Annotated in this window: 54 protein-coding genes, 1 pseudogene and 1 riboswitch; of the genes and pseudogenes, 12 read left to right on the forward strand and 43 right to left on the reverse strand. The window is 47.5% G+C overall.

The window, feature by feature from the left end; all coding sequences use genetic code 11:
* Positions 1–473: 473 nt before the first annotated feature.
* The 6 genes from QVE09_RS25865 to QVE09_RS25890 all read right to left on the reverse strand — a co-directional run bounded on the left by QVE09_RS25865 (position 474) and on the right by QVE09_RS25890 (position 6,424).
* Entirely contained in the window at positions 474–1,694 is a 1,221-nt protein-coding gene (locus QVE09_RS25865) for a TraB/GumN family protein (protein ID WP_315939126.1), read from the reverse strand.
* A gap of 414 nt (positions 1,695–2,108) precedes the next feature.
* Positions 2,109–3,404 carry an ABC transporter permease gene (locus QVE09_RS25870; protein WP_315939127.1) on the reverse strand — a complete coding sequence of 432 codons (1,296 nt, stop codon included), beginning with the start codon at positions 3,402–3,404 and terminating at the stop codon, positions 2,109–2,111.
* The gene (locus tag QVE09_RS25875) at positions 3,397–4,299 is read right to left on the reverse strand and encodes an ABC transporter ATP-binding protein (RefSeq protein WP_036668607.1); all 903 of its coding nucleotides are present in this window, start codon (positions 4,297–4,299) and stop codon (positions 3,397–3,399) included. Before QVE09_RS25875 ends, QVE09_RS25870 begins: the two co-directional genes overlap by 8 nt.
* A 20-nt stretch (positions 4,300–4,319) precedes the next feature.
* Positions 4,320–5,216, reverse strand: coding sequence for an ATP-binding cassette domain-containing protein (locus QVE09_RS25880; RefSeq protein ID WP_315939128.1), 897 nt, complete (start codon positions 5,214–5,216; stop codon positions 4,320–4,322).
* A gap of 15 nt (positions 5,217–5,231) precedes the next feature.
* A complete protein-coding gene (locus QVE09_RS25885; RefSeq protein ID WP_091038380.1) occupies positions 5,232–5,621 on the reverse strand; it encodes a GntR family transcriptional regulator in 390 nt (129 codons plus the stop codon).
* Positions 5,622–5,710: 89 nt separating this feature from the next.
* Positions 5,711–6,424, reverse strand: coding sequence for a hypothetical protein (locus tag QVE09_RS25890; protein WP_315939129.1), 714 nt, complete (start codon positions 6,422–6,424; stop codon positions 5,711–5,713).
* Between the two features lie 208 nt (positions 6,425–6,632).
* On the opposite strand from QVE09_RS25890, the gene QVE09_RS25895 reads away from it, so the two are divergent.
* Positions 6,633–6,908, forward strand: a complete 276-nt coding sequence (locus QVE09_RS25895; protein ID WP_315939130.1) for a hypothetical protein — start codon at positions 6,633–6,635, stop codon at positions 6,906–6,908.
* A gap of 110 nt (positions 6,909–7,018) precedes the next feature.
* On the opposite strand, the gene QVE09_RS25900 is transcribed toward QVE09_RS25895, so the two are convergent.
* From QVE09_RS25900 to QVE09_RS25940, 9 genes are all read right to left on the reverse strand, one after another.
* Complete coding sequence (locus QVE09_RS25900; protein ID WP_315939131.1) at positions 7,019–7,390, reverse strand: hypothetical protein; 372 nt, start codon at positions 7,388–7,390, stop codon at positions 7,019–7,021.
* A 142-nt stretch (positions 7,391–7,532) separates the two neighbouring features.
* Complete coding sequence (locus QVE09_RS25905; protein ID WP_253429728.1) at positions 7,533–7,997, reverse strand: DUF420 domain-containing protein; 465 nt, start codon at positions 7,995–7,997, stop codon at positions 7,533–7,535.
* Positions 7,998–8,031: 34 nt separating this feature from the next.
* The gene (gene ctaG, locus QVE09_RS25910) at positions 8,032–8,955 is read right to left on the reverse strand and encodes a cytochrome c oxidase assembly factor CtaG (protein WP_315939132.1); all 924 of its coding nucleotides are present in this window, start codon (positions 8,953–8,955) and stop codon (positions 8,032–8,034) included.
* A gap of 108 nt (positions 8,956–9,063) precedes the next feature.
* Positions 9,064–9,384, reverse strand: a complete 321-nt coding sequence (locus QVE09_RS25915) for a cytochrome C oxidase subunit IV family protein (protein WP_036613178.1) — start codon at positions 9,382–9,384, stop codon at positions 9,064–9,066.
* Between the two features lie 3 nt (positions 9,385–9,387).
* Positions 9,388–10,014 (reverse strand): cytochrome c oxidase subunit 3, encoded by a 627-nt coding sequence (locus QVE09_RS25920; protein WP_047840264.1) that lies wholly within the window; start codon positions 10,012–10,014, stop codon positions 9,388–9,390.
* Positions 10,011–11,861 carry a cytochrome c oxidase subunit I gene (ctaD, locus tag QVE09_RS25925; protein ID WP_397387100.1) on the reverse strand — a complete coding sequence of 617 codons (1,851 nt, stop codon included), beginning with the start codon at positions 11,859–11,861 and terminating at the stop codon, positions 10,011–10,013. Before ctaD ends, QVE09_RS25920 begins: the two co-directional genes overlap by 4 nt.
* Positions 11,862–11,932: 71 nt before the next feature.
* On the reverse strand, positions 11,933–12,985 hold the full coding sequence (coxB, locus tag QVE09_RS25930; RefSeq protein WP_315939134.1) for a cytochrome c oxidase subunit II: 1,053 nt from the start codon (positions 12,983–12,985) through the stop codon (positions 11,933–11,935).
* Between the two features lie 565 nt (positions 12,986–13,550).
* The gene (map, locus tag QVE09_RS25935; protein WP_315939135.1) at positions 13,551–14,312 is read right to left on the reverse strand and encodes a type I methionyl aminopeptidase; all 762 of its coding nucleotides are present in this window, start codon (positions 14,310–14,312) and stop codon (positions 13,551–13,553) included.
* 133 nt (positions 14,313–14,445) lie between these two features.
* Positions 14,446–14,634, reverse strand: a complete 189-nt coding sequence (locus tag QVE09_RS25940) for a hypothetical protein (protein WP_017690840.1) — start codon at positions 14,632–14,634, stop codon at positions 14,446–14,448.
* 399 nt (positions 14,635–15,033) lie between these two features.
* Between QVE09_RS25940 and QVE09_RS25945 the strand changes: the two genes are divergently transcribed.
* Complete coding sequence (locus QVE09_RS25945; protein ID WP_315939136.1) at positions 15,034–15,315, forward strand: transposase; 282 nt, start codon at positions 15,034–15,036, stop codon at positions 15,313–15,315.
* Positions 15,316–15,833: 518 nt separating this feature from the next.
* On the opposite strand, the gene QVE09_RS25950 is transcribed toward QVE09_RS25945, so the two are convergent.
* The 4 genes from QVE09_RS25950 to QVE09_RS25965 form a co-directional block, all read right to left on the reverse strand.
* Positions 15,834–16,142, reverse strand: a complete 309-nt coding sequence (locus QVE09_RS25950) for a hypothetical protein (RefSeq protein ID WP_315939137.1) — start codon at positions 16,140–16,142, stop codon at positions 15,834–15,836.
* Between the two features lie 310 nt (positions 16,143–16,452).
* Entirely contained in the window at positions 16,453–16,596 is a 144-nt protein-coding gene (locus QVE09_RS25955) for a hypothetical protein (protein WP_315939138.1), read from the reverse strand.
* 59 nt (positions 16,597–16,655) lie between these two features.
* Positions 16,656–16,802 (reverse strand): hypothetical protein, encoded by a 147-nt coding sequence (locus tag QVE09_RS25960; protein WP_315939139.1) that lies wholly within the window; start codon positions 16,800–16,802, stop codon positions 16,656–16,658.
* Positions 16,803–16,969: 167 nt separating this feature from the next.
* Positions 16,970–17,224: a hypothetical protein gene (locus QVE09_RS25965; protein ID WP_315939140.1), complete on the reverse strand. Its 255-nt coding sequence runs from the start codon at positions 17,222–17,224 to the stop codon at positions 16,970–16,972.
* A 463-nt stretch (positions 17,225–17,687) separates the two neighbouring features.
* On the opposite strand from QVE09_RS25965, the pseudogene QVE09_RS25970 reads away from it, so the two are divergent.
* Positions 17,688–18,645 (forward strand): annotated as a pseudogene (locus QVE09_RS25970) (IS30 family transposase).
* 20 nt (positions 18,646–18,665) lie between these two features.
* Here the strand turns inward: QVE09_RS25970 and QVE09_RS25975 are convergent.
* On the reverse strand, positions 18,666–19,721 hold the full coding sequence (locus QVE09_RS25975) for a hypothetical protein (RefSeq protein WP_315939141.1): 1,056 nt from the start codon (positions 19,719–19,721) through the stop codon (positions 18,666–18,668).
* A gap of 226 nt (positions 19,722–19,947) precedes the next feature.
* Between QVE09_RS25975 and QVE09_RS25980 the strand changes: the two genes are divergently transcribed.
* Positions 19,948–20,286, forward strand: coding sequence for a DUF4870 domain-containing protein (locus QVE09_RS25980; protein ID WP_315939142.1), 339 nt, complete (start codon positions 19,948–19,950; stop codon positions 20,284–20,286).
* A gap of 289 nt (positions 20,287–20,575) precedes the next feature.
* Here QVE09_RS25980 and QVE09_RS25985 read toward each other — a convergent pair whose 3' ends face one another.
* Positions 20,576–21,937 carry a nucleobase:cation symporter-2 family protein gene (locus tag QVE09_RS25985; protein ID WP_315939143.1) on the reverse strand — a complete coding sequence of 454 codons (1,362 nt, stop codon included), beginning with the start codon at positions 21,935–21,937 and terminating at the stop codon, positions 20,576–20,578.
* 1 nt (position 21,938) lies between these two features.
* Positions 21,939–22,526, reverse strand: coding sequence for a xanthine phosphoribosyltransferase (locus QVE09_RS25990; RefSeq protein WP_307540132.1), 588 nt, complete (start codon positions 22,524–22,526; stop codon positions 21,939–21,941).
* 300 nt (positions 22,527–22,826) lie between these two features.
* A riboswitch (purine riboswitch) is annotated at positions 22,827–22,926 on the reverse strand.
* A gap of 271 nt (positions 22,927–23,197) precedes the next feature.
* Between QVE09_RS25990 and mscL the strand changes: the two genes are divergently transcribed.
* A complete protein-coding gene (gene mscL / locus QVE09_RS25995; protein WP_315939144.1) occupies positions 23,198–23,692 on the forward strand; it encodes a large conductance mechanosensitive channel protein MscL in 495 nt (164 codons plus the stop codon).
* A gap of 241 nt (positions 23,693–23,933) precedes the next feature.
* Here the strand turns inward: mscL and QVE09_RS26000 are convergent, their stop codons facing one another.
* Positions 23,934–24,236, reverse strand: a complete 303-nt coding sequence (locus QVE09_RS26000) for a hypothetical protein (protein ID WP_017690846.1) — start codon at positions 24,234–24,236, stop codon at positions 23,934–23,936.
* Between the two features lie 79 nt (positions 24,237–24,315).
* On the opposite strand from QVE09_RS26000, the gene QVE09_RS26005 reads away from it, so the two are divergent.
* Positions 24,316–24,969 (forward strand): NUDIX hydrolase, encoded by a 654-nt coding sequence (locus QVE09_RS26005; protein ID WP_315939145.1) that lies wholly within the window; start codon positions 24,316–24,318, stop codon positions 24,967–24,969.
* Positions 24,970–25,237: 268 nt separating this feature from the next.
* Here QVE09_RS26005 and QVE09_RS26010 read toward each other — a convergent pair whose 3' ends face one another.
* Complete coding sequence (locus QVE09_RS26010) at positions 25,238–26,044, reverse strand: TrmB family transcriptional regulator (RefSeq protein ID WP_315939259.1); 807 nt, start codon at positions 26,042–26,044, stop codon at positions 25,238–25,240.
* Positions 26,045–26,112: 68 nt separating this feature from the next.
* Positions 26,113–26,928 (reverse strand): zinc ribbon domain-containing protein, encoded by an 816-nt coding sequence (locus QVE09_RS26015; protein WP_315939146.1) that lies wholly within the window; start codon positions 26,926–26,928, stop codon positions 26,113–26,115.
* A gap of 349 nt (positions 26,929–27,277) precedes the next feature.
* On the opposite strand from QVE09_RS26015, the gene QVE09_RS26020 reads away from it, so the two are divergent.
* Together QVE09_RS26020 and QVE09_RS26025 are read left to right on the forward strand one after the other, a co-directional pair.
* Entirely contained in the window at positions 27,278–29,860 is a 2,583-nt protein-coding gene (locus QVE09_RS26020; RefSeq protein ID WP_315939147.1) for a UvrD-helicase domain-containing protein, read from the forward strand.
* A 97-nt stretch (positions 29,861–29,957) separates the two neighbouring features.
* A complete protein-coding gene (locus tag QVE09_RS26025) occupies positions 29,958–30,326 on the forward strand; it encodes a hypothetical protein (protein ID WP_315939148.1) in 369 nt (122 codons plus the stop codon).
* A gap of 91 nt (positions 30,327–30,417) precedes the next feature.
* Here QVE09_RS26025 and QVE09_RS26030 read toward each other — a convergent pair whose 3' ends face one another.
* Together QVE09_RS26030 and QVE09_RS26035 are read right to left on the reverse strand one after the other, a co-directional pair.
* Entirely contained in the window at positions 30,418–31,488 is a 1,071-nt protein-coding gene (locus tag QVE09_RS26030) for a Gfo/Idh/MocA family protein (RefSeq protein WP_315939149.1), read from the reverse strand.
* Positions 31,489–31,535: 47 nt separating this feature from the next.
* The gene (locus QVE09_RS26035) at positions 31,536–32,012 is read right to left on the reverse strand and encodes a GNAT family N-acetyltransferase (protein WP_062837317.1); all 477 of its coding nucleotides are present in this window, start codon (positions 32,010–32,012) and stop codon (positions 31,536–31,538) included.
* A 249-nt stretch (positions 32,013–32,261) separates the two neighbouring features.
* Here QVE09_RS26035 and QVE09_RS26040 point away from each other — a divergent pair, with 249 nt between their 5' ends.
* Positions 32,262–33,326: a copper amine oxidase N-terminal domain-containing protein gene (locus QVE09_RS26040; RefSeq protein WP_315939150.1), complete on the forward strand. Its 1,065-nt coding sequence runs from the start codon at positions 32,262–32,264 to the stop codon at positions 33,324–33,326.
* Positions 33,327–33,965: 639 nt separating this feature from the next.
* Here QVE09_RS26040 and QVE09_RS26045 read toward each other — a convergent pair.
* From QVE09_RS26045 to QVE09_RS26095, 11 genes are all read right to left on the reverse strand, one after another.
* A complete protein-coding gene (locus QVE09_RS26045; protein ID WP_315939151.1) occupies positions 33,966–34,367 on the reverse strand; it encodes a RidA family protein in 402 nt (133 codons plus the stop codon).
* Between the two features lie 231 nt (positions 34,368–34,598).
* The gene (locus QVE09_RS26050) at positions 34,599–35,573 is read right to left on the reverse strand and encodes a M15 family metallopeptidase (RefSeq protein WP_315939152.1); all 975 of its coding nucleotides are present in this window, start codon (positions 35,571–35,573) and stop codon (positions 34,599–34,601) included.
* 390 nt (positions 35,574–35,963) lie between these two features.
* The gene (locus QVE09_RS26055) at positions 35,964–36,776 is read right to left on the reverse strand and encodes a hypothetical protein (RefSeq protein ID WP_315939153.1); all 813 of its coding nucleotides are present in this window, start codon (positions 36,774–36,776) and stop codon (positions 35,964–35,966) included.
* A 46-nt stretch (positions 36,777–36,822) separates the two neighbouring features.
* Positions 36,823–40,026 carry a DEAD/DEAH box helicase gene (locus tag QVE09_RS26060; protein ID WP_315939154.1) on the reverse strand — a complete coding sequence of 1,068 codons (3,204 nt, stop codon included), beginning with the start codon at positions 40,024–40,026 and terminating at the stop codon, positions 36,823–36,825.
* Positions 40,027–40,231: 205 nt separating this feature from the next.
* A complete protein-coding gene (locus tag QVE09_RS26065; RefSeq protein ID WP_017690859.1) occupies positions 40,232–40,663 on the reverse strand; it encodes a chemotaxis protein CheW in 432 nt (143 codons plus the stop codon).
* A 714-nt stretch (positions 40,664–41,377) separates the two neighbouring features.
* Positions 41,378–42,325, reverse strand: coding sequence for an aminopeptidase (locus QVE09_RS26070; protein ID WP_315939155.1), 948 nt, complete (start codon positions 42,323–42,325; stop codon positions 41,378–41,380).
* A gap of 94 nt (positions 42,326–42,419) precedes the next feature.
* A complete protein-coding gene (locus QVE09_RS26075) occupies positions 42,420–44,372 on the reverse strand; it encodes an alpha/beta fold hydrolase (protein WP_315939156.1) in 1,953 nt (650 codons plus the stop codon).
* A 60-nt stretch (positions 44,373–44,432) separates the two neighbouring features.
* Positions 44,433–44,999 (reverse strand): TetR/AcrR family transcriptional regulator, encoded by a 567-nt coding sequence (locus tag QVE09_RS26080; RefSeq protein ID WP_036607516.1) that lies wholly within the window; start codon positions 44,997–44,999, stop codon positions 44,433–44,435.
* 431 nt (positions 45,000–45,430) lie between these two features.
* Positions 45,431–46,729: an ABC transporter substrate-binding protein gene (locus QVE09_RS26085; RefSeq protein WP_315939157.1), complete on the reverse strand. Its 1,299-nt coding sequence runs from the start codon at positions 46,727–46,729 to the stop codon at positions 45,431–45,433.
* Between the two features lie 475 nt (positions 46,730–47,204).
* Entirely contained in the window at positions 47,205–48,041 is an 837-nt protein-coding gene (locus QVE09_RS26090; RefSeq protein WP_315939158.1) for a carbohydrate ABC transporter permease, read from the reverse strand.
* Positions 48,041–48,922, reverse strand: a complete 882-nt coding sequence (locus QVE09_RS26095) for a carbohydrate ABC transporter permease (RefSeq protein WP_036607341.1) — start codon at positions 48,920–48,922, stop codon at positions 48,041–48,043. Before QVE09_RS26095 ends, QVE09_RS26090 begins: the two co-directional genes overlap by 1 nt.
* A 143-nt stretch (positions 48,923–49,065) precedes the next feature.
* Here QVE09_RS26095 and QVE09_RS26100 point away from each other — a divergent pair, with 143 nt between their 5' ends.
* The gene (locus QVE09_RS26100; RefSeq protein WP_315939159.1) at positions 49,066–50,895 is read left to right on the forward strand and encodes a cache domain-containing sensor histidine kinase; all 1,830 of its coding nucleotides are present in this window, start codon (positions 49,066–49,068) and stop codon (positions 50,893–50,895) included.
* Positions 50,896–50,900: 5 nt separating this feature from the next.
* The gene (locus QVE09_RS26105) at positions 50,901–52,529 is read left to right on the forward strand and encodes a response regulator (RefSeq protein ID WP_315939160.1); all 1,629 of its coding nucleotides are present in this window, start codon (positions 50,901–50,903) and stop codon (positions 52,527–52,529) included.
* A 90-nt stretch (positions 52,530–52,619) separates the two neighbouring features.
* On the opposite strand, the gene QVE09_RS26110 is transcribed toward QVE09_RS26105, so the two are convergent.
* A complete protein-coding gene (locus QVE09_RS26110) occupies positions 52,620–52,814 on the reverse strand; it encodes a hypothetical protein (protein ID WP_315939161.1) in 195 nt (64 codons plus the stop codon).
* Between the two features lie 72 nt (positions 52,815–52,886).
* Positions 52,887–53,852, reverse strand: a complete 966-nt coding sequence (locus QVE09_RS26115; protein ID WP_315939162.1) for an arsenic resistance protein — start codon at positions 53,850–53,852, stop codon at positions 52,887–52,889.
* Positions 53,853–54,078: 226 nt separating this feature from the next.
* Here QVE09_RS26115 and QVE09_RS26120 point away from each other — a divergent pair, with 226 nt between their 5' ends.
* Entirely contained in the window at positions 54,079–54,837 is a 759-nt protein-coding gene (locus QVE09_RS26120) for a tryptophan-rich sensory protein (protein WP_315939163.1), read from the forward strand.
* A 105-nt stretch (positions 54,838–54,942) separates the two neighbouring features.
* Here the strand turns inward: QVE09_RS26120 and QVE09_RS26125 are convergent, their stop codons facing one another.
* The 3 genes from QVE09_RS26125 to QVE09_RS26135 form a co-directional block, all read right to left on the reverse strand.
* Positions 54,943–55,317 carry a RidA family protein gene (locus tag QVE09_RS26125; RefSeq protein WP_017690870.1) on the reverse strand — a complete coding sequence of 125 codons (375 nt, stop codon included), beginning with the start codon at positions 55,315–55,317 and terminating at the stop codon, positions 54,943–54,945.
* Positions 55,318–55,464: 147 nt separating this feature from the next.
* The gene (locus QVE09_RS26130) at positions 55,465–56,145 is read right to left on the reverse strand and encodes an NAD(P)H-binding protein (RefSeq protein ID WP_315939164.1); all 681 of its coding nucleotides are present in this window, start codon (positions 56,143–56,145) and stop codon (positions 55,465–55,467) included.
* Positions 56,146–56,386: 241 nt separating this feature from the next.
* Positions 56,387–57,544 carry an MFS transporter gene (locus QVE09_RS26135; RefSeq protein ID WP_197997917.1) on the reverse strand — a complete coding sequence of 386 codons (1,158 nt, stop codon included), beginning with the start codon at positions 57,542–57,544 and terminating at the stop codon, positions 56,387–56,389.
* Positions 57,545–57,671 lie beyond the last annotated feature (127 nt).

Genomic DNA, 57,671 nt, shown 5'->3' on the forward strand with positions numbered 1-57,671 from the left:
CCAGTTGATTCAAGCCAAGGCTTGTTTCAAACTTTCGCGTTCATTCTGCAAGCAGAATGTTTACTCACTCGTTGTTCAGTTTTCAAAGATCAAACTTGTTTTGTTACCGAATGTTGTTCTCTTCAGCAACTCTTATATAATATCATGTCCGAACCAACTTTGCAAGCTCTTTTTTAAGTTTCTTTCGAAGCTAATTTCATTTGCTTGCCGCACCGTGTAAACCGTGTTTTCTTGGCCGGAATTAGAATATACCATGTAGAATCAGTACTTGTAAAGAGTTAATTTTAAAAAATATTAAATCCACATTTTAACCATAGTAAGGACTATTAATCTACGATGAAATCTCAGGTTCAATTGTATTATCCTGCAACTGGTCTTCTTTATTTAATCTGTCTTTCTTCTATATATAAGAAGGTAACCCTCTCAACTCTCATATTCGAGACGAAAGGGTTACCTTCTATAGTAATCTATATTTATTTACGTTCTACTTTATATCCTTTATCCTCAAGCAGTTTCACGATGCCGTGATCGCCCAGGTAGTGTGCCGCGCCAACAACAACGAAATACTCCTCGCCTTTGCCGTTTTTCAAGTAACCATCGATTTTGTCCGCCATACCAATGTTACGATCAACCAGCATTGCTTTGTTGTACTCCTCGTTAGTGGAGAAGCTGTTAGTCAGTTCAAGCAGTTGCTCGTCATTACCCGTTTTCCACATCTCAGCCATTTGATTCACACTGTTATCCAGCACGTCGAAGTTCTCGATTGTCGCTTTCAGTGTTTCCTCTTGTGTTTCTTTGGAAAAGTCGTTAAACATGCCAAGTTGAGATTGATAACTTTCCAACTCAATAACTGGGAGTTTGCGCTCGATCGCTTTCTGAATGAAATACAGATCCACTCCTGCTGACGCTTCGTATCCAGCCGTTGCGGACTTCAAACTTGCGAGTGTGCTCTCTACTACCCAAGGCTTAAATGTATCCAAAGCGTTAGGCTCCAGACCATTTTTCTTCAATACATCACCCAGATTAGTATACGTTTCACTGGAAATGTGATCTTTCAGTGTTGTTCCATCCTGATACGAACCCAGACTTAGAACCAGCTTTTGCTGCTCTTCGTCAGCGGCTTTGCTAATATCAATCTCTACCCCGAGATAATCAGCTTCGGCAAAAGCTTCTTCAAACTCCGGACGTAATGGATAGAAGCTCTCATCAGCAATATGCATGGACCCTACCAGATAGACCGTGTTGCCATTGCTTTCAACTTCCCACATGAAGCCACGTCCACCGGTTTGCGCAGTTTCAGTTGCTCCCCCTTTGGATACCAACAGCACGGTGCGCGTTGCAGCATCCCAGCGTACTTCATAACCCGCTGCATCACCAACGATGCGGATTGGCGCATACGTTACACCGTTGATCCGTGTAAGCTTGCTTTTGAGTGTAATCGTTCTGCCATCTACCACAGCCGTAATCGTATCATCTGTCGCAGTTGTTAGCTTCACATCCATAGCATCCAGCGTAGTCCGCAGTGGAACCAGTGTTGTGCCTTTATCCAGGATTGGTGCTCCTGTAGCATATTTCACAGCTTGGTCATTGACCTTGACGGAAGTTCCTTGTGGAGCAGCCATAGCTGGTACTGCAGATGCGAGCAAACCTACCGAGACTGTAAGAGATAAGAGCATGCGTTTCCAATTCTTCATATTATGTAATCTCCTTTAGTGAGTATAGTTGCCAACCCATTTTTAATAGAATGGACATTCTCAGATACTACGGATAAAGGTGGGAATAGGTGCCACTCCACAAACGGAGCAGCACGTTCTCCCTTCATTACTCTCATTAGTGTAGGAAACCATAAAAACGAAACTGTCGTATAGGTTCAATGCTAGATATTCGCAAAGTCTAAGCTATGCCAAGATAAATAGATACTGATCAGAGCCAGGAAATTGAAAGTAGTAGTGTAGTCAGGATCAATGCTTTAAACCACAGAGGTTCCCTCAAAAACTGTATATAGAACCCTTTTAACTGCTGCATGATCATCGACCCTCTCCTGAACTCGATTTAATATAACACCACCGACACAGCACACACCCACCAACCACCTTCAAACACTCAACCTAGATCTTATATGCCTTCATGGCCTTAAATAATTCTTTGAAGGTTGGACGTTTACCGTACATCAACACACCTGTGCGATAGATTTTAGCTGCAAGCCATCCAAAGATGATAATGGATACAATGAGAATCGCTAAGGACGTTAGAATCTCCCAAGTCGGTGCAACTCCTGCACCGATCCGTACCAGAATCGCGGTCGGCGACGTGAATGGAATGAAGCTTGCGATTTTCAACAACAGAATGTTCGGCGTAGAAATACTGAAGATCGCAATATAGAAGGAAACAAGCGACAACATCGTAATCGGCAGAACAGCCTGACCGAGTTCTTCAGTACGGCTTACCATTGAGCCAATCGCAGCGAACAACACCGCATACAGGAAGTAACCCAGAATGTAGAATATAAGTCCATATACAATAACCGCAATATTCACATCACTCAGATTCATTTTGAAATCACCTAATACTGCACGGTTATGCGGCAACAACATATTTCCGGCAACCACCGCTCCGAAGATCCCGATTTGCAGCATCCCCACCATGAAAATCCCGATGATTTTACCAAACATCTGACTGAGCGGTGATACACTCGTAATCAGAATCTCCATAATACGCGAGCTCTTCTCAGCTGTGATCTCGGAGGCAATCATGTTACCTGTCATCATGGTCGAGGTAAACAGCAGGATGATCAGCAAGTACACCACAATATAGTTAATTGGGCTCATCGCACCTTCAGACTCAGTACCTGCTCCGCTCTCATCTGTACTCAAGCTTTGCTCGGTGAGCTTCACAGGTGTTGTAATCAATTCCTTCTGCTCCGCTGTGAGTACATCCTTCACAACCACATCCAGCTTCACACTTTGCAACGCAGCTTCGATGGATGCAATGATCTGAGGTGATACGTCTTCTGCTGAATATAGAATGGGCTGCGGGAACTCTTGCCCGGAAACAGCTTCAAACTTCAGGTAGCCATCGGTTAGTCCTGCTTCCGCATCCGCTGCAAGAGCCGCCTCATCTTTGTCTCCACTGGCAATGAATCGATAGGCCTGATCTCCTTGAGCTGCAGAGAAGCTCTCCAGTTTCTCGGAAACTTCAGGCTGCCCCGTACTCAGAAGACCAATATTCACAGGGTTACTGCTTGAAGATTCGCCAATGGAACCCCCATTAAATAAGGTAATGAAATACGGAACATTGAGCCCGATTGAAATTAAAAGTGCAAGTACAATGGTCGTCACCATGAATGATTTCGTTTTAACTTTGTTTTTAAATGTAAAACCCGTAATCGTTCCCATTTTATTCATTCGACTCACCTACCTCACGAATAAAGATTTGGTTAAGCGTTGGTTCCTTCAGTTCAAAGTGTTCCACTGTCGTCTGAGTCATGGCTGTTCTCAGAATCTCTTGAGCCGCCTCCACCTGACTAATATGTATCAGGTAACCACGCTCATTCCGCTCGACTTTCTTCACACCAGACAATTGTTCAAGTCCTTCCACACTTCCAATCGTACCCAGGAATACCTGTTCACGCGGATACCGGCTCTTGATCTCCTTGATCTCTCCTTGTACCACCGTGTTGGAACGATGCAGAATGGTGATCTGACGACACAACTCTTCAACGTGCTCCATACGGTGTGTAGAGAACAGAATGGCCGTGCCTTCGTCACGCAATTCCTTGACGGTGGACTTGAGTAATTCCACGTTCACAGGATCCAGCCCACTGAACGCTTCATCCAAGATGAGAATCTGCGGTCTATGCACTACGGCCGCGATAAAGCCCATTTTCTGCTGATTACCTTTGGATAACTCTTCAATCTTCTTATCGTAATACTCAGGTACCTCAAACCGGTTCAGCCAATACTTGAGGCTCTGGTCTGCATCCTTGCCATTCATGCCACGAAGCCGTGCCAAGTAATTAATCTGTTCGCTGACTTTCACCTTCGGGTACAATCCGCGCTCTTCCGGAAGATAACCCATAATCTGTTGCAGCTCCGTATTGTAAGGCTTGCCGTTGTACAGGATATTGCCTCCGTCAGGGTGAATCAATCCGAGCACCATACGCATTGTTGTTGTTTTACCTGCACCATTGGCTCCGAGCAGTCCGTAAATCTCCCCCTCTTTTACATTGAGCGTGACTCCATTAACGGCTGTTTTGTCTGCATACTGCTTAACGACTTGCTTCAATTCCAATCGGTTCATCATTTATCGTCTCCCTTCGGTTATTTCCACTGTACGGGTGCATACCCGGCAATCCAGAACGCCAGCACTTCATCCAATTCCAAGTTGCGGATTTTCAATACTCGGTTATTCGAAAGTTCCAGCCTTTCCTGCGCTTCGCTGACCCGGGTTGTAATTACGCGAACCAGACCTCCCTCTTCTATAGAAGATTCCACAACACCAGGGATACTCTCTGGCCTTAAATCTCCTTCATACCAGACTTCTTTCCACTGATCGAGCACCATATCTTTCTCGGCCATCCCCAGCGACTGACCACGGTGCATCAATACGATGTAATCTGCAAGCCTTTTGACTTCGTCCGCAATATGTGTGGCAATCAGAATCGTGGTGTCTCCCCCCGCCATGAAAGTACGGAACTGCTCAACCATCACTTTCCAGGCAAAGGGGTCCAGTCCTGATGAAGGCTCATCCAAAAGCAATAGTTTTGGGCGAGCTGCAATTGCAGCTGCAATCTCAAATTTTCGCCGCTCTCCCTTGGACATATTGTTCAGCTTCACATCAACAGGCACTTCCATATCATGAATCAGCTGGTCGAACAACTTCATATCCCAACGTGGGTACCAGTACGCCCGGAAATGAGCTGCTTCCCGTGCTGTTATCCGGTTCTCTTCCGAACCAGCGTTATCTGCCACAAAACCAATCTGTTGTCTCAGTACAATAGGAAGTGGCCCATCATGTTCCTGACCAAACCATATAATCTGCCCGGCATCTGGCAGCACCACTTGCTGCAGCATGTTAAGAAGTGTGCTTTTGCCTGAACCGTTGTGACCGAGAATAGCAACCACATACCCTTCTGGGATGGAGAGATCAATCGGGCCAATAACTCTGCGTTTTCGCATTTTAGATACGCCGTTCAACTGGATTGCTATCGGTTCCATGTATGAATCACTCCCTCACTTCGCGTATATAGCCTTCAGGACTTCCCGGAACAGGCTCTCCATCTCTTCTTCCGTGCACCCTACCGATTTCCCGGACTGCACCGCAGCCTGCATCGCTTCCTGTGCGGCCTTCAATCTATAATTTTCTCTATCGCCGGCTTCTACCTGAGCCACAAATGTACCTGTCCCCTGCTTCGTACGAAGCAGACCTTCATTCTCCAAATCCTGATAGACCCGTCTAACCGTAATAACACTGCAATTCAGTGCTCCGGCGAACTCACGAATGGACGGCAAATGTGTTCCCTCCCCCAACTGACCCGTAATAATTAACGATCTTAACTGATTTTCAATTTGGTGGTATAAAGGTTCAGCGCTATTTTCATTAATTTGAATGGGTATTTTCACATCTTGCACCTCGCCCTCCGGTACACTCCAGTCTGTTACCTGACCGTGCCGGTTTCATCCTGTATTCGTACATAAGCTCAATTCTCATTTTAATTCAAATCCCGCTGAACCAGCTTCTTCAGCGTTAAACGACTAAACAGCCATAATCCCGCTACGCCAGCCACCAGAGCAATCCACATAATCGGGGAAAGCAATCCCCATGATTTACTTTCATCCAGTACAAGCCGTAATCCGTAACTGCCTGACATTCGAATCAGTAAGGACATGCCAATGGCGATTGGTACAAAAAGCGTACTGAGAAGCAAATATTTCTTCCCACTGTTCAGAAACTCTCCGTAAATATACAATCCTGTTACCACAAGTCCATAACCTGTACAGGTAAGGCTAAAGGCCAGATATTGATCCCATCGGAATCCTTCGGAATGAAGGTTAACCACATATAGCGATCCGTAGAAAAAGATACCGTTGTAAGCAAACGCCATCAGAGCCTGCTGTAATCTGGACCACATCACCGCTTGTTCGGGGATAGGAATTCTGCGATAGTAGGCCAGCATCTGCGTATAGGAATCCTCCTGTATGTAACGGAAGGAGCGCCTGCAGAACATAAACCCTTGAAATGGAAGCATAAGTAAAAAGAAGGCATCCACTACCGGATTAATGAAATCTGTCTGTTGTTGTCCTATTAACATCACACCGCTCATGCTGCCAGTGTATATCATGAATATTGCAGACCAGAGCCATTGGAGCTTATCTTTGCTCATCTGGTTGCGGGTCAACCACCACGCCTGCTTCCATTCGTTCATATGCATGCCTGCCTTTCACCTGTCATTCACTCATCTTGCTTACTGTGTTCACTGTGTTTACTGTATATATCAATATACACAGTATATAGACTGAATTCTCATCCCGTCAACCCCTAATTTTCCTGAATCAGGAAGACGGGATGGGACACAGTTCGAATTTACGTTAAAATAAATGATAGTAACGATTCAAGAAAGGAAGGTTACAGCTATGGATTGGCTGGTAGAGATCGGATTTGTACTCCTTTTCTTTATCGTTGTCATCTGGTTGATCCTCCGGGATGAACCTCATCGTCATTCTGCCAAAAAAGGCAGACACCGCATCCGTCGTAACAACGGTTATACCGACTCTGCTTCGGGATATCCGATCATTACAGGAGATGACTCCTACGATCGACATTCCAGACACACACCGGATCATTCATCAGACACACATTCTCATCACAACAGCGATAGTGGTAGCAGCAGCGACAGTGGTGGGGATTAAACATCCTTCCCCCATCACAAAAGAAGGACTGTACCCATTATTGTGTAAACACAATTCGGGTACAGCCCTTTGCCGTTCTCTAGCACCTGTTAGAAGAAGAGGCCTTACAATTAAACGAGGTTATAACCACTAGGCAGACTGCGGCTGGCGCGGATCGCACGAATCTCTTCCAAAGTCAACCGCTCATTCGTGGAGATCAGGGATTCCACATCATTGCCACGGATCAGATCATCCAAATCTCTCAAGTTGGTGTTGCCACGGAAGACACGGAATCCACCCTGAAAGTTAGGCCGCGTAAATACAACGAGTGTTGCATTGGAACTTGTCGAGAAGAAACGCAGGCTCTCTACCCCACCCGGGATGTTGTCCAAATTACGGAGACCTGTGTTACCACGGTAGATGCGGCTTCTCCCTCTGTAGTTCTCTTCTGAATACACGGTAAGACGTGGATACGTTTGACTGACACTGACTGTTTTTTTCAATTTTTTTCCCCCTCTCGAACTCATTCTATGAATGAATAAGAGAGGAAGCGTGGACCAATCATCTGCTAGATTCGTCCATTTTCATATTTTCAGAATATGATAGTGACACATACACGATTAACCTGAGGTTGTGTCCCCAGTTTTACACGCCGAGGATAGCTTCCCACACCGGACGTGTATGACCACCAGGATATAAGATATATAGAAGAACATACACAACAACACCTGTTAGCGCTGACCCGAACCAGATCATGGACGTGAACTTGCCCCAGCGACGATGTTTTCCAAACTTCTTTTTGAACCCCAGCACCAGTGTGGAAATGCCAAATATCGCTGCCACGGTAGCCAGGATAATATGAAAGATTAGAAAGATCCGGTAAAAGATCTCCAGATCCGGGTCCCCGCCCCAAGCTGTATTACCCACAAACACCGTGCGTGACATATAGATCACAAAGAAGATTAGAGCTGCAATCGCACCTGCTACCATAGCGGACTGATGGGCCTCACGTTTACCCCGAATAATCAGTACCCATCCAATCCCCACCAGTACTGCACTAATCACAATGAAAGAAGTACTGATCGTGGGTAGCCAAAAATACATATCCATCGTGTGTTCCCCCTCTTGTCAGAACATTACTTAATTATTTGGCAGCCGGATTGAGCGGCCCCCCTGCGCCCCCTGCAGGATACGAATCATCATCATCTTCCTGCTTCTCTTTCCGATACCATTGGAAAAAGACATAGGCTAACATCGAGGCGAAGATTCCTTCCTGAATAAACTTCATTACAATGCCACCGACCTGCTGATCTTCCTTCGCGGAAGACAAAAAGTTGAAGAACGCAGGCCCACCGAATGAGCGAAGTAACGCCGTAGAATCTCCTGACACACAATACCGCATTGCTTCAGCCCATACTGCAGGGTTGCTGTACGTCTGATACAACGGCTCGGACGCAAAAATAATCAATCCACACGCAGGCGTAAGCAGTACCATATTCAGAAAAATAAAACCGATCTTGGATAACCCCGATGCTTGTCTGCCTTCTGGCAACGGATTCAGCAATGTCCACCACATGAGCATCGAGGTGATGAACAGTGCAATATAATACAACCGGTGAACGGTAAAATTCAGCATGACGTAATCATGTACAATCGGTAGGTGATACAACGAGAACAGCCCGTTAAAGAGCACTGCCGCAACAATCGGATGAGCCAGAAATGATAGCTGGCGTGTAGGCAACCAGCGTACGATTCTGCGCCATACCCAGATCGGCAAACCTTTCATCATCAGCGGCGGGGCTACCAGATAGGATAACGCCATGCTCACCATGTGGAAGCTAAACATTACGTGACCAAGCAGATTAAATGGTCCAGCTTGAGCCAGATACAGGACAAACAGCCCTGTAATAAACATTATTTTCTGCGCAGCAGTCGCAGGCTCTGCATCCTTTATTTGCTCGCTTAACGGTCCCACAAGCACCAGATATGCCGCAGCAATGATCAGAAATAAAGCCAATATAAGTGGACTCCATAAGTCGTTAAAGCTAAAATATTGCAACCCGAGCATACGGGAAACCTCCCCGTGACCTAATTTGGTTGTTGCCTTCATTTCTTTGTGAAGATTCATTCGCCAAAAAGGGGAAAAGACGGCGGCAATGCGCCGCCGCCATCTCTTTTACCACCAGACCCAATAGAGTGCCATAATGATGCACGTAAAGGCTACGAAAAAGCCAAAGGCCATGAACAGAATCGGCATCAAGTGCCCTTTGTCCTTCAAGTGCATCCAATAACCCAACTGAACGAATACTTGAAGAATAGCCATGACGAGCAAAATAATAATTATAAAGGTTGTGTTGACTCCTCCGGCAGAAGCAGCCGCAAATGCAATCAGCGTGAGAATAATGGAAAAGATAAACACTACGACGTGTTTCTGTGGCCCTTCCGTACGGTGACGGTGTTTCACAGGCTGTTGATCTGTCTTATCCTGTGCCGACATGTGTTACCCCACCTTTCCGAGCAGGTACACGACCGTAAAGATGAACACCCAGACCACGTCAATAAAGTGCCAGTACATTGCGGAGACGTATACTTTAGGTGCAGTTACGACCGTCAATCCTTTTTTGAACAGCTGCCCGATAATGATTCCGATCCACACAATACCGAAAGCAACGTGGGCTCCGTGGAACCCGACCAGTGTATAGAATGCTGAACTGAAGGCACTGGTGGTCATGCCAAACTCTTTATGTTTCACATACTCATAGAACTCGTATATTTCCAGTGCGAGAAATCCCATACCCAGTACCACCGTGATACCAAGCCACAATGCCAGTGCATCTCGCTTGCCCTTATGCATGGCCTGAATGGCAAATACACTTGTCAAACTACTGACCAAGAGAATGAACGTTGCAGCGGCCACGAGTGGCAGGTGGAACAGTTCATTCGCCGTAGGTCCATCATTGGTTTGGCCACGAAGAGCCAGGAAGGTAGCAAAGAGTGTACCGAACAGTACCGTCTCGCCGCCAAGGAACAACCAGAAGGCGATAAGCTTGTTACGTCCCTCCAGCGTTGCTTTCTCCGGTTCATGCGGCAATTTGTCGTTCACCGGTTCGGCATGTGAGGTTGTCATGTTCTAGCCCCCTTCTCATCCTGATCCTCCGGTTCAATATGCCAGCCATGATCATCATAAAGTGAACGAAGTGCCATTGCACCGAATGTGATTACGAGACCAATAATAACTACAATATAATTGTTGAAAATGACATTCATAAACGCATTTCCGAATTCATCCTTGCTGAACATCAAGCCAAGTCCGGCGATAAATATCCCTACGGACATTACAAACGGCAACGGCGTTGCTGACGGCATATGAATCGAACCTACGGGTTCTGCTGGTGTCATCTCCGTATGTCCTGCCATCTTTTCCTTCCAGTACGCATCAATTCCACGTACCAGTGGAGTCTGCTTGAAATTGTATTCCGGTGGCGGTGAAGGAATGGACCATTCCAGGGTACGACCGTCTTCCCACGGATCGTTTGGCGCACCAGCCGGTTTTCTCATTGTGATTACGATGTTCACGAGGAATATGATAACCCCCACACCCATCAGAAATGCACCGACGGAGCTGACCAGATTGAGCAGATCAAAGTCCTGATTCGGCAAATATGTAACGATCCGGCGCTGCATTCCCATCAGACCGAGGAAATGCTGTACAAAGAACGTTAATTGGAAACCGATCATAAATGTCCAGAATGTCCATTTGCCCAGTGTTTCACTCAGAATACGTCCGAACATCTTCGGCCACCAGTAATGCAGTCCCGAGAACAAGCCGAGCACCAGTCCCCCTACAATAACGTAGTGAAAGTGAGCTACAACAAAGTACGTATCATGGAACTGAAAATCCGCTGGAGCAGATGCCAGCATGACACCGGTAACACCACCCATAACGAAGGTTGGAACGAATCCAACAGCAAACAGATTTGCCGCTGTAAAGCGGATCTGTCCACCCCACATCGTAAAGAGCCAGTTAAAGATTTTGATTCCGGTAGGTACGGCAATCAACATCGTGGAGATGGAGAAAAGCGCGTTGGCTACATTACCCAGACCTGTTGTAAACATGTGATGCGCCCATACCATGAAGCCCAGGAAGGCAATCAGGATGGTGGCAAATACCATGGAGCTGTATCCGAACAACCGTTTACGCGAGAAGGTTGGAATAACCTCCGAGATAATACCAAATGCCGGCAAAATCAGAATGTATACTTCCGGGTGCCCGAAGATCCAGAAGATGTGCTGCCAGAGTACAGGGTTACCGCCACCTGCGACATCGAAGAAATTCGCTCCCAGTATACGGTCAAACGTCAAAAGTACAAGCCCTACCGTGATGGCAGGAAAAGCAAAAAGGATAATGGCAGATGTAATAAATGTCGTCCATGTAAACATCGGCATCCGCATGTAGGACATGCCTGGAGCACGCATTGTAATAATCGTTGCAAGAAAGTTAATGCCCCCGATGAGCGTTCCCAGACCCGCGATCTGAAGGCCGATGGTGTAGAAATCCACACCATGCGTTCCACTGTACTCACTGCCCGAAAGCGGCGTATATGAGGTCCAGCCCGCATCCGGTGCTCCGCCCATAACCCAGCTCAGGTTCAGCAATAATCCACCAAACAGGAACGTCCAGAAACCAAGCGCGTTAAGAAACGGGAAAGCAACGTCCCGCGCCCCGATTTGCAAAGGCACGACAGCATTCATAATGGCAAAAATAAGTGGCATGACACCAAGGAAAATCATCGTTGTTCCATGCATGGTAATCAGTTCGTTGAAGACCTGTGCCGATACAAAATCATTCATAGGCTTCATCAGTTGAATCCGAATCAAAATGGCTTCAATGCCGCCGATTCCAAAGAAAAATCCACCCGCAACCAAATAGAGAATGGCGATTTTTTTGTGATCGACGGTGGTGATCCAATCCATCAAGCCCCTGTACCTCTTGACGCTATGCGCATGAGCCAAGGTTGTGTACCCCCTTCTTCGTCCTTGCTGTTCTATTCATAGTCCAATTTGTAGTTGGCCAGATATTCGGCAATTCCGTCGATTTCTTCATCCGTCAACCCAAGATCTTTGGGATTCGGCATGGTATTGCCCGGCTTCACGGATTGTGGATCATGGAGCCATTCTTTCATGTTATCCAGTACCGGACTACCTTCTTCCTGTCCCTCACGAGAATTCAGCAGAATGCCTGCGACAGATTCCTTGCCACCTATTCCCGTCAGGTTAGGTGCAACCGGTCCACCTTGATCACCAACAGCGTGACAAGAAAGGCAGTTTGTTTTGAACTTTTCGGCTAATTTAGTGTCTTCAGGAAGGACCGCGGGTGCTTTCATCTGGTTCACCCATCTGTCAAAGGATTCCTGACTCACTGCTTTTACCTTAAACTCCATGAAAGCATGCGATCTGCCACATAATTCGGCACATTTACCGCGGTAAACGCCTTCATTCGGTGCAGAGAAACTGAACTTGTTAAGTGTTCCATCCGGGTTTGTGTCCATTTTGCCCGCAAGTGACGGCACCCAGAAGGAGTGAAGCACGTCAGCGGTTTTTAATTCGAATGCGATTTTTGTTCCGGTCGGGATGATGAGATCTTGAGCGGTGGTTACGTCATATTGAGGATAAGTGAATTCCCACCAGTACTGATGCGAGGTGACTTGGACCTTAAGTGCGTTTTTGTCATTGGACAGATCTTCGCCTTGGGCAAAAATCGTTTGGACCGTCGGTACTGCCAGCACAATAACCAGCAATAACGGAATGGCTGTCCATATTACTTCCAGCTTGAAATTACCTTCAACCTGTTCAGGCATCTCAGTCTGCCCGGCTCGTCTACGAAACCGGATCAGAACATAGGCCGCTATGGCAAATACAATGATGAGCACCACGATCATAATCGCGATGGATAACTTCATCAGATCATATTGGCCTTGCGCTACAGGACCCTGAGGTTTCATTACCGACAAGTCTTCCCGCCCGCATGCGGATAGCAGCAAAGAGAACACCGCCAGCAAGGGGAGAATTCGCTTTGCAACCTGCCACTGTTTCATCATTGATCTACCCCACTTTTTTACGTTTTCGTAGATTACCGTTGTCGTTCGGTAGAAAGGCAACAAAAGGTACGTTTCAACACGATACGCATAATCCTCTTCATCATACAGAACGCTTACAAAAATAACGCTTCCAGTACTCCCGTGATTTCCTGCTCAGGGCATGTCTGCGCATTCTTCCAATTCATTCTATATGCTTCAATCACTTATTAAATATAAGTTGAGGGTATGATTTTGTCAATCTTTGGACACATGTTCACAAATTGTTCACTTTATGTAAAAAACCGCTCTGCAACTTGATTTGCAAACGATTTCAGTTAAAAGTATTACACTCTATATTTGAAAATTTTTGCCAAATTTCGGTGATAAATCTCGATTTATTGGCGATTTTTCTCACATTGAAAACATGCGCTATTATGCAAAAGAAAGATCAGAATTTATGGAAAACCTCTTCCATATCCATTCAGAAAACATACCTATCGCTCCATACCGCTATATTTAAGCTCAAAACAGCATGGAGCATTCCTGAGAAAGTTCAACTTAAGTCCTCTTCTTCACTGACTTCTTCTCACGTGCCATCGGTCAGAATCAAGGGGCCACTCCCAGTAATCGCAACCGTATGCTCATACTGAACTCCCCAGCTGCCATCTACCGTCCTTACCGTCCATCCATCTTCATCCCACACAACGGCCCCGGAACTGCCTTTTGTAAAGATTGGTTCAATCGTAATAACCATACCCTCCGTGAGCATCGTGCCCGTTCTGCGTTTGCCGTAAGGCAACACATTTGGGGGTTCATGAATATATTGACCAATCCCATGACCGATGAGGGGCTTCACAATCCCGTACCGATACAGTCTGGCTGTTCTCTCAATGGCACTTCCAATATCTCCGAGTGTATTCCCTGGAACCGCCTGGGCAATCGCCTTCTCAAGTGCCTTCTCCGTGCGCCTCATCAGTTTGCGAATGGATCTGCTTGGTTCACCAATTCCATATGTCCAGGCCGAGTCAGCAAGCCAGCCGTCTTTGTTCACCACCATATCGATGGTCACTACATCCCCGTTCGCCAGCTTCTCTTCCCCCGGAAATCCGTGGCAGACCACTTCATTGACAGAGGCACACGTCGCGTACGGATATCCTTTATAACCTTTTTGCTCTGGTGTGGCTCCTCGTGCTGCCAGAAGCTCTTCCACCCGCTCATTAATCGCTGCTGTCGTGATACCGGGGATCATCCACTGCTCAATATGCTGGTGACAACTTCGCAAAATTCGTCCAGCTTCCCGCATGTAGCCAATCTCTTCTTTGGTTTTCAAAATAGGGTCCACATGCATTCATCCTTCCCGCTGTAGGTGTACTCCCATATATATGCAGCAGGAATGCAAAAAAAACCGCCTGCCGGAGCTTATCGCCCGAGAGACGGTTCTATTCATTATCGGAACAGTATAATCAGAGTTGTGTGTTGTTTCAGGACACGGAAGAATCCATCTTGACAAGCTCATGCTCAACCACAGAAGTCAATTCTTCCTCGTATCCACCCGTAATCCGGTATTTTCTCACGTACTCCTTCACGAATTTTTTTGGATCTTTAGGACGGAAAATCCGAGTCATTTCCCTCAAACTTTCTTTGACCTCATTGTGACCTTTCGTTGCCATTGTAATTCCCTCCCAAAACGTTGAAAGTGAATGCTCCGTTTAGAGAATGCCGAATAAGTCTTAAATGCCATCCATGAAGTTGTGTGCGCGGCTTAAAGCAAGCTTTAGGTCGGGAACCTCGCTAGAAAGCAAGTACCTGACACTATAAATACCCGATATGATTCGGAATGAATCATAATCTTATTGTAGCATATTCGGAAGTATCTTACGACTTGACGATTTCCTCTAATAAATATAACGGTTTTCATGCCCAAAAAGTTTAATTCCGAATCATATGTTATGAATGCCGCCATTCTATACGGAATTAATATATCCAGCATAACACTGAACTATTCGGGGGATATTATCACGGACAACCCAAACAGTTAAATTAATGGTATTTAAAGGAGGCGCCGTTTCATGGAACGCAAAGAACAGGATATGCTGCCCCTTTCACATGAAAAGGTGGAAGTCGACGGAGTATATATCAACGAAGCCGGACGTGAGGAACATTTGCACCGTGGGCAACACTTCCCGGCAGACCCCGTTCTCGGCAAGTCAGAATGGAAACTGACGGAGTATGCTTTTGATAATCACCACGAAGGACATACCGATGAACGTTTGGTTCCCAAAGAACACGATACCAACAAAAATGGGAAGATCACAAACCCTCGCAGACAGATCGAGGGCGGTCATCGTTAACAAAAAAAGACCTGTCTCAAAAGCCCTGAAAAGCGTATCGGCAAAAAGAAATAACACTCATAGGTTCAAAAAAGGACAAAGCAGAGGTTTATCCTGCTTTGTCCTTTTTGCGTTTTTCCGTCATTGCGGCTTTTTTAATTAGATTGTGGGCAAGGCAAAGCTACCTAACCTTATACCCATTTTTTCCAATTTGTGAAATCTTGAAAACCCAATTGTTCTTGATTTGCCCGAATACACTCTCCGGCTTGATCATGCGGTAAACTGAAAGGATTTATCCTTGCTCGCTGTGCAGTCGTGTCCCCCATGTCTTTTTTTTGCCGCATATAAGTCAGACTGACAGCGATCTCCCGATTGACTTTGGCTCTGGTACATGTTGCTTTCAGGGGAAATCGGCTACAATCTCACTTCGATAATGGCGTGTACGAATCACGTATCTACTCTTTGAATGTTTTGCTCTTCTAAATGCTGTAGTTTCTTCACTTCCATATCCTGCATCGACAATGATCTTCTCTGGTCGCCTACCGATGGTTTCTTCTAGATGCTCCAGATTCGGCTTCAGACATATTTGTTATCAGTAGGCCGCCGATGTACACTGTTGCCCAAAACGGATATATTTTTCGATTTTGCTTTGTGCTTCGGTAACCGTTCGGATATGATAAGGATAGAATCCTTCCGTCGCCAAACTCTGGCAGCATGTCATGATAAGCATGGGACGTATACTGTAATCCCTGATCGCTATGAATAATCAGTCCGGTTACGTCTTTTTGCTTTGCAAAGGCTTTGGTGAATGTACCAAGTACGAGTTCATTGTCGTTGCGTTCGCTCATTTCGTAACGTTATTAAACAGATCCTTTAATGGCTGAAAGATATACCCCGCGCTCCCCCACGTGATACTGGGTAATGTCCGTTACCCATTTCTGATTCGGTTTTTTCCGCACTGAAGTCTCGCTTCAAGCGGTTCTCTGCAACACACTGAGCAGGTGCATACGAGCTGCTGGAGCGTCGTTTACGGCGAATTTGAGATTGAATACCGAGCATTTGCATCAGGCGGAGCACCTTTTTGTGGTTCATCCATATCCCTTAATCTTGCCAAAGGAACAATTGGAGCTGTCGATAACCATATTTGCCTTCATATCGTTAATACGTTTGAAGCACCTGTTTCTTCGCCTTTGCATCGCGATCGATTCGTTTACGTTTTACATAGGCATAAAACCCACTCCGGGACACGCCAAACACATGGCAGAGTTTCTGGAGCTCACCGTATACCGCTACCTTTTCCATGATCTGAAATCTCTATTGTTTGCTTCCTCCTTCCAGGCTACCGAGCACTTTTTTAGCAACTAATTCTCCCGTTTCAGATTTTGCACATAGCGGTCTTGATCCATGTATTCTTTTCGGCGGCCTCGCTGATCCATCCGTCCGAACTCGCCCTGTTCCCGGTATTTTCGCAACCAACTCTTCATTCGTCCCAGGTCATTAATCCCCAAATGTTCATTAATCTTTCGGTAAGTCCACCCCTCAACAGTATGTAGACGAATGGCCTCTTTTTATATCTTCTCCGAATACGTTTTAAACTTTTGTCCCTTTATCGCCATAAAAAATGCACCCCCTAGAATTTCATCGGTTAAACCCAGTGGTTTTTCCAATGTCTATTCTAAGAGGTGCACTTCAACTGACACCGGGCTTTGTTTAATGCTTCGCTCTTCGGTTTTTCGTTCAGCTTTTCCTTCAGTTGTTGGACGATTTGCTCCAGCTTCTCAGCAGTGAGAGCTGATATTTGACCAAGTTCAGGCAAGTCGGTTCCTGTGTAGTTTGCCCCTTCCTCATTTTCGGCATCTTCACTGGCCTGAAAGAGAGTATGTACTTTTTCTTGCAGCTTGGCTTGTATTTTACGACGGCCTTTTTCCAAACGAAGGTGTACCGATTCGCATTCGTTTCAAGCCTAGTTCCGTATAGAAAATAGGACTCCAAGGACACATACTGTTCCTGAATAAGTAGCTCCAAAACATGGTAACCGCAGTTTCCAGCTCTCATCCGATCTGAACAGAAGCTGTTGATCGTACGGAAATCCGTCTGTTACCGCCAAGTTCGGGTGAAAGCAAACGATTAGAATTTTACGGTAATGATTAAGCCACGAATCCATCCATACCGTGATTGATTCGATAATGAATTCAGTTCGTTCCGAATTGACTAATGCGAGACAGATGAATATGACTTTTCAAAGATATTAATTATTAAAGCCGAAAATTATTATAATGACGGATTGTAATATGAAGTGCGACACCTACTGGAAATAAATAAAAAAGGGCCCATGGCCGGATTCGTGTAGAATGAAGTCACCACAACACCATTCACACAAGGAGAATCCAACCATGAGCTACAGACATCTTAGCATAATCGAACGTAGCAAGCTAGAAGTCCTCCACAGACAAGGTAGAAGCTCAAGAGCCATTGCGAAAGAACTGGGTAGGCATCCATCGACGATTTGTCGTGAGTTAGATCGGGTGACTTCATCACATCCTTATCAGGCAGAACAAGCTCAGAATGCTTATGAGGAGCGTCGTAAGGCTTCAGTCTCTCCCGGGAATTGGTCCGATGCCTTGGCTGCTTCACTGGAGGAAAAATTGGAGGCAACGTGGTCTCCGGAACAAATCACCGAACGTTACCGCATCGAAGGGCGGGATGCAGTCTCTTTCAAAACCATCTATCGCTGGATCTATGCAGGGCGCCTGGTTCGAGGCGTATTACAGGTTCTTCGGCATAAGGGGAAGCGTCAGAAACCCGCAGAAACGCGCGGTAAATTCGCTATTGGAAGGACTATTTCAGATCGCCCAAAAGAAGTCCGTTCCCGTGAAACATTTGGGCACTGGAAGCTGGATACCGTTGTATCGGGTCGTGGGAAAAGTAAAGGCTGTGTAGCGACGTTGATTGAACGCAAGACACGTTTATATACCGCTGTTCTCATGCCTGATCGCACCGCTTTGTCGATGGAGATTGCGCTCGGGTGTAGCGATCTCATAGTATCCCACAGGAACCTTTCTAACAGCCACGGCTGACCGAGGCAAGGAGTCTGCATGCTATGCCCATCTGGAAACCACCCATAACCTACACGTTTATTTCGCTGATCCGTATTCATCCTGGCAACGTGGTTCCAACGAGAATGCGAATGGATTGCTTCGAGAGTTTTTCCCTAAAGGTACCGATCTCTCGAGGGTTTATGATGATGATCTCGCCCATTCACTCGATCTAATAAATCACAGACCACGAAAATGCTTAGCTTGGAAGACCGCTCACGAATCTTTCGCAGAAGAACTGTCGCACTTGGTTTGACAATCCGTCTAATGTATTAGTTAAGATAATATCTTAATTAATAATTCAGAAGTCTTTTTTTCTTTTTTATAAACATCACTTAATAAAATTTTAATTTTGTCAATATAATTTAAATTAATATCATTTTTTTTCTTCTTTTCAAGGTAAATATAAATCAAGTTTCTAAACAATTCCCAATCTCTCAAAATTTCTTTATATAATAAAGTTAATTTTGCAGTTTTATCATTATTTAATTTCCCTAATTCATCTAGAAGTGAAATGGTTAATAAGTTTCGTTTTTGTAAATCAATTGGCATTTTTGAAACAGCCTGAAGGATAGGATAGTCTTCGATAAATGGAACAATATTATGAATTGAGTCAGCATATTCAAGGATTGTTATTATTCCATATGTATCGTAATAAATATCATCGTGTTCTACTATTTGATTTGTTAAATAATGCTGAAGGTTATTTATAATTCTACTCTCAACATTACTAGTTATAACAGATAAATCCTCCACTACGCTTTTTACTTTACAACATAATAGCTCTATCGAGCCTTCAGAGTGATCGAATGCCTCTAATGTTACTTTATTAAAATCTTCATATGATAAAATATAATGATCTGTGTATCCCAATCTAACACAGTCTTCTAATAAAAATAAACTTTTGTCGTTGTCATCATACCCATAAATTAACGTTCGATGGTATAGATGAGTCTTAAGATACTCAACTCCACCAGGAAAGTAATAACGATCCACTTCCATATAAATATAATATCCTTTATTTATTAACTCTTTGATAGTTTTTAGTGGATCTTCTTTCACATAAAATGTTTCAAAAGCAAGTAAATCGTCCAGTTTATTTTTGTCTAAATTAAAATGAGTTTGTAAAGTTAACCAACCATTTTTTTTATATTCGGTATAATGTTCTTCTAATGCCATATTTGATATTAATGACCTTTTGGCATAGTGTGCACTTGATATTGCGGGAAGATAACCCAACATTCTATTAGCTGACATAAGTATACTTAACATATTGTTTGTCCCACAATTAATCCAAATCGTATTAAAAGGCTCCATTCTTAATTTAACCACGTAACCCCCCCGTTTCTGAATATTTCAATAAACCAACTATTACCTCAAAAGTATATTTAAAGTACATATTAAAAAGTATATATTTTTGCAGAAAAATTTACAATATGATATTTTTTGATTTTATTTATACATCTTTCAATTCGGAACTGCGACTTTGATGAAACCGGTTCAGTTCTGTCCATCTCCTTCATAGCCTAATAAAAAAGGTTAAAGGAGGCTGGACCGGATGTCCCCCATGAAATCGTCTAGCGGTCTGGATGAAAATATTGCCGGTATGCTCTGTTATCTGTTTACCTTTGTAGGCGGGATTATTTTTCTCGCTGTAGAGAAGCGAAGCCGGTTTGTTCTTTTTCACGCTCTGCAATCCGTAACCGTCTTTGGCATCATTATGGTCGGGCATGTATTATCGGCTTTTCTTCCGTTGTTTGGGCCACTGGTGGCATCTTTGTTATCCCTGCTCGGTGTGGTGGTCTGGCTCATCATGGTGGTCACCAGCCTGCAGGGAAAATGGATAAAGCTGCCGTGGGTTGGCGATTTTGCAGAGAAACAGATGCGTCATCTGTAACTTCAGGAAGACAATGATCCAAAAGAAAAGACGATCCATCCCCTTTCAAACGGGTGTGGATCGTCTTTTGATTATATTGCCAGCTTCAACGGATCTTCGGTATTTCACATGTAAAGGCGACTTGTTCATGTGGTTGAACATTCACAGCATAAATGATGTATGTCATAAACCATTCATGCTGTATATCACCATATATTAACCTGCTTAAATATCCATCTTGTTAAAGGTGTATTCCAAACAGTTAACATAACAATCATGCTGGATGAAAAGCCTAGCCTAATTCAGTTAACTAAGCTGACTTGCCTGTTTCTCCAAGGATAGCGTCTGCCTGTTGTTCAGCCATCTTGGCAGCTGTTTCCTTGGTACCCAGACCGTTGAACAGCAGGTTCATGAAGATCGCCGTGAAGCTTCCTGCAATGATACCATTGCCGAGCATAATCTGAGCCCAGGCGGGTGCACCTGCGAACAACTCAGGTACTACGGTAACCCCAAGCCCCATACCTACAGAACAAGCGATGACAAACAGATTCTCATGTCGGTTCAGATCGACCTGACTGCCGATAATTCGAATGCCTGATGATACCACCATGCCAAACAAGGCCACCATGGCTCCGCCAAGAACTGCCCCTGGAACGAGCTGTGCGAGGGCTGCAATTTTTGGTACAAATCCGATGACCACCAGGATTCCACCAGCCACAACAATGACATCACGTGTCTTCACACGTGTCATCTGTACCAGTCCTACATTTTGCGAATACGTTGTATACGGGAACGAGTTAAAAATACCACCTAACACAATGGCCAGACCCTCTGCACGATAACCGCGTGCCAGATCCTTGGAAGACAGATCCTTGTCCAGGATTTTGCCCAGAGCCATAAATACGCCTGTAGACTCCGCCACGCTGACAATCGCCACCAGAATCATCGTGAGGATCGGTACAATCTCAAAGGTCGGTCTACCGAAGTAAAACGGCTGAACAACATGGAACCAACTTGCATCGCGAATAGGAGCAAAATTAACCTCGCCCATAAACCCTGCCGCAATCGTACCTACAAGCAGACCAATCAATACTGAGATGGAACGGATAAAACCGGTTGTAAAACGAGTCATCAGAATAATAAAGATCAACACACCGAAACCGAGTAACAAGTTCACTCCGCTGCCAAAATCTTCTGATCCCTGACCGCCGCCCAGATCGTGGAAAGCAACGGGAATCAAGGTTAAACCGATGATCGTAACCACCGAACCCGTAACCACTGGTGGAAAGAGCCGAATAAGCTTCCCGAAGAGTCCGGAGAAGATCAATACGAACAGTCCTGAAGCGATGATCGCTCCGTAAATGGCAGATATCCCACTGTTCATCCCGATGAGAATCATCGGAGACACAGCCTGGAATGCACAACCGAGCATGACAGGCAGCCCTACGCCGAAATATTTATTTCCCCATACCTGAAGCAGTGTAGCCACACCACATGCGAGCAAGTCAATGGCAATAAGATAGGTTAGTTGTTCCTGTGTAAAACCCAATGCGTTACTAACGATCAATGGGACAACGACGGCTCCTGCATACATCGCAAGCACATGCTGTAGTCCGAGGGAGAACGTTTTGATTGGATGACGATGCCGCTGAAAAATACGTTCGCGTGCCATATTAGTTCATGCCCTCCTCGTCCGCAAATGTAACCTGTCCATCCGACAGTGCCCCGATGCGAACCAGCGATTCCACACGGTATCCTGCTTCTTTCAGCAAGCGACCTCCCGGCTGGAATGCTTTTTCAATCACGATACCGATGCCAACCACTTCGGCTCCAACCTGCTCCACAATGCGAGCCAGACCAAATGCCGCTTCACCATTCGCCAGAAAATCATCAATGATCAACACGCGATCCCCAGGCTTCATAAACTTCTTGGCAACGGTAATTTCATTGGTCTCCTGCTTCGTGAAGGAGTAGACCTTCTCCACCAGAATGTCTTCCGTCAGTGTGAGCGACTTCTGCTTCCGTGCAAAGATCAGCGGTACGTTCAGCTCCAACGCGGTCATGATGCCTGGTGCGATTCCTGATGACTCAATTGTCAGCACACGTGTGATATTCTCCCCTTCAAAGCGGCGAATGAATTCCTTGCCCACTTCCTTCATCAAAACCGGGTCCATCTGGTGGTTCAGGAATGAATCCACTTTGAGTACTTGCTCGGACAGGACAATGCCTTCCTGTCTTACCTTGTCTTTTAACAATTGCATTGCAATTCTTCCCCCTGGATGCCCTCCGCACAGAAGCTCACATGCTCTTCCAATCGCATGGTAAAAAAGCAAAAAGCCCGCCTTTTCACACGCTGCGGAATAACCGGAGACGGGAAAGACGGACTTGTACGTATATGGACAAGCCGTATGGATGCTGCAAGTGTACTGGATGGACAGAATGACAGGAGTTCAATCCTGTTATGAGAAACTTCAAACAGTGTACTCGGAAACAGATAAAAGCCACTTGAACCTGCTCTTCAGTCAAACTGCCTGAGAATGATCTCATGCCAACCATACAAAACATTGCAACATCTTTCCCGTAGTCCGATCATTCCGGTGATCGGGTAGAGACATGCAGGCCTATTCCTGCACATATACGAGTAACGGCATATTTAATTTTTTGGCTCCATGATTCGTTACAATGTATGATCGCGAACCTGAATGTAAAAGGTTATACATAACTGACAATGTTAGAAGTATACCGAATCAGCGGCGTGAAATAAAGAAGTATTTTCATGGAAGTTGCGGAAACTTGTCTTAATTTGCAAACAGGGGGTGATAGGAATCTATTTTTTATGTACAATATGAGAACGGAAGCGCGGATCTGAACGGAGAATGGATGGAGACGCGGCCTATATTTTGAATCGAATGATCAAAGGAGATATGCAAACATGAAAGGCGTACTTAAAGAATTCAAGGAATTTGCCGTCCGCGGCAACGTCATCGATCTGGCGGTCGGTGTCATTATTGGGGCTGCTTTTGGTAAAATCGTCACATCCCTTGTGAATGATATCATCATGCCACCGGTGGGTAAACTGCTTGGAGGGGTAGATTTCAGTCAGAAAATCATCAATCTGGATTGGGATATGAAAACTGCCAGTGGGCAGGAAATCAAGACACTGGCCCAAGCCAACGAAGCTGGCGCAACCGTAATTGCTTACGGGCAGTTCATCAACGTCATGATTGATTTCATTATCGTTGCTTTCTGTATTTTCATGCTTGTGAAGGGCATAAACTATCTTAAAAGCAAAGAACACAAAAAGCCCGAGCCGCAAAAAACGACCAAGGCTTGCAAGTATTGCCTATCTGAAATTCCAGCCGCAGCTACCCGCTGCTCGCACTGTACTTCAGAGCTCGAAGCTGAAGGCACCGGCGCAACAGCGTAATTACAATGAGCGTTTAAAGACACACCGAGTTGAATTGCGGATATAAATCCCGATGCGGGGGACAACCTCATACTTGCTAGGGTTTATGTATGAGAAGCTAGCCATATGGGCTTCATTAACAATGGGTTGCGTAGTTTAAAGGTTCGAAGGTTCCACCGTAAAGGTGGGGCCTTTTTTTATGCCTAACATACATGTATTACACGTACTGCCCCATGATTTCATTCGCGGCCATGCTCATGAATTAGAAGCGCCGTGGCAGCAAATGCTCCAGAATCGACTTCAGATCTTTATCTTCCTTGTAAACTTCTTCCCCAGTGTCAAGCTCTGTCACACGAATATATTCAAAGTTTGCCGAAGCATCCACTGGCTTGAACAACAACTGTGCCTCATCTTCCAAACGTACATTAAATCCCATATCCTTAAACATGCTGCTTAACTGACTGTTAGCCGGTTCCTGACCTTGCCCTACAAATATAAGTCCTCTAAGACTTTTACGTTCCTGAGGTTGCGGATAAATCACCTGAAAGTGTACAATGCATTCCATACGATGGTTCCCCTTTCGTTTAATACATACTTTGTGAAATTTTGAACTTTAAAAACTGCTATATAAGGAGATACGTTTCATGACCCCAGAACGTTTCGACATTTATGATGATCAGCAACATTGGATCGGTACAGCGCTGCGCAGTGAGGTCCATGCCAAAGGATATTGGCACCGTTCATTCCACTGCTGGATTGTGCGTGACGAAGGTGAGCAGCGACGGGTTCTTTTTCAGCGGCGGCGTGATATTAAGGATACTTTCCCCGGATGTTACGACATTACAGCAGCTGGTCACCTCACTGCAGGAGAACAACTGCAAGACGCCAATCGTGAGCTGGAGGAAGAATTGGGTGTCCATGTATCGTTCGATGCACTAACCTATCTACTCACAGCTACACAGCAGCTTCAAGGAGAGGTCCGTGGTATCCCATTCATAGATCGGGAATTTAGCGCGGTCTATGGATTATGTCTGAACCAGCCGCTCGAAGCCTACGTTCTGCAGCCCAGCGAGGTGGACAGTCTGTATGAAGTGCCCCTGGATGATCTGCTCGCCTTGTTTCGTAATGAGATCGACGTCATTCAAGCTACCGGAGTTCAGACTCACCCGTCTAGCGATCATGCAGCTTATGAACCGGAACGTATCGTGCGCGAGATTCGGGCAACGGAATTTGTACCCCATGGCACAGCTTATTATACGGATGTGCTCGAAGCTCTGTATCACGTGCCAAAAGAGTGATCATGTACAATCCTGTTCAACCCGATCCAGTTCAATCGAATGTCATAGCTTCATTTTCTCAAAAATAGCATAACTTCATACCTTTACTATCGACTTGACTGGGAACAGATGCTGTGACGAACATCACTGTCATATCTCAAAACAGCACAAACAGGCGTCTGCCTTCGGGCAGCGCCTGCTTTATGTACACACGTATTCGTTTCATCAGGACAGGTACCTTTGTGCTGGTATGTTCACTCCATCAGAGGTGAATTAGTCGCCGATCTGTCTAGCTCTGGTCACCCTCTCCTGAAGGAGAAGACCAATAACGCGCAGAGAGTTCTTCGTACCGGTGCCCATAGCGGGACTCCAGTTCCTCGCCCATATCCTGTTCCAGTTCGTACAACACCAGCTCTTGAGCAAAATGATTCAGCAGCAGTCCGGTCATTACCGGATGCTCCGTCACCACTGCCTGTGTGGCGCATGATTCCCCGCGCATGCCCAGCATGCACCAGCGGCGGTCCACCACCAGGGAAAATTTCCGACCATTACCTGTACCGTACAAAGGTAGTCCCGGCAAAGGAACAGGCTGATCGAGCATGCCTTCGCCACCATCACACGACCATAACAGCCGCACACCGCGAGCTTCAGCCTGCTGTAAGTCATTTCGAAGCAGCTCTGCCTCTTCACGCCAGACGTCTACGACAATCTCATGCTGAGCCTCAGCCAATTCACGGCTCAGATTCTCAAACACATTTTTGTCACCCTCAATGTTATAGAAGACAGGCTTCTCCGGTTCACTCTTGGGCATGCTGCTCTGGACATAATCCAGAGAGGTGCGCATTTGATCGGAGATCATTCGTGTCATCTCCTCAGGCTTCAGCACACTATACTTTGCCGGTTCCCCTGGACTACACCGCAAGAAACCACGTTGTTCCAGCCGTTGCAGGGTCGCATATACATTGGAACGGGACACGCCCAGCCGCTTCGCAACCTCATATCCTGAAGCTGATCCCTGACGGGCGAGTTCCACCATAATTTTAGATTCCATCTCGGTAAATCCGAGATGACGCAAATGATGCAGCAGTTGGTCCATATTCCCGTCCCCCCATGCTGTCAGCAACCCGCACTGCCTCATACTGATGCGGCAGAGCTTCTACTGCATCAGATCTGTTCAGCACCACAGCGCGGGCACCATTTCGAACCTTTGGGCAGCTCGGCTGCACAAATCTGACAATTCACCATTTCGCGTGACACTTCGGTCTGTACGTCCACCGTGTTCACAATCGGGTTATTTTCTTTCCAGTAGCGGATGCGCTCGTCCAGCTCCTGCTGACGCTCACGTTCCCGTTGCATCTCTTCATCTCTGCGACGTTCCCACTCCGCATCAAACGCTTCCTTTTCTTCCTGGGTAAATTCCGTACTGTTATATTCCGATTCCGTTTCCAGATCCGCTATGGACGGAATGACCGTATGATACGGCTCGTCTTCCTCCAGTTCCAACTCAGGTGGCGCATCGTAAAAGTCCGGCTCTTCAGTTGGGGTCTGAGCTACAGCTGCCTCCTGTCTTGCGGCTGTGGTGGCTCCTGCGACTCCTGCTGCTCCTACTTTGGGCGCTGCTGTCTTGAGTTCGCCCAACTTCCGTCCGCATTTAGGGCAGAAGTTGGCATCCAGGGAAGCGACGTGTCCACACTCGCACAACCGTTCGTTCTTAAGTTGTGCAATCTTGTTGCGCAGACCATCAATCTCGTCCTGCAATTCGTCGCAGAGCTGCGACAGATCCACCATTTCTTTTTCCGCACGCGTCATATCCTGTGCCCGATAACCCTCATAGAAGATGCGACCCATATCTGTAAAATGGACTTCCTGTTCCTGTTGCAAGCCCACAATCTGGTTGTTCAGTTTCCCAATCTCAACGGCGTGCTGGGCACGCTCTGTTGCTTTGTTCGCTCCGTCTTTGATGCGCTGAAGCAGTTTCATGACCATTCCTCCTCTGTCCCGTCAAAACCAATATTATCATTTCTATTTAGTAGTAAATTAGCATATTACATCCTTCATGCAAAATGCTCAGGCATATAACTTATACGATATCATGCCAAAAAGTTGCGTAATCTCGTGCAGGTGCCCGTTTTATACCGATACTGGATGAAATCGGGGGCTTTCGTCAAGACCATACGTTCGGGTATAATGAAGCTTTGACCATACTTAACCGCCTGATTAGGCGACTAACTCTATCATACCAATTTACAATGCGATTGTGAAAAGGGCAAATGGTTTACTTTTAACCGGGATAGTCCTATCCCTGAATGCATACAGAGGTGGATGAAACATGTTAAGTCCGAACTCAACGTTCTACCCCCGTCCGCTCGGGGTTACCCCGGCGGCGTCCCTGCCCCAGTCCCCGTCTGCTCCGCTGGAGACCAGTCGGCAACTCGTGGGCAATGAGCAGCAGGATGCCTTTTATTTTCGTTCTCTTGAAGAGGCAGGCATCAAGTTAAACGCACCACAAATCTCGGCAGTCCGTCACGGCAAAGGACCGATTCTGACGCTCGCCGGAGCCGGTTGTGGCAAAACCACTGTGCTGGCTGCAAGAGCCGGTTACCTCATAGAGGTCAGCGGTGTACATGCTGGCAGTATCCTGTTGGTGACGTTCACGAACAAGGCCGCCACCGAGATGAAAGACCGGATCGCGGCTTTGCCAGGTATACGCCCGGCAGCCGCGAGAGCCGTGCAGGCTCGTACCTTTCACTCTTTTGCCCTGACATTATTGCGTCATTACGGTGTGCAGGAAGAGATCTTTGGCGAGTCGCGGGCTCAGCATACGGTGCTGAAGATGCTTCTTCGCCAAAATGGCATGAGTGAAGCCTTCCAGCCTGAAAGTCTGCTGGCCATGCTGTCCGCATGGAAGATGCAAGGATCGGAAACAACCGACCTGCCTGAAAAATCGCAGGAAGAACGCGATGCCAAGCGTGTTCTGCTTGGTTACGAAGCCTGGAAGCAGGATCGGGGCAAAATGGATTTTGATGATATTTTACTGCGGGCAGCCGCCCTGCTTCGTGACCCTGCTGTTCTGGGGCCGCTTCAGAAGCGTTTCCAGTATATTATGGTGGATGAGTTCCAGGATACCAACCACCTACAGTATGAAATTGTGCAAAAACTGGCTTCCGCTCACCGCAACCTGATGGTTGTGGGAGACGATGACCAGACGATCTATACCTTTAATGGCGCACGCCAGGAATCGATTTTGGAATTCGATAAAGTATACCCCGGTGCACGCATCGTGACGCTGGATATTAATTATCGTAGTGATGCACGCATTCTGGGACTCGGAAGTGAACTGGTCGCTCGTAATAAACGCAGACGTGACAAACGGCTACGTGCCGCCGGAAACCGTGGAGATGCGCCTCGCTTCGCCACACCTTCCAATGCAGAGGAAGAAGCAGCGTGGGTCGTGAATCAGCTGTGCCAACAGGTTGAAGAAGGACAACACACCTATCGTGATATTGCGATTCTTCACCGGACAGCCAGCAGCAGCCGGGCTGTATTCGAGCAGCTTGTGTTGAAAGATGTGCCTTTTGTACAGCATGGTGCTTCCCCGGTGTTCTATGACCAGTCTCTCATCAGACCCCTGATGGATCATTTGCGTCTGTCTCTTGATCCACGTGCCATGGATGCTCTCCCAAGTGCACTGGGACCGCTCTATGTATCACGGGATGCTGGCCTGGAATGGATTCAGCGCTGTGAACAACAACAGGCGAAGAAATATCCGCTCATTCATCTGGTGAAATGGGACAAGCTGAAACCGTTCCAGCAGGAACAGGTCAAAGAACGCATCAAGCTGATCAAATCACTGCACAAACTAAAGCCCATCATCGCCATTCAGGAGATGCGCAGGCAGTTCTACGACAAGTATATGGAAAGTGGTGACCCCAGCATCTTCACCCATTATAAGGAAACGATGCTGGAAACTCTGGATGAATTCGAAGCTGCCGTCAAAAAATTCGAAACAGTGGAAGAGTTCATTCAATTCGCGGATGAACTCTCCCGCAGACACCGCGAGATGGAATCTCTACGCCGCGCACAGGATAGTGATGCAGTGCAACTTATGACGATCCACCGGGCCAAAGGACTGGAGTTCCCTTGTGTGTACTGGATCGGAGCCAGTGAAGGCATTGTGCCTCACAGTACAGCACTGCGTCAGGATATCCCCGAGGATCAGAAAGCTGCGCTTGCTGTGCAGCAGACAGACGCGGAGCTGGACATGGCGCTCGAGGAAGAACGTAGACTCGCCTACGTTGCCATCACACGGGCCAAGCAGTACTTGTATGTCACCTCACCAGCGAGTCATCACGGAAAGCCAGCGGATGTGTCCCGTTTCCTGCTTGAAGCCTTCGGCATGGAAGTTCCGGACAAACGTAAACCTCGTGAGGAGAGCCGTACGAGTAGCCAACCTTCATATGGCAAAGGAAATGGACAGTATACCCGCTCGGGCTCGGGTGCCCGTTCTGAAGGTCGGGATGTGGCACAACGCCGAGCAATCAGCCACAGTGACCGTCGTGACTACGAGGTCCATAACGAACGTGATGAGGATCGCCTCGGTGAACGGCGTGGTAGTGGGGAGATTCGCAACCATAAGGCATTCAGTACCACAGGTGTGAGTCCAACAGCTGCGAGTTCCTCCAGTTCACATTCGCACACTTCAGGTTCAGGTAATGCTGAGCGTACGGAGACCGTTGCGGTATGGAAGTGCAGTTCATCCACCTGTAAAGCGTGGCTAAGACAGAAGCCGGCTGTGCCTTCTTCAAAAACAAACAAGAAGGCTTCATCAGGCCCTCCCGCCTGTCCCCTGTGTTCAGGATCGATGGAGGCCGGCACCCGCCAGGTTCCCGTAACGGGGAGATTTGGGAAATAAACGATACGGGATACAGTTATGGCTCGTTTCAGGGCGCTTTTTGCTGTTTATTAACAGTAGAAGCGTCTTTTTTCCATTTCAGAATGGGGGTTGGATTATGCAGGACGACAAACAACATCTGTATGTATCGGTAACTCATAACCTGATTGAACGAACAAAGAACGAATCTACACCCTTTGAAGTGTTGGTGGATGACGGGCAGTTGGGCCGATTGAAAGATCTGATGAAGGTGCTGGAGGATGACGATGCCTATACCTTGCAACGGGCGCCGGTACCCTACAAGTCGGCAGATCATGATGAGGCAACAGAGCAATTTTCGCATGGCATGACCTTGCTGTATACTTTTCTGTATGACCATGGCACGCCGGATACCCGGCAGGCGATTGAGAGCATGAACGTGCTTCCAAGGCTGCAGGATACGGATTACGATGACCCTGGGTACGAGAATTCACCACTGAATAAATGACCTGATGCCAAAAAGCATGCGTAGCCGCAGATCACGCGGAAGACGCATGCTTTTTAAATATGATGAAGGACAACCGCCATGTAAAATGGACTCAATCCAAACGAATCTCCTGCCCTTTCTCAGCGGATTCGTAGATTCCGCACAGCATGCGTGTGGAAGCCACCCCATCTGCAATTGGGCTGATCGGCTCTGTACCGTTCAGGCAGCAATCCACAAAGTGGTCGATCTGGTTCTGGAATGCACTATGAATATGGAGACCCGTATTGTCCGTCTGGGGTTCAATATTCAGGATGGTATTATTTTTCTCCGTGACGATCAATGTCTCAGGCTCCAGTTCGAATCCACCACGCTCCCCATATAATTTCACGGAAGATTCATCCCCGCGTGCATGCAGGGTAAAGCTCACATCCACCACCAGCGAAGCCCCGTTCTCAAACCGAATGAGTGCATTCGCCATATCTTCCACGTCATTCACAGCTGCGCTGTAGTCGGCTGCTTTGTAAAAAGAAAGATGTTCGATATGGGCACGATTGCCCAGCTTCCGATACGTATTACCACTGACTGAAACAGGCTTGGGCCTGCCCATGAGGTACCAACACTGGTCAATGATATGTACGCCCAGGTCAATCAGAGGACCACCGCCGGAACGGCTTTTGTCAGCGAACCAACCGCCTGGATTACCGTGACGCCGCAGAATAGAAGCTTTGGCATAATACAGTTCACCAAACTCCCCGGCATCAATGAATCTGCGCATCATCTGCATATTGTTATCATACCGACGCACAAATCCAACAATAAAGGTACGTCCGCTCTTCTTCACCGCTTCTTCAATCCGCAGTGCATCTTCCACATTGGTTGCCACCGGTTTCTCCAGCAATACATGCTTGCCTGCCTCCAGCGCAGCAATGGCAAATTCGGCGTGTGTATTGTTCCAGGTACAGATGCTGACGGCATCCACATGCGGGTCCTCTAGCATCTCCCGATAATCGGTGTATACGGATTGGGCATCGTACTTCTGTGCCGCAGCCTTAGCCCGCTCTTCGTTCAGATCACAGATGGCATAGATGACGGCATCCTCGTTTTTGGCATAACACCTCATATGAAGATCCGAGATTGATCCTGTACCGATCATTCCGATGTGTAACATTTGTTTCGTGCTCATCATCGTCCTCCCTTCCTTTTCCACAACTTCCACAACATCATTATCGTCTAGTCTGCCCGCAGCATGCCTTCGTAAATACCCGGCGTTGAATTTTCAATCTTCACGGCACCCAGCGTCCTGGCATAGAAATCCACAGGTCCGGCTGATCCGATAATCGCATACCCGTAACCGTCCGCCTTCATCGCATGCATACAGGCCAGTAACAGGGCTGTTCCTACACCTTTGCCCCGTGCATCCTGGCTCACACCTGTCGGTCCGAAGAAGTTGCGACATGTTGCTTCGTAACAGGCAAATCCAATCATTTTCCCATGCTCAACCGCAATATAACAGGACACCGGCTGACGTGCAAAAGCGACCTCACATTCATCCACCCAAGCCTGGCTAAAATGTGACCTCACCCAATCCAGTACAAGCTGTTTCTCTGGGGCAATGGCTCTTCGAATCACAATGGAGGATTCCTCCAGCGTTCTCAGTCCACTCTCTTGCTCCGGTAAACGATAGAGCGCTACTAACATATCACTCATCTAATCGGTTCCTCCTCGTACTTGAATGTGAAATAGGACAAAGGTTTGGCCACTTACCTGAAATTAACCTGATCCTGCTGCGGATAACCTGCAATACAAGCGATATTTCAAATCTAAACTACCATACCGCTTACATTCATTGCATTTTAACTGCAACACTGAGACGATTTGTCCCGTCTATTAACTTGGAGCGCGGCCCTAAGGAAGATTTTACCGCGACAGTACACAGATTAGAAGGGATGAATATTGATGAACAACAACATGAAAAAAGTAAGTGCACTGATGGCCCTATCCATGGCATTGGGTGGTGGAGCCGCTTATGCAGCAACACTGGACAACACACAACCAGTCCATCAAACATCCGTTTCAGCAGATAGTAACGCAGTGAGTGCAGTAAACGTATCCGTGAATGGTGCATCCATCTCCGATGGTTATTGGAACAAGGATGGCAAAGTAGCCATGATCCCGCTGCGTGATCTTACCGACGCACTAGGTATTGAACTGGAATGGAATAAAGAAACTAAAACTGCAGAGCTGACTCGTGGGGCTCTCTGGACACAAGTAATTACAGGCAAGGATCAATATTCCGTGAATAAAATGCTGCTCACGCTGGGCACAGCGCCCGAAATCACAGGCGGCAAATTGTATGTACCGGCTTCTTTTGCTGAAAAAGCACTGCATGGACAAGTGAACACAACAGGAAATCAGGTGACTATCTCTAGTGAAGAGGACGTGAAGACGGTTACTGAACGTGGTGTAATTACCAGAATCTCGAACCAAGATAAATATAAGTCCATCCAGATTGGCGGTGCAGGGTTGGATGGCATCGTGCTCAATCTGAGCGATGAGACGAAATTCATCTCAACAGAAGGGAAAGAGATTGCACTGACTGATCTGGCCATTGGCATGAACGTGGAAGCTGAGCATTCTCTGATCACCACCCGCAGTCTGCCACCACAAACGCCTACCTATAAAGTCACTGTGCTGGATGACGCTGCGGAATCACAATTGAAAGAGGTTCTGGGGACGGCTGGTACGATTGAAAATGTAACAACAGCTGAAGGCAGCATCTCACAGATTGAGATTACAGGTACACGGTTAACAGAAACAGCTCCCGACCATGTCGTGCTAAACATTGCTAAAGACACGCTGATCGTGAACCACGAAGGCGAGACGGTGAAAGCTGAAGAACTGACCAAAGGCGCTAAAGTCATTGGGTTCTACAGCCCTATGCTGACACGCAGCCTGCCTCCAATCGGAACAGCTTGGAAAGTGGTTGTTGAAACACCTGCAGCAGAGCTGGAAGCGAAATAAATCGACTAGAAAACGCGACGGGTTGAGACACATAGTATATGTGGGTGCAAACCGCTTGCATCTCTTGGCGCGGTGTCATGAGTGTGGCGCATCATAAATGACCAGCCATCCGCATGTATCTCCTGGAGCGCGGTGTAATGAGTTTGGCGCATCAAGAGCTCAGCCGTGCTTCTAGGCGACGACGTCAATTCAAAAAAACCTTATCCGCTTGTCTTCTGACAGGCATGGGTAAGGTTATTTTTTGGGTTTGTTGGTTTGTTGGTTTTTAGTTTTTTAGTTTTTTAGTTTTTTAGTTTTTTAGAGCGTGTCTTCAAACTTGCTCCAAAACGAAGCGTATCTGAATTTTTTCGGAGCAGACATGCGCGACATGAGTTGCATACGACATGTGGTTGCATACTGAATGTAAGAGCAATTGATTTAGCGCTAACGAATCTGAGGCGTCTTATTCAAGGCTTTGAAGCGCCAGAAATCTAAGGAATCTGAGAGACGCTATATCAGAATAAACAGCTGTTTACAGCGTTTTTATCAGAGGAATTCGAGAAATAACGGGTCTGGTGTTCTTTTCATTTTAAAAAGAGGACCTGAGGGCCAAATAAGACGTCATGAGTTCCTTAGAAAATTTTCTGGATACTCGCCAGATCACTCGGCTTGGACTTCATCTTCAACAATTGCTTCCACTTCAATCTCAACCATCAACAAGGGATCAATGAGTGCGCTAACTTCAACCATGGTGGCTACAGGCTGGATCTGTCCAAAATATTCACCGTGGGCCTTGCCAACTTCCTCCCACCTGGAGATATCGGTCACAAACATTCGGGTTCTAACCACATGCGACATGTTAGCCCCCAACTCTTTCAGTGCATTCTCGATTGTCTGCAAAATGAACCTTGTCTGTGCATACGGATCACCTGCCCCCACGACTACACCATCTTGCATCGCGGTTGTACCCGCCACTTCAATTCGGTTCCCTACACGAATGGCACGGCAATATCCCACCAACGGTTCCCATGGGGAGCCTGTAAATACCTGCTGTCTACTCATTCTCTCGTCCCTCGCTTTGGTTGAATTTATATCTAAATGGATTAAACATGAATTATATCAGTCCCCCATCATCTCAGACAATGGAATGAAGCTTAATTCTATCTTAATTCCATTACCATTTTGCACAGAAAAAAAATCCCCTGAATGACTGCCCATTGGTTAGATCAAGGACGGTTCATTCGGGGATTTTATGAGAATTAGTATCTTTTCTTTAAGGAGAAAGCATCCGCATTACAACTTGATATTAGCCTCATCGAAGTATTCTTCAAGAGTTAACCCACTCTTCGCCACATCCGGTGCCAAATCTGTACCGATGTACCGGATATGCCAAGGCTCATAGACGTAACCTGTGGTATCTTCTTCACCTTTCAGATAACGGATGACATATCCATATTCTGCAGCGTGTTCAGCCAACCACTCGCCTTCCTTCGAGGTGCCGAATACCTCTTCCAGCACATTGCCTACACTCGGGCTGGATACATCAATGGCAAGACCGGTCTGATGTTCGCTTCGGCCTGGAACAGAACTCACACGATCTGTGTATTCTTGACCTTTGGTTTTGACATTATTGTTATAGATAGATACCTGACGCTGATATGAACGATAACCGGACACCGCACGAAGCTCAATGCCATCCGCCTTTGCACCTGCAAACAACTTTTCCAGTGCCTCCGCCGCTTCCTTGCGCATATGCCGCTTCTCGTGAGGTTCGTCGAAGGAGAACGGTACATTCGGCTCTACCAGATCATCCGGCTCGTAACCGTCAGGCAGACTACGTTGTTTGTTCACAATGACGGTCATAGACTCCGCATTGGTCACCACAGATTGTGCATCAATTGTTGTTTGCAGGGCGCTGATACTGCGTTTCTCCAACAATGGATCTTCCGCTGTCGCCCCGTTACCATCGTCTGAAGAACCCTGCCCTTCGCCCGCTGAAGCATTCCCAGACTCGCTATCCGTCCCTTCACCGCTGTTGCCAGAAGATGATGTGTCCTCCCCGCCAGCATTGTCGCCGTTCGTTCCTTTATCCTCCGTAAAATGAACCGTTGTGCCGTCCGACTCCTGTTGTGTGTTACCTGTTCCATTCGGATTCTGGCTTTCCTCTGTGCCTGAACCGTTCTGGCACGCGGCAAGCAATGCTCCGCATATCATCAATGAGGACAGCATAACCACGATGCGGCGCTGTCTTCCTGTATGTGATTTCATGTAAAAACTCCTATCGCAATAATATAAATGTCATATAGTTCTCTGCGTGTAATGTTCCCTGCGACAGTATACCTTAATTGGGAGCGAAGCTCCACCGGTAAAGACGTCCTTTAGAAGAGATCCGAATGAACATATGCGGGCTGTACAGCTTGTATGATCGTTTTTTGGACTTTTAGAGTAACATCCTTGTTCTGTACACAATAGAGGTGAAAAGGATATTCCTTCATATATCCAACAAGTGATTATACCGAACTGCATTTTACTAACTAATGAGCATTTTTAGATAAAGGCAAAGAGCAGATTGTACCCGGAATAGAATTGAATAATGCAACATGCTGCAATAAAAACAAGCAGGGGTGATCTAAGATCTCCCCCGCTCTGATGGGTGCATCATTTGGTTGCCGGGCTGTCCGTCTTCTTCTGGACAGCCTGCCACATCCGCGCGGCTACACGCTCGCGGATCAAATCCAGCCCTGCGGTGGCCGGCACGCCCGGCAGCAGCGCCGTCAGCTCCGGCAAGGCCGGCGGCTTGCCCGGCTGCGCGAGGCGCACCTCAACGGCGCCAAACCCCGGCCCCGGCTGGTGCATGGCGCCGTCCGCGGCGGCCTCGGCGATCCACTCGCCGACGGCTGCGCCGCCTTCGCCGCCCCGCACCTGCGGGCGGCCAGCCGTTTCCGCTGCGCGGCCTGGGCCGCTGGGATCATGGGCGAGTTCCTCCGCCCATGCCCCCAGCACGCCGGCGAGCAGCGCTTCGCGCGGCAGGCCGGCGTGCGCCAGCTGCAGCAGCGGCTCGACCGCGAGGCGCGCGGCTACGGCGCGCTCAGCGGCCGCGGCATGCGCGCAGCCCGGGCGGCCGCAGGTGCACGCCACGGCCGCGCTGGTCGTGGCTGCGCCTGGGGAGCCCTCGGGCGCATGCGCAGCCGGCAGCAGCCCGGCGAGCTCCTCGGACGCCGGGACGCCGCGCAGCAGGGCGTACAGCGTCAGCGGGCGCTTGCGCAACTGAGCCAGCACAGCCTCGCGCTGCGCTTCGCTCAGTGGCGCCGGCGTTCCCGTGACCGTGAACATGCCTGCGGCTGATCCGGTCTTGCCCTCAGCAGCGGAAGTGGAAACGGAAACTTCCTGGTCCACATCCGCTGCTGTATTTACTTCTGCTGTCCATCTACCGGGGGACATATGCAGCTCGATCTTCCATTTTTCGCTCACAACAATCCCCCTTTCTCACCATCTATATTCCATTGAATGTTCAAGGTCACAGCCACGTCTCACCCTGAAGAGAAATCAGGCCACGCAACTCATCATCCGACATCTCGGTAAGCCAATTCTCACCCGAACCAACGACCTGCTCGGAGAGTGCCTTCTTGCTTTCGATCAGCTCATCAATCCGTTCCTCCAGCGTTCCCTGACAGATCAACTTATGCACCTGCACGTTGCGATTCTGCCCGATTCGGAATACACGGTCCGTCGCCTGGTTCTCAACCGCGGGATTCCACCACCGATCATAGTGAACAACATGACTCGCCCGTGTCAGATTCAGACCCACACCTCCGGCACGAAGAGATAGAACAAACATGGACGGACCCTCTCCCTTTTGGAAAGTCTCCACCATATCATCCCTTTGCGCCTTCGACACACCACCATGCAGGAAATAAGGTTCTTCCTCATATCGCTGTTTCAACCTCGATACCAGCAGATCCCCCATAGCAACATACTGCGTGAAGATCAGAGCCGATTCCCCGTTATCACGGATGGCGTCCAGCAGTTCAAGCAATCGTTCCATCTTACCGGATGCCTCTGCCTTGCCGTGGTCTTTCCGATTGCTGTCCGCCAGCACCGGATGATCACAGATCTGCTTGAGCTTGGTCAGGGAGGACAGAACAATCCCCTTCCGGGCAATGCCATTTCTGCCGTCCAAACCACCCATCAGATCATCCACCACACGCTGGTACAACACTGTCTGCTCCGGCGTCAGGGAACAATAGGATTTCAGTTCAAGCTTCTCTGGCAGATCCTTGCGAATATCCGGATCACTTTTCAGCCTGCGCAGCATGAATGGAGATACCAGTCGATGAAGCTCACGCAAGGATGCTGCATTTTCCTCGGATGGCCCCAGTCCCGTATACCGCTGACGGAACGATGAAGCTGTGCCCAGATACCCCGGATTGAGAAACTGGAAAATCGACCAAAGTTCGCTCAATCGGTTCTCTACAGGCGTTCCCGTCATCGCAATACGATGAAGTGTAGACAGGCGCATTACGCTTTGCGCTTGTTTGGTACGGTAGTTCTTAATATATTGAGCCTCATCCAGCACAATGGTGGACCAGTGCAGCGAAGCCAGATCCGGGCCATCTCTGCCTGCCAGATGATAGGTCGTCAGTACAATGTCATGCGTCTGCGCTTCTGCCTGAAAATCATTCCCGTGCAACCGTTGACCGCCATGATGAATATACAGCGACAGATCCGGGGCAAATCGCTTCAGCTCACGCTGCCAGTTTCCGAGCAGCGAGGTAGGACACACAATAAGTGCAGGCAGATGAACAGGCTGCTCATTCGTGTGCTGATCCGCCGGGAAAGAATCATCTGATCCATTCAACAGCTCATTCTCACGGGCTTCCTCTTCAGCCGCTTGGCGTTCCTCGTGTTTGCGGTCCAGCAGACAGGTAATTACCTGAATCGTCTTCCCAAGTCCCATATCGTCCGCAAGACATACGCCAAAGCCCAACTCACGCATCGCGGATAACCATTGGTAGCCTCGTTCCTGATAAGGTCTTAGTTCACCATGCAATTCTGCCGGAACCTGACGAGGCTCAATGCTGCGAAGCACCTGTCCATCGAGCAGAAAAGCAAGCATCCCATCAGATTCGGCACCAAAGACGGAGAGACCCTTCCATGCGGAATCCTCCCCTTCATCCGCTGCCAGATGCAGCCATTCGGAGAGAGGCATATATTGTTCTTCTTCTTTTTTCATATAACGCAGAACTTGGCGAATCTCTTTTGTATCCACTTCAATCCATTCACCACGGAACATAACATACGGAACTGTGGATTCAGCCAGTGCTGCCAGTTCCTCCGCTGTGACCGGTTTCCCATCCAACATAGGCTCCGCTTTGAAAGCAACCAATTGTTCCATGCCCAGTGCCGATGTGGCTCCAGGCAACCGCTCTGTTCCCCGATTCAACATCTGCAGACGCAGTCCCGCACGACGTTTCCCGGCACGACTCCACCTTGAAGGCATGAGAACGGTTATCCCGGCCTTCTGCAAACGTGGGACCGCATGCGTGAGAAATTCGAAGAACCCCTGCTGCTCCAGCTTAATTTCCTCCGGACGAGCGGTAAGCAGCGCCGTCTCCAGTTCAGGTGCCAGTTCTGCTGCTTGCCCGAGTGCCATCAATAATTGCTCTGCCGCCGAGGTATATAACACCTTCCCCCGGTCCAGATCTCGCTCTGGATGTGCCCAGATAGTCCGTGCAGGCAACCTCAGGCTTGGTTCCTGCTCACTGTCCACCCAAAAGCTTATTCCCCAGATCGTTTCATGTTCGCCCAGTGGAGGCTCCAAGCGAAGCACCAGCTTCAATTGGCCTTCAGCAGGCGCCATCTCTTCTGCTCCCACGATTGGCATTGACGTTCCACCAACTTCTTGCAGCGTATGAATAAACGCTGTCATATCGTCCGTCGGCCCTTGCACCGTCACAGGGCGGAACATCGAGATCAGACTGTTCCACCAGAGTTCGGCTACTGGCGAAGATCCGCGTCGATATGGGGTGCGATAACGGGACAGTTCACTGTCCATGCCCTCCAGTTCACTTGTCACTACAGCATGAATCATGCCACTCATGAATGAAAATAATACCGCAGCCCCTGCTTCTTCACGCGTTTCCGGTTCCAATGAAGCATAAGCTCCAGGAGCAGAAAGTCCAATCGGAGGCATCGCTTCAGCAAGATCGCGGAAGCGTTCGATGTCCTCCTCCTGCTGCAAGCGTGGCCGCCATACACCTGTCAATGTCTCTTGCCCGGTCCGTCGCCGTGCTCCGGTCTTTGCTGCGAATTCAGCTGATGGAGCAATTGCTCCCCGCAACAGCAGCTCCTGTGTGAACTGCGCTGCTTTGATCCAGTAACGCATCTCTTCTCCAACCTGAATTCCGGCTGCATTTAACAAACGGTCATCCCATTGCAGCAGCAACCTGAAGGCATCCTTAGGCGAGACTGCCAATCCTTCCAATGTGCGCCCCAGCAGTTGACGCCGCTTCGTGTTCTTCGCTTCAGCCGTGTTCCTCAGCGGATTCGGCCAGCGCAGCTCCGCAAGACGCAGAGCGGCAGGCTGAAACAGACGACCCCCGTCGCCAAAATTCAACCTTCTTACCACGTGGCTCCATGCATCCACACGCGGTTCCGATGTTTCACCGGAAAAACAAAAAAATACGTCACCAAGCCATACTCCATACAGCGATTGCATCATTAAAGTCTCCCGTCATCCCTTCGCATTGTTACTCTCCATCATATACGAAAATGACCGGATTTAAAAACCTTTGCCCACAAAAAGTGGTTATTTCGAGGGTTTGCGGCACAAAAAAATGTCCCTTCTCCCGAAAAGCGGATGAGGAACATTTGGATAAACCGAAGGATAATACTGAATATTGAAAGAATTACGGAGCGTTATACTACTATGATCTGATCAAGCTGCCCAGTAATACATCCAGGTTCAAAATGCCTGCACGATGATCTTCACAGAACCCGATTTTGTCAAAAACGCCAAGCATGAAACGGCGGTGTTCCTCAGCTGGTTCCTCGAAACGATCGTAACTTACGACAGAATCGACCATATCGACGATCAGCGGTACAAATCCACCTTTGTAAGGCACCACAATAATACGTGTAGAAGAGGTATCCTCCTGGTCTGGCATACCTAACAATACACGAAGACTCACCACCGAAACGACCTTACCGTACAGCGAAGCAAAACCTCGGATCTCCGGGCTTCCAAATGGAACTGTTGTCACCTGCACCATTCTGATGATCTCATGAACTTCATCAATTCGTAGTGCAAAGATCTGGTCTCCTACCGAAAAATTAATATATTGCATTCCCTCGTCCATAGTTATCCCCATATCCTCTCATTCCGTATAATCAGATCATTATAAAATATAAAAACAAAACCACAAGAAGAGCACTTTATTTGGCTAAGTGACCTGCTTGTGGTTCGCATTCACCAAGACACCACAGGTACTTTCGTCCCATTAGATGTTACTTTGGTGTATCGGTTATTTTTGATCAAATGTTTAGGCTTCATATCAATTTTGCCAACTTCAACAGACGCTGCATTACGGTTGCTGTCCCCGCTCTGCTCAATTGCCCTGTTGTGGAGGGTGGTGGAAGTCAGTCGTTTTAATATTAAGAGTAAGTAAACCTGACATTCGATTGATGATTTTAAATTCGAAAAAAGACCAAAAATCGGCATAACGCTGATCTTTGGTCTTTTTTATCCCCATATATTATGGATCTGTTTCTATGTTTTCAAATACTTGGAACAAAAAAACGATATTCCTGTGGATAACTTGTTTCATTACTCCAAAATGACTGTTTTATCGAATGAAAACATGAGTTATACCTGATTTGTGGATAAGTTGTGCACATATTGCACACATGCTGTGGATATGTTTGGCATTTCATGTGGATATTCATTATTTTAATGTGGACATGTTGTGTATTTGTTTGTAAATCTGACGTAAAATCTGAATTTCTACTCCAGTTATCCATTACTCTGGACACGTTGTGGACATGCCCAATCCCCGTCAATGCAGTTTATTCAGTTATTCGACCAATTCACCCTGACGCATGATCAGCTTGTCGTCGATATACACATCCGGTTTTTGCACAACTGCATCAATATGCACACCCGCGGCAATTGTTCCACCAAATGTGTTATTGCTGCCAAAGGCTATATGAATTGTGCCATACACCTTCTCATCTTCCAGCACTACACCCGTGATTCGTGCCTTGTTATTGGTACCAATACCGAATTCGCCGAGAAAGCGACCATCGCCTTCGCCAAGTGTTGTGAGTAATTGAGCCCCATCTGGTCCTTCAGCTGACACCAATCGTCCTTCCTTAACGGTTAATAACATCGGTTCACGGAGTGCCCCGATTCCAGCTACGGAACCATCTACAACAATACTGCCCTCGCCCTTGCCCTCAATGGGAGCAATATAAGCTTCTCCTGACGGCAAGTTGCCCGATTCACCGGGGTTCAAATACATGCCTGTGCTTGGTACACCGTTACGATGCTCTATAGAAAAGGAAAGACTATGGCCCTGCTTCTCTATTCGCACATGGCGACCTGTGGTTAATAGAGCCGTTACCTTCTCGGTCAACGCCTTTACTTGCGAATATTCAGCTGTAATGGCACCGTTCACAAACATATCCTCTGTCATGCCGGGCATTGTTGCCACTCGGGTCCCTGAAGCAGCGGCTTGTTTGCGTGCCTGGGTATGTGTTAATGAATATTTCGTTACACACACGGCTACATCTGCTCGAATCATTGCTTCTGCAATCGGCGCCGGTGGCTCTTCTCCAGATCTGCTGCGTTCCTCCATGATTAACAGGACCGACTCAGCACCAAGTGCTTTTCCTGCCTCATAGATGGATTCAGCCAAATCCCGTTTCATATCGTCTGCAACAACCACCAGATTCTCTCCGCTGCGCAGTCCCAGACACTCGATTAGCACATTTTTACTGATTTCCACACGTTGCTTGCTCATACATTCATCTCTCCTGTCTTGGTTTCAGCTCTTCACAACTCGACTTGACCCTTTCGACAATTGGCACGGGATTCCTGCATTTCCAAACCTGAACTCACCTCAAGGTATCGGCCCATTCGGTGAGGATTGCAGCTGTTTCCTTATATTGAAACGTCGGAAAGTAATGTCCATAGGGTACATCTATCCGTTTGACCTGTGAGTTCATATCCAGGGGATAGTGATATTCCGGATCTTCCTTGGCCCATACAACTAATACATTCTTGGCGCGGTCATCAGCCCACTCTTTTATCCAGGACAAGGAGTTGACGCTTCCCTGCTTGCCGGAGTGGATCCACCGCAACAAATCCGCATGCGCTCCTGCAATGCGAGGCGATTGGAGACTGGAGCGTATTCTTTTGGCAATCGTATGATCCATACCTCTTTTGTCTTCTCCGCTGCTGTATTCACTGAACATTCGGTTCCAACCTTTCTCCGACCGGAGGCGAAGTAACGATCTCATCACACCTCTTGGCAAACGGGAAATCCCACTCAGCACATTCGGATTTGAATTATTGGCAACTGGCTGAAGCAAACCTAACCGAATGTCTGTCCGCCCGCTGCGCATCTGTGCCGCAGCTGCAATAGCTGCCCCTATCGAATGCCCTACCAGCTTCACCGGACCTTCAAACTCACCAAGAGCCGTATGCAGGGCATCCGCCTGACCTTCAAATGCTTCATCTCCCTGATGCACTGGGGACCGTCCGAATCCAGCGAGATCGATTAACCATACCGGGTTCCCTGTCCGGTCTCTAAGCTGTTGTCCTAACGGTAACATCTCATCTGCAGATTGGAGCAAACCATGCACAATAATCCAAGGCTCTCCCTCACCCTCCCAACCAAGCATAGCCATATTTCCACTTCGCGACCGAATATAATCTGTCGGAAAACCCTCAGGTAACGGCGTATACCGAAGACGATAGTCCAGATCGGCTGTAACCAGCGGAAGCTGTTCCCGGATGTCCGACCAGGATTGCCCCATACGTGTAAACAGAGCCTCCGTCTCTTCAACCGGGAATGACCTGTTGGTAATAAAAGCAACCGACTCCGCTGGAACACCACTGATGCGTGAACCACCTAATTTCATGATCCATTGAATCCATGGTAGTGGCACAGCCCCTTTGGGCTTGGGTACGTCCAATTGCTGTGCCAGAAGTTGCAGCAGTTCCTTCATATTGGGACTGTCTTCCTTCCGCGCCAATAGTGGATAGGTTCCTCCGACTGGAGCAACTTCCCTGGATAGAAAAACAAGCGTCTGTGCAACAATGTCATTCTCCACAAGCGGTAACCAATAGGATGAACCTCCCGGCACTACCGGCATAAGTCCTTTCTGAATCGCCTGAATGAGCAGCCCAATCCCACCCGTTTGCTGAGTTTCACCTGTGGGACGTGGTCCAACCACTGTACTCGGATTCACAACGGATAAGGGATAGTGATGCTGCTCTGCATGCTCACGAATATGCAGATCGGCATGAAACTTCATCTCTTCATACGCACTTTCATTGTTATCCACATGCTCAACCTGTAGATAATTCCCCTGTTCATTCCGCTCTCCATAAGGACTCATATAACCAACAACGTGGATAAAGTGTCTCAATCCGCGGGTATGGTGAATTTCTTGTGCAAGCTGGGCCACTTCTCTGGCCCCGTTCATAAATATCTGCTCGGCTACTTTTCGTTCCAAAGTGACGTCCATCGTTCCACCCGCATGTATGATCACATTCGCTTCAAGAGCACACTCCCGATCCGCTGCGGTAAGGCCAAGACCCGACATGGACAAATCACCTTTAATAAAGGTAATTCGGTCGATATCCTTCACTCCATAAGCCTTCAGCACAGTTCTGGCTCGCTGTTCCGAACGAACCAGCAAGAGCAATTGTGCGTCTCCCTGCGTGAGTTGTTTGACCGTTTCTTTGCCGATAAAACCTGTACTTCCTGTCATAAAAATGGTCGTGGCTGCAATATCAGACTCGCTTATTACCTGATTCATGTTTGTTGTATGTACATTCATTCTGTTACGGCCCCTTTTAGTACTATATAGTACTAGTTATATTCAAAAAAAGAGCTTCGATTAACGAAGCATCTGACAAAACGTACGTGCCGATTGTTCAATAATCCCAACATCACGGGCAGTTCCCGCTAGGATTAGTGAACCTTCCAATGCGGCAATAAACAACAACGCAGCCGGTCCCGGTTCGATTTCTTTGCGAAATTCACCGCGATCCAAACCTTGCTGAAACAACTTCTCCACCATAGGTCTAAGCTCACGAAAGAATCTGGATATGCTTTCCTTCACTTGGGGTGCACTGTCCGGTGTCTGCATATATAACGTAACAAAGGGACAGCTCCCTTCGTAATTTCGGCCCTCAATACCTGCCGACAGCAATGCCATGAATGAGTAGATACGCTCCTCCACTCCTCGTTCACGCTGACTGAGCAGCAGATACAGCTCCGACTCATACTGGGCAATCCAGTATTGTACCACGGCCTGGAGCAGTTCCTCCTTGTTTTTAAAATGATAATAAATATTCGACTTGGATACCCCACTCACTCGCACGACTTCATCCATGCTGACGTAGCTGTACCCCTGACGCAGAAATAATTGTGCCGCCACTTCAACTGCCTTAGTCCGGTTCACCGGATTGGAACTCTTGGATTTGGCAGGCCCCGTGTTCATTTTTTGATTTGTCATATTTAGAACTATACAGTACTAGTAAGTTGAAAACAAGTTTTTCTGTTAACAAAAGATCCTCTTTCGCTCAAGCTACTCCTTACTTGTCCACATTTAGATTAGTATACACACAGGATATCCACATATAGTATTAACTCTGTGTTAAATACGTCATGGGATCGTTAACCTGCTTTCCGGTTATCCACATTTCAGGGGTATTAATAACTTTGAACTTTTCAGAGCGCTATTGGCTGCTCGGAAAAACAAAAACAGGCCAACCAGAATAAGATTTCTGGCTAACCTGTTTCGATTGACTTATTTACCTACTAGATAAACTTTTCTATCAGAAAATTTCTGAACAGTTTTTGGTAACCTGTGGATACCGTCCATGATCCGAATTATTTTTTCAGACTATCCCAGTTCTGCTGCAATGCGTCGAGCAATCCGGCTTTATCCGATTTGCCTGCAACGTAAGCTTGAATCGTGCTGCCATATTCTTGTGGAACCCCTTCAGGGAAACGGTTGAAGTTCCAGCTGAGTGTTTTGTTTTCCTGGCTATACTTCATGATCTCTGTGGCGAGGTCACCCAGATCCTCTTCGGATGCCGTGATGGAACTGAACGCCGGGATGAATTTGAATTCTTTCGTCATGTATTGTTTCCCTATATCCGAAGTTACGAGCCACTCCAAAAACTCTTTGGCTTCCGTTTTCACTTGGGAGTTCTTGTTTACAACCCAATAGTTCGGCACACCGACAAACAATTTGTCATTGGGTTCATTGTTAATTGGCATTGGCAGTATACCCAGATTCAGATCCGGATCGATTCCATCGATCTGTACTTGAGTCCAGTTCCCTTGTTGCATCATCGCCGCTTCTCCACTCGCAAACAACGTAACTTGAGTATTGTAGTCGGTTGTCAGCGGGTTTTTATTGCTATATTTCAGCGTTAAATCGAGCAAGTTAATCCAGTCGTTGAACACCTGATTGCCAGGGATTTTCTCCGTGCTTTCGTTCAAACCCTGGATGAATTTCACCGGATCTGCCTGATTCGCAAATGCCACGTTTACGTTATGATTGCCCAGCACCCACCACTCCTGATAACCGTTCGAGAATGGCGTAATGCCTGCGGCTTGAAGTTTCTGTGCAGCTTGATCCAATTGTTCCAGTGTCGTTGGAATTTCGGTAATACCAGCTTTTTGGAAGAGGTCTTTGTTATAAATGAAACCATAACCCTCCAGCGCGAGCGGCTGTCCGTAGAGTTTGCCGTCTTTGGTCATTGGCTCTTTGGCTACTTCGAGCGCATCCTTGGCCCATGATTCTCCAGACAGATCTTCCAGATATTCAAGCCATGTATCCAGTTCACGATAACCACCTACGTTGAAAATGTCCGGTTGTTCGCCAGCAGCAAACTTGGCTTTTAATGCAGCACCGTAGTCACTGCCGCCACCTACAGTCTGAATGTCCAGTTTGACGCCTGGATGGGAGGATTCATATTCCGCTTTGAGACGATTGAGCGCTTCCGCAATTTCGACTTTGAATTGGAAGATTTTAATAGTTTTATCTCCAGCAGCAGCCTCGCCACCACCTTGAGTATCCGTGTTGACCGGACTGCCACTCTTGTCCCCATTGCCACAACCCGCAAGCATTACCGAAAAAGCAATCAGCATAAGCAACGTCAACTTTGTCATTCTTTTCATACATACACTCTCCCTATAGTAGTTTCAGTATAACAGTTCCACTAATGAATATTTACACTGGCACTCTGATGACAGAATAACCTTCCGATCGCTGTTATCCCCAGATTTTTTTGATCCATTATTAATGGGAAAAATCCCGGGATAGCGTATGCTTCCGAAGTAGCTTTCTTCAAGAAAGCTTTTAGGCGAACGCTTCGCTTCTTCAAGTTATTTCTGCCCTCTCCGTTATCGTTGTAAATGTTTAGTTGAACTCGACTAGCCTTTATCAAGAGAAGGAGCCCAATCTATCTGGGCCTCCTTCTCCCCTTTGCACACCTCCATGCGAGGTGGGAGCAGAGGGATCAGGATGCGATGTAGGAGCGGAGCGTTCGCCTTTGATACTCGGTGGCTTCCTTGTCCCAATACATTCAGGCCACCGAGGAGCAACAGCGACCGAAAGCGCAACTTAATCCCGCAAGCGACCCTTCCCACGCACTCACCCTTTAACTGATCCAGCCGTAATCCCCTGAATGATATACTTCTGCATCAACAGGAAGAAGATAATGATCGGCATAATGCCAAGCACAAGTGCTGGCAAGGCCAGATCCCATTGCTTCGTATATTGACCGAAGAGTGCAAAGGTCGCAATTGGGATCGTACGCAGGTTGGAGCTTTGCAGGATCAGCGATGGGAGCAGATAATCATTCCAGATCCAGAGTGTGTTCAAAATAATGACGGTTACATACATCGGTTTCATCAGTGGAAATACGATCCGGAAAAACACCCCGTAGGCAGAGCTTCCATCAACCCGGGCCGCTTCCTCAATCTCCAGCGGGACGGATTTCACGAATCCGTGAAACAGGAAGACAGACATCGGTGCCCCGAAACCGAGATAACAGATGATGAGTCCGCCAAGGCTATCGATCAGTCCCAGATTACTGGTTACAGTAACGAGTGGAATCATGATAGACTGGAACGGAATCACCATGGCGGCAATGAACATGCCGAACAAAATCCGGTTGAACCGGGTATCGCTGCGGACCATTCGGTACGCGGCCATGGAACTGATCAGCACAAGCAACAGATTGCTGACTACCGTAACGATAAGCGAGTTCATCAGCGCAGACGGGAAGTTAATTTTCTCCCAGGCGTTCGCATAGTTGCCCCACTGAAATACTTCCGGCCATGCAGCCGAATTGGTGAGCAGGTCACCAAATGTTTTGACCGAATTCACAAACAGGAAGTAAAAAGGAACCAGGAATAAAAGTCCAATGAGCACCATGACAATCTCGGTTAAAATGGTACTGAAGCGGTAATTTTTCGTCGTCTCCATTAGGCTTCTACCTCCTTGCTCTTCGTCAGACGTACCTGAATCATGGTGATGATGGCAACGATTACGAAGAACACGAGTGCTTTGGCGGTTCCGATGCCATATCTGTTATTCACAAAGGCTTCATTGTAAATATTCAGTGCAACCGACTCTGTTGATCCGAATGGTCCACCTTTGGTTAGCGACAGATTGAGATCGAACATTTTGAACGACCAGGAGATCGCCAGGAACAGACAGATCGTTACACCCGGCATAATGAGCGGAAGAATGATGCTCCGCAGTACCTGCCAGCGACTTGCGCCATCAATCTCGGCGGCTTCCAGCAGATCAGGGGATACATTTGTCAGAGATGAGATGTAGATGACCATCAGATATCCTGCGGTCTGCCATACAAATACAATCACGATTCCCCAGAAGGCAGTCGGTTCGTCTCCCAGCCAAGGAAGGTTGAAGAAGGACCAGCCGGTCACATCGCCTACTGCTGAAAACCCTTTCACAAATATGAACTGCCAGATAAAGCCGAGCAACAACCCACCGATCACGTTAGGCATAAAAAAGATCGTACGCAGAATGTTTCTCGTCTTAAGCGGTTTGGTCAGGAAATACGCCAGGAAAAAGCCAATCACATTGGTTAGTACTACACCAACCACGGTGAAGCGCACCGTAAACCAAAACGCCGTTTGGAACTTGGGATCATTCGCAAAAACATGCACGAAGTTATCGAATCCTACCCAATTAATGTTCTCGGATACCCCGTTCCAATCCGTGAAGGAATACACCATGCCAAGCAGGAAAGGGACCACGATGATGAGAATAAAAAACACGATGGAGGGACCCACGAACACAAGCTGCTGTAACAGCTGTGAAGATTTGCGATGCTTCATATCGTTCTCCCCTTCTATAGATGGATGAAATTGGTCTCTTTTTCTATTAAACTCCAATATCGCCGAGGGAAACACCGACCCTCGTGAACAGTTGGGGGTAAAATATTGTCCTCTCTTAACCTGCAACCAGAAGGGGTGTTCCGATGTCCAAATACTATAGTATACGCACCAAATTGATTGCCTTTATGCTCATTGCTACCACCCTTCCGCTGCTCGCCTCAATCAGCATGACGTTTATCCAGACCAAGACAGCCTTGCGGGAACAGGCTGTTGAAGAGAACAAACGCCTGATCTACCAAGCGTCCACGAATCTCAATAACTATGTGGATAACGTGGCCAGAGCGTCGCTCGCTGTGTATAACGACCCGAACTTCCTGCGTAACCTGGCGAAGATTCCTGGTGATTATCGTGCGGTTGCCGAGGTGTACACCACTTTGCAGACAATCCGCGCTGCTGTGCCAGATGTATTCCAGCTGTATTTGCACTCTTTTGCCGCTGATCAATCCACTTTAATTACGAATCCCTTTCCGAAGCGGGAGGAACGCAAACAGGCATATTCGGACTCTCTTCATGGAAAAATGGGTGGTGACAACTCGGATATCTGGGTGGAATCGGCCCATATGAGTCACACGTACGGATTCAAGGCTGCCTCCCCTGATGATCCTGCAAGAACGGTCATCACCCTGCATCGGGTGATCAAGGATATTCCATCCACCGAGCGTCTGGGTGTACTCGCCATTGATCTGAACATGAATACCATTGCAGCAATCTGTGGCAGGCTGTATGATCCGGCTAAGGAACAGATCTATGTTGTGGATGGTCAGAACCAGATCATTTACCAGGGCCGTTCCGAGGTCAACCATACGGATGCACTGCGAGAGGAAACAGCCAGTGAACTGAATATCGCACGAACTAGCGCTGGTACAGCCCAGAATGTCGCAGGACATTTTGAACAGGATCGATCCATGTATGTTTACCAGCAGCTTGGCAGCACGTACGCTGACTGGACCATCGTCAAACAGATCCCGAATGAGACGTTATATGCCAGAGCGACCACACTTACGTGGAATAACGCGATGATTGCCATTGCGGCACTTGTATTGGTCATTGTTGCAACCTTGTTCATCTCCATCCGAATCACGGGTCCGCTCAAGCAACTCATGCGGTATATGAACCAGATTCAAGCCGGGCGTCTGCATGTGGATATCCATCTATCCAGCCGAGATGAATTCGGGGTGCTCGCTCGTCATTTCCGAGATATGATGGATACGGTAAATAATCTTATTTTGCGGGAATATCGACTCGAAATCGCCAATAAGACGAATCAACTCAAAGCATTGCAAGCGCAGATTCATCCGCATTTTCTATATAACACACTGCAATCGATCGGTACACTTGCCCTTCAACAGCAAGGACAACGGGCATATACACTACTCTCTAGCCTGTCCAAAATGCTGCGCTACAGCATGCGGGATCAGACCTGCGTGACCTTACGCGAAGAGGCGGAGCATGCCCGGTTATATCTGGAACTTCAGCAGGAGCGGTTCGGTGACCGCCTTGAGGTGGATTTGGATTTTGCCGAAGATACCTTATCTGTCGAAATGCCAAGAATGACGTTACAACCTTTAATTGAGAACTATTTCAAACATGGGGCAGATATTCAGCCTGGCAAAGGTCACATATCCCTATCCAGCCGCCGGATCGATGATCATTGGATTGAAATAGAACTGATTAATAACGGACCCTCCATACCTGATGATAAATTACTGGAGATTCGGGGATGGCTGCACCAAAATCACACATCAACCGGGTTAGCCACGCAAGAATCCGACGAGTCCGAGTCCATCGGTCTACGAAATGTGATACGCAGACTTCAATTGAACTCACATCCCGGTCACTCTGCCAGACTTGAGATCAGCAATCGGGAACCCAATGGTGTGAAGATCAGGGTTAAACTATACGCGGGAGAGTGAACAACATGAAGGCACTGCTTGTAGATGATGAAAAACATGTCCGCGATGCCATAAGGTTGCTTGGTCATTGGGAAGATTTTGGTATTGATACATTACTTGAAGCAGCAGACGGGGATGAAGCCATCGCCGCCATCACGGAACATCAACCTCAAATCATTCTTAGTGACATGCGTATGCCGGGTAAGGACGGTATGGCATTGCTTGAATGGATATCGGCTCATGCCCCGCACAGCAAGGTGCTGGTTATCAGCGGATATGATGATTTTGAACTTGTGAGGCATGCAATCAGGCATGGTGGCATGGACTACCTCCTGAAACCTGTGGAAGCAGATGAGCTGAGTGCATCTCTATTAAAGGCCGTTACAGCTTGGGAAGAGGAAGACGCCATTCGGATACAATCCACCCGGCAATCCATTGTCGTTAATCGAATGCGCCCCCACTACCAGGATCGTCTGCTCACTGAACTTGCCGTCGGAAGAGGTAGCAGTTCATCACACATGCAGCGATTGCAGGATGAGTTAAATCTCCCCTCTCTAATCCCTGTCTGTAGTGTCGCTGTCACCAGCCTGTCCCATCTGGATGCAGATTGTCTGGCAAAATATCGCAGTCAACCGGACCTGCTTGTGTTCTCGGTACTTAATATCTGTGCCGAGATGTTATCCACACCAGACGAAGGCGTAATGTTTCGTCAGTTGGATCAGCCCGATGAGATTGTTCTGCTGCATTGGGGTCCATCCACTTCATTGGAACATATTCTGGACAAGGTTGATCAGGGATTGGAGCAGACGATTCAGCGCCGGCTTCATTTTGGCATCTCCACTTGTGAGTCCTACCCTGGCGGAATCTCAGCAGCCTATCTGGAAGCAAGTTCAAGATTGTGGAGACGTAACGCTGTGCAAATTAAACAGCGAATCCATGCTTCAGTGGAATCATCAAATGGGAAGAAAATCAGGCGTTTAACCGCCCATGAAGAACCCCTGCGTATGGCAGCTATGAGCTGCCGGGCTTCCAGTGTATCTGCTGCGGTTGCCGAGTGGCTTGACCCGATTACTGATCTTGAGGTTGTCAGTGCTGAGCAGATCCAGCAATGGATCGATGAGCTGGAATGGATGCTGAGCCGCTGGCTTGATGATACGGCAGGTTCGTCATTCACAGAGGAAGAAGTGACAGAGGAACAGTCTATTCCCTTTGCCGAGTTACCTTTGGACGCTGAAGGACTGTTATCCTTCCCCCTGCTTCGTTCATCGTTGGAACAACGACTGCTTGCGGCCGGAAAGGCGCTCACCACTCATCACCACGCCAATCCTGATCCCATGAGTGAGATTGCACGTTATATGGACGCCCATTATCAGGAAGACCTTTCCTTACAGCAGATTGCCGCGCGTTTCTACCTGAGCCGGGAGTATATCTCACGCAAATTCAAACAGAAATTTGGTCTGAACTGGTCGGAATATCTGGCGAAACTGCGGATCAACAACGCCAAGCTGTTACTGCAAAATCCTTCTCTGCGAGTCGCTAAAATCTCGGAGATGGTTGGATTTCAGGATGAAAAGTATTTCAGTAAAGTGTTCAAAAAAATGGAGGGCATCACGCCAGCAGAATATCGTAAAACATTATTGGAGGCTAGTACGTGACGAGTACCTGATCCGAATTAAAAAGAGTACTCCCGGCATGGGCCATCGGAAGTACTCTTTTTATTTTACTTTTACAGAAAATAGCATAGATCATGACGACTTGTTGGCTCTTTCTTTTCTCAGATAGAATACGATCCGAAAGATTGCAGCTACAGCTATACCCAAGTAGAGATAATAAATGTTATTTCCTGTTGTATGAGCCGCTATAGGAAAAAAGACAACGATGAACGGAACCAGTGCAATATCCAGGTAGAACATGATCTTCCGATAAGTAAGAACTCTCATCTCCCCCTTTTATTTACCAAAAATGGTTTTATTAATTATATTAGATCATAACATAGATACGCCTTAATACGCTCACCGATCCCGCAAAATCACCGCAGGTACAAGTCGAATGTAGATTAGCTCCCCAGCAAGCTCCACTATCGTCTGTGTAACGATGACTGCCGCAGCTATAGTTGCCCATTCTGGTGGGAGTGCTAGTGCTAGCGGCAGAACAACCAGCGAATTCCGTGTGGCTGAACTGAAAATTAACGCCCGCCCTGCACCTGGATTCAATCGAAATCCATTAGCAATGATCCGAGATAACCAGGGCATAATGATCAGAAAAGCAACGTAGATCGGGATCACGTTCACGATGATCGCCATATCATTGTAAACTTTGCCAATCTGGGAAGCGACAACCACGATCAGCGCGAGTGCCATCATCGGAACTGGCAGCCAGGCCGTCGCATTCATGACCCGCTCCCCGCTCGCTTTACCTCTGGAGAGAACTTGTGTAACAACAGCAAGCAGCAGTGGAATAACGATCAGGAACAAAAAAGCCTCCACAAACGGCCCTACCTGCATGACCTGCGCCACCCCAGCCCCCATCAATAGCCATAAATAAAACGGCAACAGGATCATTTGTATAACAAATAAAAGGGGTGTTGCGGCCAGCATCAGCTTCTCATTGCCCCTGCCGAGCTGTGTGAACACAATGACGTAATCAATACAGGGTGTTAACAGTACTAGATAGACTCCGATCAGAACGCCTGGTGATTGTGGAAAGACAAGTGTAAGCAACCATACAACTATAGGTACAACGATAAAATTAGCCACTAGTAACGCGCCCATAAATCGAAGATTCGACCAGGACTCTTTTAACTGTAAAAAGGGAATCTGTACAAACATGCTATATAACAGAACGGCAAGTATCGGAGACACGGTGTAGTGTAAAAGATTCCCCCATACCGGATTACTCAGCCCTATCGCTGCTCCTAAGAATAGTGCAACTACATAGAACCAGGTTTGCTGTTTCTCCATTGTTTCTCTTGTGAGCATTCTCTTCCCCCTCTTCTAGTGGGACATCGTGGGCATGGACATATTTCTGCTTCGTTTCGCGTACATTGGGACAGAGTACCGTTCCAACGTAGTAGCAGAGCACAAGGATCTGAAAGATCCAACTTGTGAATTTTTTGCGGCTGTTATTAGAATGTGCAAGAACTGGGTATATTCATTGTAGACTGACCCGTGGTTCATTCATTCGTTAAACCAAGGAGGAAACACAATGTCACGTAACAATCCGTACAAGTGGTTAAACGCCATTGGTTTTATCGCTGTAATTATCGTGAACTACCTCTCCAACGCTCTGCCAATCGGAGGCAAGACCAATAAAGAAGTATCGGATATGTATCCTGTGCTACTCACACCTTCTGGCTATGCCTTCTCTATATGGGGTTTGATCTACTTGCTGCTGGCAGGATTTGTGATCTATCAGTTCGTGCCCGCTTCTTGGAAAAGGGATTCGATTACCCGTCTCGGGTATTGGTTCTTGGCAAGCTGCGCTTTCAACGTAGCCTGGATTTTTGCTTTTCAAAACTTGCAGACCGGTCTCGCTTTACTGATTATTGTACTGCTTCTGTTGTGCCTGATCATGCTGTATGTAAAAACACGTACCATTACGGTTCCAACCACTGCTGAGATCTGGCTTGTGAAGCTACCATTCAGCATCTATCTCGGATGGATTAGCGTGGCAACGATTGTCAATGCAGCTGTACTGTTATATAAAATTGGCTGGGATGGTTTTGGTATCAGCGAACCAACCTGGACGATCATCATGCTGATTGTGGGTATGCTGTTGGCTGTACTCGTTAGCTTCCGTTATCGGGACAGTGTATATCCGCTGGTCTTCACATGGGCGTACATCGCCATTGCACTTAAACAAAAGGATGTCACTTCCGTATATTATACGGCAATCATCATTGCGATCGTACTGGCCATCTACGCGGTATGGTTGTTCTTCGCCCGTAATCAGGATCGCGATTGAGCGACCCACCTTCAATAATAATGCAAAAACGTAACGCAAACAGCCGATTCTGGTCTTCGACCTGAAATCGGCTGTTTATGTATACCGCAGCGATTGAAGCTTGTCCTATTTCAGGGCAATAACTTCAATCTCCACCAGTGCATCTTTTGGCAAACGAGCAACTTCCACTGCACTGCGTGCAGGATACGGCTGTTCGAAGAATGTGCTATACACTTCATTCACAGGAACAAAGTCATTCATGTCCTTCAGGAACACTGTCGTTTTTACGATTTTATCCATACTTGTGCCTGCTGCTTCAAGAATAGCCTTCACATTGCTCAAGGACAGACGTGTCTGCTCCTGTACATCTGCACCGAATTCTCCCGTTTGAGGATTCAGGCCAAGCTGTCCGGAAGTGTAGATGAAATCGCCTGCATCAACGGCTTGACTGTATGGACCAATGGCGCCTGGCGCCTGATCAGTAGAGATTGGTTTTTTCATGGACGAGTTCTCCTTCATGTTCGTTATCCTGCTGCCGCAAGGAGTCAGGGTTCGAACTCATTTTTGTTGCCTATTATACCACGATCTACCTCAAGCGAGAAACGTTCCTCACAGCCATATGAAGTAAACAGCACGTTCAAAGGTTTCTTAGCCGCCGTCCACACCAAGGACATGAATGACTTCATTCGAATACACATGGTTTCCCTTGGCTTGCACCAGCGCAATATTTGTCATGGCCTGTGCAATGGTTGCAGCGTGGACTGCCCGGTATTTGTCCGCTTTGCCTTTCATCCAGCGATCCAGAAACTTCATGGCATGGGCAGCCATCTGCTCACCGAACCGCTTCTCGTTTCGATCTCCCAGAATTAAGGATGGGCGGAAGATATGCAATGACGGAAAACCGATATCGGACAATGCGTCCTCCATTTCCCCTTTGGTCCGACTGTAAAAGACCCGGGAACCTGCACTCGCCCCCATGGAGGAGATCACCAGCATCTGTAATACACCATGTTGCTTCGCAATCGTAGCTGCTCGAACCGGGTAATGATAATCCACCTGACGGAAATTGTCCTGACTGCCTGCTTTTTTAATCGTGGTACCCAAACAACAGTACAGGTCATCGATTCCATCGAATAAATGGCCCTGGCTCTCCAGCTGTTCCCAGTCCACTACATGCTGTTCCAGTTTGGGATGTTGCAGCTCAAGCGGACGTCTAACCAGAACGCGAACCAGGCTGTATTCCGAGTGCTCCACCAGATGATGAACCAGTAATTCGCCTACAAGCCCCGTGGCTCCAATCACCATGGCTTTCCGTTCGAGACGATTCAAATACATCCCTCCACTTCGCCATCTTTTTTTGAAGTCATACCAGATATATATGATCGACCTAATCATTTACACGATAACGGAGAGGACAGAAATAACCTGAAGAAGCGAAGCGTTCGCCTTTATCCCCGGATTTTCCCTTTTCTAAAAGGAATCAAAAAAATCTGGGGATAACAGCGATCGGAAGGTTGTTCTGTCATCGAAGTGCCAGTGTAAATATTCATTAGTTGAAATTATATCATTTCTATTTTAACAGTACACGACGTCCAAGGGTAAATGTTAGAATCAGCATTACGACACCAACCCCCACCTGAAATCCATAGGCTGAGATCCAGGCCAGCGCATCGGACCAAGTCTCCATCTTTTCATACAACCAGCCACCCAACAGCGGCCCAAGAAATGAAGTTACTCCCGTCAGAGCCGAATACACGGCGACAAACATCGGTCTTTCACTTTTGGGTGTGTCTCCGATGGTAAAGTTAAACGCCAGCTGATTGAATCCACCTACACCAATCCCAAGGAAGATATGCGATAGAAATAGTGCGATCAGTACGGGCATGAACGACATTAACCCCCACGACAGACAGGAGAGTGCAATGACTGGCAATGTCCAGAATAGGAGGGTTTTGTTGCTGAATCTGGCATTCAGATTGCCCCAGACATAGAAACCGGCCATCATAACCAGCGTCTGGACTACCGTGATCAGGGATACGGTCTGATAATTAATATTCAATAGATCCAACATAACATAGGAATAGAGCGGAACAATCAAGGTCTGGATCAATAACCAGACAGCCAGGAACAGCGTTGCTTTCAGGAAAGAACGATCCTGGAACGGCTTGATGAACATCCGCCAGAAAACCTTTTCGGTAGAACGTTCAAATGGTACATCCGGGTAGAAGAAATAGATGACTGTATTGGCAATGGCACAGATCCAAACCGGAATAAACAGGATCAGAAATCCCATTTCTCCAGGGTAACGGTCCAAAACAATACCGCCTGCGAATAAGCATACGCTTCCAAGAGCATTCAGAATCGTATTTCGAATTCCAAAATAACGCCCTCTCACCTTCGCAGGTACGATGTCGCCAATCAGTGAAGTCCAGATCATGCCGCCAATGGTATTTGATATAAAAGCAACCGTATACACGCCAATATATACGCTTACCCACCACTCTTTGGGAAATATAAACGGAATCAGTCCCGTCGCACTCCACAAGATACGATGTGTACCCACAAATAATAGCAGCATGCGTTTTCGGCTACGAATACGCTGCATCCAGTAAGCTGCTCCGATCTGGGCAATGTTTACGAACGTCGTAATCGCGAGCACAAAGCCGATATGTCTCGACCCGGCCCCAAGGTACAGCAGAAATCCGGTTAAAAACGGGCCTCCCAGCAATGTCTGTAAAATAATTGCCGGTACACCCTCCCATGTTGCTATCGATAAATTAGTGCGTTGTGTCGAACCCTTGCGCCGTGGTTTGCTTGCTGACGGGGGAGGGTTAACGTTGACCGTCTTCTGTATG

Origin of the sequence: Paenibacillus sp. ClWae2A, assembly GCF_032452295.1 — a bacterium.
Taxonomy (GTDB): domain Bacteria; phylum Bacillota; class Bacilli; order Paenibacillales; family Paenibacillaceae; genus Paenibacillus.

Bases quoted from the DNA above. Each gene is read 5' to 3' on its own strand.
- QVE09_RS25945 (WP_315939136.1), top strand. From the start codon at position 15,034: ATGGAACGCAAAGAACAGGATATGCTGCCCCTTTCACATGAAAAGGTG.
- map (WP_315939135.1), bottom strand. From the start codon at position 14,312: ATGCATGTGGACCCTATTTTGAAAACCAAAGAAGAGATTGGCTACATG.
- QVE09_RS25955 (WP_315939138.1), bottom strand. From the start codon at position 16,596: ATGGAAAAGGTAGCGGTATACGGTGAGCTCCAGAAACTCTGCCATGTG.
- QVE09_RS26065 (WP_017690859.1), bottom strand. From the start codon at position 40,663: ATGGACGAGGGAATGCAATATATTAATTTTTCGGTAGGAGACCAGATC.
- QVE09_RS25870 (WP_315939127.1), bottom strand. From the start codon at position 3,404: ATGAATAAAATGGGAACGATTACGGGTTTTACATTTAAAAACAAAGTT.
- coxB (WP_315939134.1), bottom strand. From the start codon at position 12,985: ATGATGAAACAGTGGCAGGTTGCAAAGCGAATTCTCCCCTTGCTGGCG.
- QVE09_RS26095 (WP_036607341.1), bottom strand. From the start codon at position 48,922: ATGAAGCATCGCAAATCTTCACAGCTGTTACAGCAGCTTGTGTTCGTG.
- QVE09_RS26025 (WP_315939148.1), top strand. From the start codon at position 29,958: ATGCAGGACGACAAACAACATCTGTATGTATCGGTAACTCATAACCTG.
- QVE09_RS25890 (WP_315939129.1), bottom strand. From the start codon at position 6,424: ATGAACGAATGGAAGCAGGCGTGGTGGTTGACCCGCAACCAGATGAGC.
- QVE09_RS26000 (WP_017690846.1), bottom strand. From the start codon at position 24,236: ATGGAATGCATTGTACACTTTCAGGTGATTTATCCGCAACCTCAGGAA.
- ctaG (WP_315939132.1), bottom strand. From the start codon at position 8,955: ATGCTCGGGTTGCAATATTTTAGCTTTAACGACTTATGGAGTCCACTT.
- QVE09_RS26115 (WP_315939162.1), bottom strand. From the start codon at position 53,852: ATGCTCACAAGAGAAACAATGGAGAAACAGCAAACCTGGTTCTATGTA.
- QVE09_RS26100 (WP_315939159.1), top strand. From the start codon at position 49,066: ATGTCCAAATACTATAGTATACGCACCAAATTGATTGCCTTTATGCTC.
- QVE09_RS26070 (WP_315939155.1), bottom strand. From the start codon at position 42,325: ATGAGCAAGCAACGTGTGGAAATCAGTAAAAATGTGCTAATCGAGTGT.
- QVE09_RS25905 (WP_253429728.1), bottom strand. From the start codon at position 7,997: ATGGATATGTATTTTTGGCTACCCACGATCAGTACTTCTTTCATTGTG.
- QVE09_RS26050 (WP_315939152.1), bottom strand. From the start codon at position 35,573: ATGAAATCACATACAGGAAGACAGCGCCGCATCGTGGTTATGCTGTCC.
- QVE09_RS25950 (WP_315939137.1), bottom strand. From the start codon at position 16,142: ATGAGCGAACGCAACGACAATGAACTCGTACTTGGTACATTCACCAAA.
- QVE09_RS25985 (WP_315939143.1), bottom strand. From the start codon at position 21,937: ATGGCACGCGAACGTATTTTTCAGCGGCATCGTCATCCAATCAAAACG.
- QVE09_RS26085 (WP_315939157.1), bottom strand. From the start codon at position 46,729: ATGAAAAGAATGACAAAGTTGACGTTGCTTATGCTGATTGCTTTTTCG.
- QVE09_RS26010 (WP_315939259.1), bottom strand. From the start codon at position 26,044: ATGGACCAACTGCTGCATCATTTGCGTCATCTCGGATTTACCGAGATG.
- QVE09_RS25895 (WP_315939130.1), top strand. From the start codon at position 6,633: ATGGATTGGCTGGTAGAGATCGGATTTGTACTCCTTTTCTTTATCGTT.
- QVE09_RS26125 (WP_017690870.1), bottom strand. From the start codon at position 55,317: ATGAAAAAACCAATCTCTACTGATCAGGCGCCAGGCGCCATTGGTCCA.
- QVE09_RS25865 (WP_315939126.1), bottom strand. From the start codon at position 1,694: ATGAAGAATTGGAAACGCATGCTCTTATCTCTTACAGTCTCGGTAGGT.
- QVE09_RS25915 (WP_036613178.1), bottom strand. From the start codon at position 9,384: ATGTCGGCACAGGATAAGACAGATCAACAGCCTGTGAAACACCGTCAC.
- QVE09_RS25875 (WP_036668607.1), bottom strand. From the start codon at position 4,299: ATGAACCGATTGGAATTGAAGCAAGTCGTTAAGCAGTATGCAGACAAA.
- QVE09_RS26090 (WP_315939158.1), bottom strand. From the start codon at position 48,041: ATGGAGACGACGAAAAATTACCGCTTCAGTACCATTTTAACCGAGATT.
- QVE09_RS26040 (WP_315939150.1), top strand. From the start codon at position 32,262: ATGAACAACAACATGAAAAAAGTAAGTGCACTGATGGCCCTATCCATG.
- ctaD (WP_397387100.1), bottom strand. From the start codon at position 11,861: ATGGATTGGATCACCACCGTCGATCACAAAAAAATCGCCATTCTCTAT.
- QVE09_RS26120 (WP_315939163.1), top strand. From the start codon at position 54,079: ATGTCACGTAACAATCCGTACAAGTGGTTAAACGCCATTGGTTTTATC.
- QVE09_RS26005 (WP_315939145.1), top strand. From the start codon at position 24,316: ATGACCCCAGAACGTTTCGACATTTATGATGATCAGCAACATTGGATC.
- QVE09_RS26105 (WP_315939160.1), top strand. From the start codon at position 50,901: ATGAAGGCACTGCTTGTAGATGATGAAAAACATGTCCGCGATGCCATA.
- QVE09_RS26030 (WP_315939149.1), bottom strand. From the start codon at position 31,488: ATGAGCACGAAACAAATGTTACACATCGGAATGATCGGTACAGGATCA.
- QVE09_RS25920 (WP_047840264.1), bottom strand. From the start codon at position 10,014: ATGACAACCTCACATGCCGAACCGGTGAACGACAAATTGCCGCATGAA.
- QVE09_RS26015 (WP_315939146.1), bottom strand. From the start codon at position 26,928: ATGAAACTGCTTCAGCGCATCAAAGACGGAGCGAACAAAGCAACAGAG.
- QVE09_RS26035 (WP_062837317.1), bottom strand. From the start codon at position 32,012: ATGAGTGATATGTTAGTAGCGCTCTATCGTTTACCGGAGCAAGAGAGT.
- QVE09_RS25880 (WP_315939128.1), bottom strand. From the start codon at position 5,216: ATGGAACCGATAGCAATCCAGTTGAACGGCGTATCTAAAATGCGAAAA.
- QVE09_RS26020 (WP_315939147.1), top strand. From the start codon at position 27,278: ATGTTAAGTCCGAACTCAACGTTCTACCCCCGTCCGCTCGGGGTTACC.
- QVE09_RS25940 (WP_017690840.1), bottom strand. From the start codon at position 14,634: ATGGCAACGAAAGGTCACAATGAGGTCAAAGAAAGTTTGAGGGAAATG.
- QVE09_RS26045 (WP_315939151.1), bottom strand. From the start codon at position 34,367: ATGAGTAGACAGCAGGTATTTACAGGCTCCCCATGGGAACCGTTGGTG.
- QVE09_RS25990 (WP_307540132.1), bottom strand. From the start codon at position 22,526: ATGCAATTGTTAAAAGACAAGGTAAGACAGGAAGGCATTGTCCTGTCC.
- mscL (WP_315939144.1), top strand. From the start codon at position 23,198: ATGAAAGGCGTACTTAAAGAATTCAAGGAATTTGCCGTCCGCGGCAAC.
- QVE09_RS26060 (WP_315939154.1), bottom strand. From the start codon at position 40,026: ATGATGCAATCGCTGTATGGAGTATGGCTTGGTGACGTATTTTTTTGT.
- QVE09_RS26075 (WP_315939156.1), bottom strand. From the start codon at position 44,372: ATGAATGTACATACAACAAACATGAATCAGGTAATAAGCGAGTCTGAT.
- QVE09_RS25980 (WP_315939142.1), top strand. From the start codon at position 19,948: ATGTCCCCCATGAAATCGTCTAGCGGTCTGGATGAAAATATTGCCGGT.
- QVE09_RS26110 (WP_315939161.1), bottom strand. From the start codon at position 52,814: ATGAGAGTTCTTACTTATCGGAAGATCATGTTCTACCTGGATATTGCA.